The sequence below is a fragment of the Alistipes sp. dk3624 genome, assembly GCF_009557455.1.
Lineage (GTDB): Bacteria > Bacteroidota > Bacteroidia > Bacteroidales > Rikenellaceae > Alistipes_A > Alistipes_A hominis.
On record NZ_CP045651.1, the window covers coordinates 1,499,463 to 1,557,133 of the forward strand.

General features: G+C 55.3%; 49 protein-coding genes, 3 tRNA genes, 3 rRNA genes and 1 riboswitch (2 of these 56 cut by a window edge). Of the genes, 29 read left to right on the forward strand and 26 right to left on the reverse strand.

Annotation, left to right across the window (positions count from 1 at the left end):
* Both GFH31_RS06295 and GFH31_RS06300 read left to right on the forward strand, forming a co-directional pair.
* A protein-coding gene (locus GFH31_RS06295) for an NAD(P)H-dependent flavin oxidoreductase (RefSeq protein WP_055205679.1) crosses the window boundary here: on the forward strand, positions 1-708 show its 3' portion. The gene continues 390 nt to the left of window position 1, outside the view; 708 of the gene's 1,098 nt are visible here — the last part of the coding sequence; its start codon lies off the left edge, out of view; its stop codon occupies positions 706-708.
* A 110-nt stretch (positions 709-818) separates the two neighbouring features.
* Positions 819-3,080: a heavy metal translocating P-type ATPase gene (locus GFH31_RS06300; RefSeq protein WP_118456947.1), complete on the forward strand. Its 2,262-nt coding sequence runs from the start codon at positions 819-821 to the stop codon at positions 3,078-3,080.
* Positions 3,081-3,142: 62 nt separating this feature from the next.
* Here the strand turns inward: GFH31_RS06300 and GFH31_RS06305 are convergent, their stop codons facing one another.
* Complete coding sequence (locus tag GFH31_RS06305) at positions 3,143-4,273, reverse strand: alkaline phosphatase (protein WP_118456949.1); 1,131 nt, start codon at positions 4,271-4,273, stop codon at positions 3,143-3,145.
* Positions 4,274-4,446: 173 nt separating this feature from the next.
* Between GFH31_RS06305 and GFH31_RS06310 the strand changes: the two genes are divergently transcribed.
* A tRNA-Met gene (locus GFH31_RS06310) sits at positions 4,447-4,520 on the forward strand.
* A 144-nt stretch (positions 4,521-4,664) separates the two neighbouring features.
* On the opposite strand, the gene GFH31_RS06315 is transcribed toward GFH31_RS06310, so the two are convergent.
* Positions 4,665-5,771 carry a BF3164 family lipoprotein gene (locus tag GFH31_RS06315; protein ID WP_145996526.1) on the reverse strand — a complete coding sequence of 369 codons (1,107 nt, stop codon included), beginning with the start codon at positions 5,769-5,771 and terminating at the stop codon, positions 4,665-4,667.
* A gap of 452 nt (positions 5,772-6,223) precedes the next feature.
* On the opposite strand from GFH31_RS06315, the gene GFH31_RS06320 reads away from it, so the two are divergent.
* Complete coding sequence (locus tag GFH31_RS06320) at positions 6,224-7,240, forward strand: hypothetical protein (RefSeq protein ID WP_118456951.1); 1,017 nt, start codon at positions 6,224-6,226, stop codon at positions 7,238-7,240.
* Between the two features lie 54 nt (positions 7,241-7,294).
* Positions 7,295-7,480: a hypothetical protein gene (locus GFH31_RS06325; RefSeq protein WP_118456953.1), complete on the forward strand. Its 186-nt coding sequence runs from the start codon at positions 7,295-7,297 to the stop codon at positions 7,478-7,480.
* A gap of 124 nt (positions 7,481-7,604) precedes the next feature.
* On the opposite strand, the gene GFH31_RS06330 is transcribed toward GFH31_RS06325, so the two are convergent.
* The 3 genes from GFH31_RS06330 to GFH31_RS06340 are packed head-to-tail and all read right to left on the reverse strand — an operon-like array spanning position 7,605 to position 8,470.
* Positions 7,605-7,910 carry a hypothetical protein gene (locus tag GFH31_RS06330; protein ID WP_118456955.1) on the reverse strand — a complete coding sequence of 102 codons (306 nt, stop codon included), beginning with the start codon at positions 7,908-7,910 and terminating at the stop codon, positions 7,605-7,607.
* The gene (locus tag GFH31_RS06335) at positions 7,903-8,274 is read right to left on the reverse strand and encodes a hypothetical protein (RefSeq protein ID WP_055205673.1); all 372 of its coding nucleotides are present in this window, start codon (positions 8,272-8,274) and stop codon (positions 7,903-7,905) included. Before GFH31_RS06335 ends, GFH31_RS06330 begins: the two co-directional genes overlap by 8 nt.
* A 13-nt stretch (positions 8,275-8,287) precedes the next feature.
* Positions 8,288-8,470, reverse strand: a complete 183-nt coding sequence (locus GFH31_RS06340) for a YtxH domain-containing protein (protein ID WP_055205672.1) — start codon at positions 8,468-8,470, stop codon at positions 8,288-8,290.
* 385 nt (positions 8,471-8,855) lie between these two features.
* Between GFH31_RS06340 and GFH31_RS06345 the strand changes: the two genes are divergently transcribed.
* Positions 8,856-9,257: a hypothetical protein gene (locus tag GFH31_RS06345; RefSeq protein WP_153498348.1), complete on the forward strand. Its 402-nt coding sequence runs from the start codon at positions 8,856-8,858 to the stop codon at positions 9,255-9,257.
* 288 nt (positions 9,258-9,545) lie between these two features.
* Here GFH31_RS06345 and rrf read toward each other — a convergent pair.
* The 6 genes from rrf to proS form a co-directional block, all read right to left on the reverse strand.
* Positions 9,546-9,658: ribosomal RNA gene (gene rrf / locus GFH31_RS06350) — 5S ribosomal RNA — on the reverse strand.
* A gap of 103 nt (positions 9,659-9,761) precedes the next feature.
* Positions 9,762-12,633 (reverse strand): 23S ribosomal RNA (locus GFH31_RS06355).
* A 124-nt stretch (positions 12,634-12,757) separates the two neighbouring features.
* A tRNA-Ala gene (locus GFH31_RS06360) sits at positions 12,758-12,831 on the reverse strand.
* Positions 12,832-12,841: 10 nt separating this feature from the next.
* A tRNA-Ile gene (locus GFH31_RS06365) sits at positions 12,842-12,918 on the reverse strand.
* A 99-nt stretch (positions 12,919-13,017) separates the two neighbouring features.
* Positions 13,018-14,546, reverse strand: a 16S ribosomal RNA gene (locus tag GFH31_RS06370).
* The 16S, 23S and 5S rRNA genes sit together here with 2 tRNA genes alongside, the layout of an rRNA operon.
* Positions 14,547-15,639: 1,093 nt before the next feature.
* On the reverse strand, positions 15,640-17,124 hold the full coding sequence (gene proS, locus GFH31_RS06375) for a proline--tRNA ligase (RefSeq protein WP_055203223.1): 1,485 nt from the start codon (positions 17,122-17,124) through the stop codon (positions 15,640-15,642).
* A gap of 327 nt (positions 17,125-17,451) precedes the next feature.
* On the opposite strand from proS, the gene GFH31_RS06380 reads away from it, so the two are divergent.
* Together GFH31_RS06380 and GFH31_RS06385 are read left to right on the forward strand one after the other, a co-directional pair.
* Positions 17,452-18,672, forward strand: coding sequence for a hypothetical protein (locus GFH31_RS06380; RefSeq protein ID WP_125147128.1), 1,221 nt, complete (start codon positions 17,452-17,454; stop codon positions 18,670-18,672).
* Positions 18,673-18,744: 72 nt separating this feature from the next.
* Positions 18,745-20,292 (forward strand): hypothetical protein, encoded by a 1,548-nt coding sequence (locus GFH31_RS06385; RefSeq protein WP_055203218.1) that lies wholly within the window; start codon positions 18,745-18,747, stop codon positions 20,290-20,292.
* A 63-nt stretch (positions 20,293-20,355) separates the two neighbouring features.
* Here GFH31_RS06385 and GFH31_RS06390 read toward each other — a convergent pair whose 3' ends face one another.
* The 12 genes from GFH31_RS06390 to GFH31_RS06440 all read right to left on the reverse strand — a co-directional run bounded on the left by GFH31_RS06390 (position 20,356) and on the right by GFH31_RS06440 (position 33,003).
* Positions 20,356-21,009 carry a response regulator gene (locus GFH31_RS06390; RefSeq protein WP_101573658.1) on the reverse strand — a complete coding sequence of 218 codons (654 nt, stop codon included), beginning with the start codon at positions 21,007-21,009 and terminating at the stop codon, positions 20,356-20,358.
* A 12-nt stretch (positions 21,010-21,021) separates the two neighbouring features.
* Positions 21,022-21,957, reverse strand: a complete 936-nt coding sequence (locus tag GFH31_RS06395; protein ID WP_055203215.1) for a sensor histidine kinase — start codon at positions 21,955-21,957, stop codon at positions 21,022-21,024.
* Positions 21,958-22,168: 211 nt separating this feature from the next.
* Positions 22,169-22,531 carry a 50S ribosomal protein L19 gene (gene rplS, locus GFH31_RS06400; RefSeq protein ID WP_055203213.1) on the reverse strand — a complete coding sequence of 121 codons (363 nt, stop codon included), beginning with the start codon at positions 22,529-22,531 and terminating at the stop codon, positions 22,169-22,171.
* Between the two features lie 202 nt (positions 22,532-22,733).
* On the reverse strand, positions 22,734-24,977 hold the full coding sequence (locus GFH31_RS06405) for an aconitate hydratase (protein WP_101573459.1): 2,244 nt from the start codon (positions 24,975-24,977) through the stop codon (positions 22,734-22,736).
* A 140-nt stretch (positions 24,978-25,117) separates the two neighbouring features.
* Positions 25,118-25,663 (reverse strand): PH domain-containing protein, encoded by a 546-nt coding sequence (locus tag GFH31_RS06410; protein WP_055203209.1) that lies wholly within the window; start codon positions 25,661-25,663, stop codon positions 25,118-25,120.
* 29 nt (positions 25,664-25,692) lie between these two features.
* Positions 25,693-25,941, reverse strand: a complete 249-nt coding sequence (locus GFH31_RS12810) for a hypothetical protein (RefSeq protein WP_055203208.1) — start codon at positions 25,939-25,941, stop codon at positions 25,693-25,695.
* A 105-nt stretch (positions 25,942-26,046) separates the two neighbouring features.
* Positions 26,047-27,072 (reverse strand): DHH family phosphoesterase, encoded by a 1,026-nt coding sequence (locus GFH31_RS06415; protein WP_055203206.1) that lies wholly within the window; start codon positions 27,070-27,072, stop codon positions 26,047-26,049.
* A gap of 16 nt (positions 27,073-27,088) precedes the next feature.
* Positions 27,089-28,546, reverse strand: a complete 1,458-nt coding sequence (locus GFH31_RS06420) for a S41 family peptidase (RefSeq protein ID WP_153497643.1) — start codon at positions 28,544-28,546, stop codon at positions 27,089-27,091.
* A 109-nt stretch (positions 28,547-28,655) separates the two neighbouring features.
* Positions 28,656-29,297 carry an endonuclease III gene (gene nth / locus GFH31_RS06425; RefSeq protein ID WP_055203202.1) on the reverse strand — a complete coding sequence of 214 codons (642 nt, stop codon included), beginning with the start codon at positions 29,295-29,297 and terminating at the stop codon, positions 28,656-28,658.
* Positions 29,298-29,355: 58 nt separating this feature from the next.
* Positions 29,356-30,045 carry an LrgB family protein gene (locus GFH31_RS06430; RefSeq protein ID WP_101573660.1) on the reverse strand — a complete coding sequence of 230 codons (690 nt, stop codon included), beginning with the start codon at positions 30,043-30,045 and terminating at the stop codon, positions 29,356-29,358.
* Positions 30,029-30,400, reverse strand: coding sequence for a CidA/LrgA family protein (locus GFH31_RS06435; protein ID WP_055203200.1), 372 nt, complete (start codon positions 30,398-30,400; stop codon positions 30,029-30,031). Before GFH31_RS06435 ends, GFH31_RS06430 begins: the two co-directional genes overlap by 17 nt.
* Before the next feature lie 113 nt (positions 30,401-30,513).
* Entirely contained in the window at positions 30,514-33,003 is a 2,490-nt protein-coding gene (locus GFH31_RS06440; RefSeq protein ID WP_118657233.1) for an ATP-dependent helicase, read from the reverse strand.
* 246 nt (positions 33,004-33,249) lie between these two features.
* On the opposite strand from GFH31_RS06440, the gene GFH31_RS06445 reads away from it, so the two are divergent.
* The 8 genes from GFH31_RS06445 (at position 33,250) to GFH31_RS06480 (ending at position 42,347) form a co-directional block, all read left to right on the forward strand.
* Positions 33,250-34,248: an AAA family ATPase gene (locus tag GFH31_RS06445; RefSeq protein ID WP_055203198.1), complete on the forward strand. Its 999-nt coding sequence runs from the start codon at positions 33,250-33,252 to the stop codon at positions 34,246-34,248.
* A gap of 13 nt (positions 34,249-34,261) precedes the next feature.
* Entirely contained in the window at positions 34,262-35,143 is an 882-nt protein-coding gene (locus tag GFH31_RS06450) for a DUF58 domain-containing protein (protein WP_101573465.1), read from the forward strand.
* A 23-nt stretch (positions 35,144-35,166) separates the two neighbouring features.
* Positions 35,167-36,177, forward strand: coding sequence for a hypothetical protein (locus GFH31_RS06455; RefSeq protein WP_101573467.1), 1,011 nt, complete (start codon positions 35,167-35,169; stop codon positions 36,175-36,177).
* On the forward strand, positions 36,174-36,938 hold the full coding sequence (locus GFH31_RS06460; RefSeq protein WP_118457879.1) for a tetratricopeptide repeat protein: 765 nt from the start codon (positions 36,174-36,176) through the stop codon (positions 36,936-36,938). Before GFH31_RS06455 ends, GFH31_RS06460 begins: the two co-directional genes overlap by 4 nt.
* Positions 36,939-36,981: 43 nt before the next feature.
* On the forward strand, positions 36,982-37,977 hold the full coding sequence (locus GFH31_RS06465; protein ID WP_118457881.1) for a vWA domain-containing protein: 996 nt from the start codon (positions 36,982-36,984) through the stop codon (positions 37,975-37,977).
* Between the two features lie 12 nt (positions 37,978-37,989).
* Positions 37,990-39,009 (forward strand): vWA domain-containing protein, encoded by a 1,020-nt coding sequence (locus tag GFH31_RS06470; protein WP_118457883.1) that lies wholly within the window; start codon positions 37,990-37,992, stop codon positions 39,007-39,009.
* A 282-nt stretch (positions 39,010-39,291) separates the two neighbouring features.
* On the forward strand, positions 39,292-40,317 hold the full coding sequence (gene metX, locus GFH31_RS06475; protein WP_101573471.1) for a homoserine O-acetyltransferase family protein: 1,026 nt from the start codon (positions 39,292-39,294) through the stop codon (positions 40,315-40,317).
* A gap of 104 nt (positions 40,318-40,421) precedes the next feature.
* A complete protein-coding gene (locus GFH31_RS06480; protein WP_172970716.1) occupies positions 40,422-42,347 on the forward strand; it encodes a glycoside hydrolase family 127 protein in 1,926 nt (641 codons plus the stop codon).
* Between the two features lie 214 nt (positions 42,348-42,561).
* Here the strand turns inward: GFH31_RS06480 and GFH31_RS06485 are convergent, their stop codons facing one another.
* The gene (locus tag GFH31_RS06485) at positions 42,562-43,563 is read right to left on the reverse strand and encodes a 2-hydroxyacid dehydrogenase (RefSeq protein WP_055203185.1); all 1,002 of its coding nucleotides are present in this window, start codon (positions 43,561-43,563) and stop codon (positions 42,562-42,564) included.
* A 520-nt stretch (positions 43,564-44,083) separates the two neighbouring features.
* Here GFH31_RS06485 and purD point away from each other — a divergent pair.
* Entirely contained in the window at positions 44,084-45,373 is a 1,290-nt protein-coding gene (purD, locus tag GFH31_RS06490; protein ID WP_153497646.1) for a phosphoribosylamine--glycine ligase, read from the forward strand.
* 15 nt (positions 45,374-45,388) lie between these two features.
* A complete protein-coding gene (locus tag GFH31_RS06495; protein WP_153497647.1) occupies positions 45,389-46,378 on the forward strand; it encodes a hypothetical protein in 990 nt (329 codons plus the stop codon).
* Here the strand turns inward: GFH31_RS06495 and GFH31_RS06500 are convergent.
* Positions 46,367-47,281 (reverse strand): YegS/Rv2252/BmrU family lipid kinase, encoded by a 915-nt coding sequence (locus tag GFH31_RS06500; protein ID WP_055203180.1) that lies wholly within the window; start codon positions 47,279-47,281, stop codon positions 46,367-46,369. The genes GFH31_RS06495 and GFH31_RS06500 overlap by 12 nt on opposite strands.
* 33 nt (positions 47,282-47,314) lie before the next feature.
* The gene (locus tag GFH31_RS06505; RefSeq protein WP_118457890.1) at positions 47,315-48,337 is read right to left on the reverse strand and encodes an FAD:protein FMN transferase; all 1,023 of its coding nucleotides are present in this window, start codon (positions 48,335-48,337) and stop codon (positions 47,315-47,317) included.
* Between the two features lie 91 nt (positions 48,338-48,428).
* Positions 48,429-48,524, forward strand: a riboswitch (TPP riboswitch).
* 38 nt (positions 48,525-48,562) lie between these two features.
* Between GFH31_RS06505 and thiS the strand changes: the two genes are divergently transcribed.
* The 11 genes from thiS to GFH31_RS06560 form a co-directional block, all read left to right on the forward strand.
* Entirely contained in the window at positions 48,563-48,760 is a 198-nt protein-coding gene (gene thiS / locus GFH31_RS06510) for a sulfur carrier protein ThiS (RefSeq protein ID WP_055203176.1), read from the forward strand.
* A gap of 4 nt (positions 48,761-48,764) precedes the next feature.
* Entirely contained in the window at positions 48,765-50,003 is a 1,239-nt protein-coding gene (locus tag GFH31_RS06515; RefSeq protein WP_118457892.1) for a thiamine phosphate synthase, read from the forward strand.
* A 49-nt stretch (positions 50,004-50,052) separates the two neighbouring features.
* Positions 50,053-50,841, forward strand: a complete 789-nt coding sequence (locus tag GFH31_RS06520; RefSeq protein ID WP_055203174.1) for a thiazole synthase — start codon at positions 50,053-50,055, stop codon at positions 50,839-50,841.
* Positions 50,838-51,971, forward strand: coding sequence for a 2-iminoacetate synthase ThiH (gene thiH, locus GFH31_RS06525; protein WP_101573482.1), 1,134 nt, complete (start codon positions 50,838-50,840; stop codon positions 51,969-51,971). The genes GFH31_RS06520 and thiH overlap by 4 nt, the downstream gene beginning before the upstream one ends.
* Before the next feature lie 88 nt (positions 51,972-52,059).
* Positions 52,060-52,512, forward strand: coding sequence for a D-aminoacyl-tRNA deacylase (gene dtd, locus GFH31_RS06530; RefSeq protein ID WP_101573484.1), 453 nt, complete (start codon positions 52,060-52,062; stop codon positions 52,510-52,512).
* 17 nt (positions 52,513-52,529) lie between these two features.
* Positions 52,530-52,844 carry a MazG nucleotide pyrophosphohydrolase domain-containing protein gene (locus GFH31_RS06535; protein WP_055203169.1) on the forward strand — a complete coding sequence of 105 codons (315 nt, stop codon included), beginning with the start codon at positions 52,530-52,532 and terminating at the stop codon, positions 52,842-52,844.
* A 244-nt stretch (positions 52,845-53,088) separates the two neighbouring features.
* Complete coding sequence (locus tag GFH31_RS06540; protein WP_101573487.1) at positions 53,089-53,421, forward strand: hypothetical protein; 333 nt, start codon at positions 53,089-53,091, stop codon at positions 53,419-53,421.
* 128 nt (positions 53,422-53,549) lie between these two features.
* Positions 53,550-54,746 carry an aspartate aminotransferase family protein gene (locus GFH31_RS06545; RefSeq protein WP_055203166.1) on the forward strand — a complete coding sequence of 399 codons (1,197 nt, stop codon included), beginning with the start codon at positions 53,550-53,552 and terminating at the stop codon, positions 54,744-54,746.
* 172 nt (positions 54,747-54,918) lie between these two features.
* Positions 54,919-55,797: an electron transfer flavoprotein subunit beta/FixA family protein gene (locus GFH31_RS06550; protein WP_055203164.1), complete on the forward strand. Its 879-nt coding sequence runs from the start codon at positions 54,919-54,921 to the stop codon at positions 55,795-55,797.
* Positions 55,798-55,828: 31 nt separating this feature from the next.
* Positions 55,829-56,848 (forward strand): electron transfer flavoprotein subunit alpha/FixB family protein, encoded by a 1,020-nt coding sequence (locus tag GFH31_RS06555; RefSeq protein ID WP_055203162.1) that lies wholly within the window; start codon positions 55,829-55,831, stop codon positions 56,846-56,848.
* Between the two features lie 29 nt (positions 56,849-56,877).
* Positions 56,878-57,671, forward strand: partial view of an acyl-CoA dehydrogenase family protein gene (locus tag GFH31_RS06560; protein ID WP_153497648.1) — the 5' end (the start) only. The gene runs 922 nt beyond the window's last position; the window shows 794 of its 1,716 coding nt (coding positions 1-794); the start codon lies at positions 56,878-56,880; its stop codon lies off the right edge, out of view.

The window sequence follows — 57,671 nt, forward strand, 5'->3', positions numbered from 1 at the left end:
CCCATCGTCTCTTCGGCCCGCGCGGCGAAGATCATCTGCGAAAAATGGAAAGCGAACTACGACTACCTGCCCGACGCCATCGTCGTCGAAGGTCCGAAAGCGGGCGGTCACCTCGGCTATAAAAACAACCAGATCGACGACGCCAACTACTCGCTGGAACACATCGTTCCGGAAGTGGTCGCCGAAGCGCGGCATTTCGAAAAGCTCTACGGCCGCCGCATCCCGGTGATCGCCGCCGGAGGACTCTATACCGGCGAAGACATCTACCGGATCATGGAACTCGGCGCCGACGGGGTGCAGCTCGGCAGCAAGTTCGTGACAACCGAAGAATGCGACGCGTCGCAGGCGTTCAAGGACACTTATATCAATTCCCGCGAGGAAGACATCGAAATCATCGCCAGCCCGGTAGGAATGCCGGGGCGCGCGATCGCCGGGGAGTTCATCCGCCGGGTGCGCGAAGGGCTGACCCGTCCGAAGAAATGTCCGTTCCACTGCATCAAGACCTGCGACTACACCAAAAGTCCCTACTGCATTATCATGGCGCTGTACAATGCGGCCAAAGGCAACCTGTCCCGCGGATACGCTTTCGCAGGAGCCAATGCGTTCCTGTCCAAAAAGATCACGAGCGTCCGCGAAACGATCGCTTCGCTACAGGCCGAGTTCCGCGCGGCGGAACTGCGCCGCAAACGCGGCCCGCTGTCGGTATAACGCCAGACAGGGACGGGCGGCCGCCTATTTTCAAAACGGTATTCGGAGATATTTCCTATCTTTGGGTATCGTTTTTGTTTGATACCTGTCGATTAATCGAAATTTAAGTTATGAAGGAAACCGTTCGCAAAAATTACCCGGTACTGGAAATGAGCTGCGCGTCCTGCGCCATGAGCGTCGAACAAACCGTGCGGAAACTGCCCGGAGTCACCGACGCATCGGTGAATTTCGCATCCAACCGGCTGTCGGTCGGATTCGACGAATCGCAGATCACGCCGCAGCAGATCCGCGCCGCCGTCCAGGCTTCGGGATACGACCTGATCATCGACGAACAGGGCGGAGAGGTCAAACAGCAGCAGGCCGAACGCAACCGCTACCTGCGCCTGCGGTACGACACGATCGGAGCGTGGCTGTTCTCGCTGCCGATCGTCGTGATCGCCATGCTGTTCATGCACATGCCTTACGGCAACTGGATCATGCTCATACTGTCGCTGCCGGTATTGTTTTTTTTCGGGCGCGGCTTTTTCGTCAACGGATGGAAACAACTGCGCCACCGGCAGGCCAACATGGATACGCTGGTGGCCCTCAGCACGTCGATCGCTTTCCTGTTCAGCCTGTTCAACACCGTTTACCCGCAGTTCTGGCTCCGGCGCGGACTCGAACCGCACGTCTATTACGAAGCCGCCTGCGTAATCATCGCATTCGTGCTGGTCGGCAAACTGCTCGAGGAACGCGCCAAAAGCAACACATCGTCCGCCATTAAAAGACTGATCGGCCTGCAGCCGACCACCGCCCGGCTCGTGAGGGGCGATCACGAAGAGGACGTTCCGATCTCCGCATTGCAGGTGGGCGACCGGGTTTCGGTACGCCCGGGCGAAAAAATCCCGGTGGACGGCGTCGTTCGCGACGGATCGTCGTACGTAGACGAAAGCATGATCACCGGCGAACCGCTGCCCGTCGGCAAGGAGGCCGGGGACAAAGTGGTGGCCGGCACGATCAATTCGCGCGGGACGTTCGTTCTCGAAACCACCGGAGTCGGCAGCGACACGCTGCTGGCCCGGATCATCCGCATGGTACAACAAGCCCAGGGCAGCAAAGCCCCGGTACAGCGCATCGCCGACCGGATCGCGGCAATTTTCGTACCGACGGTCATCGGCATCGCGCTGCTGACCTTCGCGCTGTGGCTGGCCATCGGCGGCATGGACTATTTTTCGTATGCCCTGCTATCGGCCGTCTCGGTGCTGGTCATCGCCTGTCCCTGCGCGCTGGGACTGGCTACGCCGACCGCGCTGATGGTCGGCATCGGCAAAGGAGCCGAGAACCAGATCCTAATCAAGGACGCGACGGCCCTCGAACAACTGTGCCGGATCGATACCGTCGTCATGGACAAGACCGGTACGCTGACCGAAGGGCGCCCTTCGGTCGTCGACTGGATCGCCGCAGGCCCCGACCTGCCGGAGTACCGAAACATGATCTGCGCCGCCGAAATGAAATCCGAACATCCGCTGGCCAGCGCCATCGTAAACTACCTGTCGGCACACGAAGCGCAACCCTGCGAAGTGGCCTCGTTCGTCAGTCTGACCGGGCGTGGAATCCGTTTTACGGCCGGCAACGCGGACTACTGGCTCGGCAGCCGCAACCTGATGGCCGAACAAGGCGCCGCGCCGGCCGAAGAAACGGACGTGCGGATCGAAACGGCCCAGCAGACTGGCGCAAGCATCGTCTATTTCGGCACGGCCGACCGACTGCTGGCCGTCATCGTTATCAACGATACGCTGAAAGCGACCACGCCGCCCGCCCTCGACCAACTGCGCAGGCTGCACATCGACATCGCCATGCTGACCGGAGACAGCCGTAAGACAGCGGCCGCGCTGGCCGAACGGCTCGGCATCCGCCATTACCGGGCCGAAGTGTTGCCCGACGACAAAGACAAATACATCCAGCAATTGCAGCGGGAAGGTAAGCGCGTAGCGATGGTCGGCGACGGCATCAACGACTCGCAAGCGCTGGCTCGCGCCGACGTCAGCATCGCAATGGGGCACGGCACCGACATCGCAATGGACGTCGCGATGGTCACGCTGATGAATTCCGACTTGCTGCTGCTGCCGAAAGCCTACGTTCTGTCGCGCAAAACCGTCCGGCTGATCCGGCAGAACCTGTTCTGGGCGTTTATTTACAACCTGATCGGCATCCCGATCGCGGCCGGCGTGCTCTACCCGCTGTACGGCATCCTGATGAATCCGATGCTGGCCGGAGCCGCCATGGCGTTCAGTTCCGTATCGGTAGTCGCCAACAGCCTGCGTCTGAAATGGATGTCCACAGGAACGCCGCCTCTTTCGTCCGGCCGCCCGAACAACGTTCGCGCCGATTAAAACACAGAACGCTCTCCCCGGTCGGGGAGAGCGTTCTGCATATCGGATAAAATCCGCAGGTACTATTTCAGCCGCATCAACGCTGCGATTTCTTTCGGCAGGTCGGTGTTGTCCATGATCCCGTTGATCCGGTCGGCGCACGCGCCGTACAGGTAAACGGGCACCAACGTACCGGTATGTCCGGTCGTGCCGAACTGGTATCCGATCCCGCTTTCGGAGAGCGTGAAATCGGTCTTGTTGCTCGTGATCGACAGTCCGGAAGTTTCGTGATCTGCCGTCACGACGACCAGCGTGCCGGGATGGGTGTCGGCAAAATCCATCGCAGCGCCGACAGCCCGTTCGAAATCGCGCGTCTCGGCCAGGATGCCTTCCGCATTGTTGGCGTGCCCTTCCGAATCGATCTGCGATCCTTCGATCATCACCATGAAACCCTTTTTGGAGCCGGCCGCATTGTTCGACAGGATTTCGAGCGCCTTTTTGGTCGCATTGCACAGGTAGTTTTCGTCGCGGCCCTTCATCACCGTCGGCATGTACTCGTCGGCGAACAGTCCGACCACCTTGCCGCGGTCCACCCCGTTCAGTTCGTTCATATCGTACACGACGCGGTAGTCCTTCGTTTTCAGCGCGTCGATCAGCGGCTTGCCGTCCTTCTGTCCTTCCTGCAGGAACTTCTTGCCGCCGCCCAACGCAACGTCCACGCCGCTTTCGACGAACTGCTCGGAAATTACGTCCAGATCGCCGCGGCTGGGCACGTGTGCAAAGAAAGCGCCCGGAGTCGCATGTTGTAGGTAGACGGTTACGACCAAACCGGTCTGGTATCCCTCCTCTTTGGCCCGCTCCATAATCGATTTGAAAACCTGCCCGTCGGGCCCCATTCCGAGCATACCGTTATCGGTTTTGTTCCCCGATGCCAGAGCGGTCCCGGCAGCGGCCGAATCGGTCACGCGGTTGTTCGCCGAGTAGGTCTTAATCAGGGCGATGTTCCCGCTGCGGTCGAACGCTGTGGGCCGGTAGCCGTTCTCAAGCATCATCATCGACACTTGCGACAATCCCATCCCGTCGCCGATCATGTAAATCACATTCTTTACCGCGCATTTTCCGCTTTTTTTAGGACCCGGTCCGGATTTGGCCGACAAATCCGCCGTCAATGCGGCCATCCATACGACAAGCAATCCCAAGACAATTTTTTTCATCTTCTTCTATTTTTAAGTTGACAAAATCTGTTTTTCGCTTAACAAAGATACGATTTTTACCCGAAGGTAGCGGTTAAGTTCCCGTTAAAATGATTTTCGGGCAAAAAATGCGGACGGATAATTTGTGCGAAACGAAATATTTGCTACTTTTGCACTCGCAAACGCCGAATGACGGCGGGATAGCTCAGCTGGTTAGAGCGCATGATTCATAATCATGAGGTCCGGGGTTCAAGTCCCCGTCCCGCTACTATAAAAGGTTATGACTTCCGTCATAACCTTTTTCGTTTATCAACTTAGTAAAATCGCGAGTTACACACATACCCATAAAGCGATGCGACATCCGCTTCGCTTTATCGACGGATATCGATGCTATCAAATCAAACAGTCACACCTAATCGCTCCGCTTATTCAATTTCTCCAGAATTTCTTTAAAATCATATTTATACATCTCCTCCATATTATAATTCAGCGCATACAAATCCCCGTTGATCAAATCGACGGCATACGCAGAAACAAACCGATCCAATTTCACTTCGGCCAATGGATTCCCATCCCAGTCGAAAAACTGAATCACCGGCTTTTTCGACATCTCCTTTCCGATATTTTCTCTTTTCTCACCCAGGTACAAAGCGCCGAAAAAATCAGGGAATGCGACCAGATCCATATAAGTGCGCTTTCTGCTTTGGGGATCGAGATCTTGCACGTCGCCGATACGATCCAACTGTCTGCCGACACAAATCGTTTTCCCGAAAGAGCCGTCCGGAGAATATACGTTAATCTGATTTAATCTGTTAGGAGCTTCGACAATCCGGCTACCGTCGGCATTGCATTTCGTTGCCGTCGACAGAATATTAAAATCTTCTCCCGCACGCACGGAAGAAAAATTTAACTTTTCGAGATTCTCCGGAATCGTTTTTTCTCCTTTATGCAGAATGTATCTTATTTGTCGGGTATGCTCTTCATTAATCTCTTTACATAAAAAAGTCGTACTGTCCAATACGATAAACGCCGTCAGATTCCGAGGAAAAGAATCTTGCATCATTCTCATACGAAGCGCCTTGTTTTTTATCGTTTCAGATAAGTCCATTTTATAGGATTTCCCTGTCGGAAAACTGTATATAATAGCTTTGAGCCGGCCTTGCTCTTTCAGAAAATTTTGCTGCTTCACCCAAGGCGAAGACAACAGTTCGTTGGGTCCGTTTCCCTTCATCAAATATTTCCCCAAATGCTTATATTCGGGCAATGAGACAAGCGACCAGTACCCCTTATTATCGGATGTGGAAATAAGCAGCAATGAATCCCGAATAACAATACTCGATACCCCGATTACATCCGGATCGAAAAGCGTCCCCTGGCCGATCGTAAAAGTTTGCGGAAACGTATCGACATATGCGACCTCGTCCAGAATCATGTAATCCGCCGAAGGAACGACAACCTGTCGGCAGGCTGAAACAAAAAAAGAAAACGCTACGACCGAAACAACACATCGTTTATTCATACCCAATCCTATTAAAACTCCGCTCTTATTTACAAATCAACAATTATTTGGAACACTTACCCCGACCGTACCATGTGCATTTGGAACGACATATTCCACAAAACTACGTGATCCGCAACGGAACACCGGCTCAACCTAATTTTTTCTTATATTAAATCCTCATCAGCGAAGATATTTTATCCAAATTTACTATCTAAAGTTCAATTCTCATCGCATTTTTATTCTTTTTACATCGCCGATTCAACATGACTATCGACAAGATCGCCGATTCCGAAATCGAAACCGAATTCATTTTCCTTATATAAAATGGATTCGATTCCCGAATGAATCGTTATATTTGTATCAAACACGGAAGATGACACTCCGAAAAAAGTCTCAAAAAACTCGCTGAATCGAACGTACCGACAACCATTTACAAAACTCGTATCATTACCAACTAACCCCACATTATTATGAAACGTTTCTTGACATGCTGCCTTCTGGCGGCAACCCTGGCCTGGTTCGGATGCGCCGAAAACCCGTCCAAAGGCAATGCCGGTTCTAATTCCGGCACCGACTCGACCTCCGTAACCGAAGGCCCCGTCCCGATGACCCATATCCTGATTTGCTGCCGCAGCGCGAACGAAGGAGTCATCAAGTTCAAGGTAGGCGACAAGTGGATCACCGATCACGATTACAAAAACATCGACCAGGCCCGCGCGATCCTTTCCACGATCCAACAGGCCGGCATCAACAACGTGATCATCGACCTGACCAATCCCAGCCAATGGGCGACCGTTCCCGCGAGCTGGCCGGGATGCCAGCCCAACGAAAACGCCCTGTGGGACGTGGATACCAAGTACCAGCTCGAAACCATCGAAACGGTGTGCAACGAACTGGGGATGCAGTTCATCATGTTCATCGGCAACCCGGCAGCCCACACGTTGGCCTACTGGAACGGCATCGCCAAACGCATCTGGGAAAACTGGGCCCAGAAGGATGTTTACCGCAAATACGGCTACGGAGACGACCGGCCGATGCTGGTGGTTTTCTACATGGGCGAAAACTTCCGGGAAATGTACGACGCCGCGCCGGACAACGAGAAAGACTACCTGGCTAAATTCCGGATCGGCACCTGCCAGGTCAACTCCCCGATGGATTTCGTCGCTTCGGACGGATGGGGCTACCGCAACCGCTCTTCGAGTTCGGATAACACGGTGCGGTTCGTCTGCCCGAACGAAGGAGTGGCTCCCGCAGACTGGAAACGCAGCACGCTGGATCAATGGAAAGAGAAAGTAGCCTGGGCAGGCGAAGCGTCCGAATACTGCATCTTCGGCTCATACGACGACACGTGCGATGCGATCTTCTGGGGAATTGCCGACACCAAAGAGAGCAAAACGGCCCACAAACGCTATCCCAACGGAGAAAAACCGGACGATTACTACAACGTGGTAAAAGAGTACCTTGCGAACCGAGACAAGAAAAAATAGGCTTGCGAACCGACACGGCAAATTATCGAGGTGGAACCGTAAAACCGACCTTATATGAAAATGAAACATATATTACCGGGAATTTTGCTGCTGGGGATTATCGCCGCCCTGTCCTCCTGTTCCGCAGAACTGCGGATACAGCGCAAGCAATACAAAGAACAAAAACTGCCGCCCGGACAGGTTAAAAAAGTCACGGGATCGAAATCCGCCGCACCGTACGCCCCCGGACACAACCAGTAAACGATCCGGTGCCGTCCGTTCGCGGGCAGCACCGGAAGGCCGGTATACAAATCATTTTCCCTAACCGAAAGGCGGTCGCAGATACCTGCGACCGCCTTTCGGTTATTATCCGGCAAAGCCTCCCTTATTTAAACGGATTTTTTCCGGAATCGGACTCTTTGCCGGTCCGTTCGGCATTCATGGCTTTGTATTTGTCGATCATCGAATGGATGAAGTTATACCCGGACATGCTCCATTGCACGATGTTATAGATCAGGTTGGCCTTCCCGGTGATCTGCTCCATCAGGTAGCCCACCGAGAACATCTTCGATATCCCGCGGTAATCGTCCCGCAACCTCCGTTCGACCGCGTCCAATTCATTTTCCACGCGCAAGCGTTCGATCCTGACGTCCTGCAGCGAACGGATCCGCTGATAATGTACTTTACTCATCGTCCGAATGTTTTTTACGCATGTCATAGACCATTTTGCCGAACATCCTGGCCATCTGATCGACGATCAGCCTGCGGCGTACCGCATATACGATCGCTGCCAGCACGACGAACAGCCCTCCCATCAACAGTATGGCGCCGAGCATCGACCCGATTAACATGCCGATCACCCACGTCAGGGCCACGGCAAAGAACATCGCGGCGATCCACAGCAAAACAATCAGGACGACCACGCCGAACAGTGCGTTGAAAAAGGTCGAAAGATTCTCGATCAGGCCGAGCCGCAGACGATCCGCATAGAGCGCCGCATAATCCTTCACATCCCGAGTCGCCTGTCCGATTCGGCCCCTGTCGTTGTTTTCCATACCTGCGGCGGATTTACTGTTGTTTGTGGGCGTACAATTCCTCCTCTACGGCATCCTTTACCTTCTGCTCGCCGTGTTTGATCTTATCGACGATTTTGTGACGCGTGTTCTGCCCCGAATCGGGAGCCAGCAGCAGGGCTACGACCGCACCGATGGCAGCTCCGCCCAGAAACGAAAAAAAGCATTGACCTTTCATGATTTTAATTTTTTAAGGTTTGAAAAATAATTTCTGAAATACCGGATTACAGTGTTCCGTATTCGGTTTTAACAAAAAACAAACCACAATTCCCATTTCACGGAAAAATTGCGGACTTTCCGGAAATCCGGCCAGAAATAAAAACGGAGCTTTCTCAGAAATACCGCTCCCCCGCCATAAGGAAATTTACAAATCCGGACCCAGACACGCATCATCCGCACAACTCCTTCCCCCCACACTCCAATTACTAAAAGAACAGAGCCGATATTGCTATTTTAATGATATTATTATTTTCGTATAAATTGCGAATATCCCCCAAAGCAAACCTAAAGACAATCGACCATGCTAAAAAACTGAACCTTGAAAAATTTGCCATGGTAGCTACATGGAAGAAAACGAGAAAAGCGCGGTAATCGGCGGAGACTGGTATTACGTCGCATCTACCAACCGGCTCGAAAGCACGGGAGCCGGGGATAATGCACGAATCATCGAAGACGAAACGACATTAATGAATAACGGATATTCGTCTTTAAGCTTGCGACAAAATTCCACGAGTCTGAACACGGCAGAGTCGGGACAACAAAATGCGGTTCTTAGGGCGATGGGGGCGATGGTCAGTATCAATTCAAATGTACCCATAAGTGCTGCAAACTATGGAAGTACAGGCAGGGGAACAAGTTTTGCACAAACTTTACAAACATTAGATCCAATTACGAACCAACCGGTTACTGCCATTGCCATAAATTCCGGAACTAACTTTTTTAATGCAGCCAATTTCTACGATTAAATGTGCGTTCTTATTTAATGAGAACGTCCATTCCGACCAATATGCAAATAACCAATGATTTATAGTATTTGTTTGTTCGCCGAAATAAATTCAGCTATTGGAAACCTGCAAGCCCGGGATTCCGTACAACACTCCGATCCTCAAACCATTTTTCGTTCGAACGAGACGAAGCGCCCGTTATACGAGTAACCTTCAAAAACGGACAAGTAGTATCGGTCACCGATGGCCCCTTGATTCAACCCTTTTGCCGCATAAAAAAAGAGTCCCCCGATTGCTCGGAGGACTCTAAGGAGGCGGCTACCTACTCTCCCACATGTTACTGCAGTACCATCGGCGTGAACGGGCTTAACTTCTCTGTTCGGAATGGGAAGAGGTGGAACCCCGCTGCTATAACCACCTAAATCTACATTGTTATAGCTAACAACATGATATCGTAAAGTTCTTTTGACTCAAACACCTTCTTTCGAGTATTTGACGATTCGAGGATGAGAAAAGGGCCCTCTGTAAAGAAAGTCATTCGGGCTATTAGTACCGCTCGGCTTTGACATCACTGCCTTTACACCTGCGGCCTATCAACGTAGTAGTCTCCTACGGCCCTCAAGGGAAATCTTATCTTGGGGTTGGCTTCGTGCTTAGATGCTTTCAGCACTTATCCAATCCGAACATGGATACTCAGCGATACACCTGGCGGCATAACTGATAAACCAGAGGTTCGTCCAACTCGGTCCTCTCGTACTAAAGTCAGGACCCCTCAAATTTCCTACGCCCGCAACAGATAGAGACCGAACTGTCTCACGACGTTCTGAACCCAGCTCGCGTGCCACTTTAATCGGCGAACAGCCGAACCCTTGGGACCTTCTCCAGCCCCAGGATGTGACGAGCCGACATCGAGGTGCCAAACCGCCGCGTCGATATGAGCTCTTGGCGGCGATCAGCCTGTTATCCCCGGAGTACCTTTTATCCTTTGAGCGATGGCCAGTCCACACAGAACCACCGGATCACTATGCCCTGCTTTCGCACCTGGTCGACTTGTTGGTCTCACAGTCAAGCACCCTTGTGCCATTGCACTCTGCGCACGGTTACCATTCGTGCTGAGGGTACCTTGGGAAGCCTCCGTTACGCTTTTGGAGGCGACCACCCCAGTCAAACTACCCACCAAACGGTGTCTCCCTTGCGGGGTTAGAATTCAAATACACAAAGGGCAGTATTTCAACGTTGACTCCACGATACCTAGCGGCACCGCTTCGCAGTCTCCTGCCTATCCTACACATTATGCACCCAAATTCAGCGTTAAGTTGCAGTAAAGGTTCACGGGGTCTTTTCGTCCCGTTGCGGGTACCCGGCATCTTCACCGGGACTACAATTTCACTGAGCTCACGGACGAGACAGTGTCCAGATCATTACACCATTCGTGCAGGTCGGAACTTACCCGACAAGGAATTTCGCTACCTTAGGACCGTTATAGTTACGGCCGCCGTTTACTGGGGCTTCGATTCAATGCTTCGCTTGCGCTGACATCCCCTCTTAACCTTCCAGCACCGGGCAGGTGTCAGGCCCTATACTTCTTCTCTCGAATTAGCAGAGCCATATGTTTTTGTTAAACAGTTGCCTGGACCTCTTCGCTGCGCCCTACTTGCGTAGGGACCCCTTTTCCCGAAGTTACGGGGTCAATTTGCCTAGTTCCTTATCCGTGATTCACTCAAGCACCTGAGGATACTCTCCTCGACCACCTGTGTCGGTTTACGGTACGGGTGATATGAACCTGAAGCTTAGAAGTTTTTCTCGGAAGCTTGCTTGGGCTAACTATCCGATTGGCCGTAGCCGCTCGGTACTGTCAGGTTTCAGCATGAATCAGCTATTAACCGAATCATATACCTACACCCTTTAACCAACAATTCCGTCTGTTGGCGTAGCTTACGCTTCTCCGTCCCTCCGTCGCAGTTCATATCAGTATCGGAATATTAACCGATTGTCCATCGAGATCACCATGCGGCTTACCCTTAGGCCCCGACTGACCCTGATCCGATTAACGTTGATCAGGAAACCTTGGTCTTGCGGTGGGCGGGTTACTCTCCCGCCTTATCGTTACTTATACCTACATTTGCTTTTCCATAAACTCCACCGATCCTCACGAATCGGCTTCGACGTCGATGGAATGCTCCCCTACCACTCCGTAGAGTCCATAGCTTCGGCAATACACTTGATGCCCGGTTATTATCCACGCACAACCGCTCGACTAGTGAGCTGTTACGCACTCTTTAAATGAATAGCTGCTTCCAAGCTAACATCCTAGCTGTCGCTGCAGTCGCACATCGTTAGTTCAACTTAGTGTATGTTTGGGGGCCTTAGCTGATGGTCTGAGTTGTTCCTCTTTAGTCGCCGGACATTAGCACCCAGCGGCTCACTGCTGCAAATCATTCTACTGGCATTCGGAGTTTGTCAGGATTTGGTAGGCGGTGAAGCCCCCGCATCCAATCAGTAGCTCTACCTCCAGTAGACTATTACAACGCTGCTCCTAAAAGCATTTCGGGGAGTACGAGCTATTTCCCAGCTTGATTAGCCTTTCACCCCTACCCACAAGTCATCCGAAAACTTTTCAACGTTTACCGGTGCGGACCTCCAGTTGGTTTTACCCAACCTTCATCCTGCTCATGGGTAGATCGCAAGGTTTCGCGTCTACAACCACTAACTATACGCCCTATTCAGACTCGCTTTCGCTTCGGCTCCGGACTTTATAGTCCTTAACCTCGCTAGTGATTAGTAACTCGTAGGTTCATTATCCAAAAGGCACGCCGTCACCGCACGAAGCGGCTCCGACAGGTTGTAAGCGTACGGTTTCAGGTTCTTTTTCACTCCCCTGTTCGGGGTACTTTTCACCTTTCCCTCACGGTACTGGTCCACTATCGGTCTCTTGGGAGTATTTAGCCTTACGGGGTGGTCCCCGCAAATTCTGACAGGATTCCTCGTGTCCCGCCATACTCAGGATACTGCTACCGCTTACCGAACTTACCAATACGGGACTTTCACCCTCTACGGTACGACTTTCCAGTCATTTCTCGTTCGTTGGTATTAAGATATCGCAGTCCTATAACCCCGGCATTGCCGTAACAATGCCGGTTTGGGCTCTTTCCTTTTCGCTCGCCACTACTCGGGAAATCGATGTTTCTTTCTCCTCCTCCTATTACTAAGATGTTTCAGTTCATAGGGTTTGCTCACCGTTGCCGGTGTGACAGGTCTCCGACCTGCCGGGTTGCCCCATTCGGACATCTGCGGATCAAGTCTTTTTTGCAAATCCCCGCAGCTTTTCGCAGCTTAACACGTCCTTCTTCGCCTCCAAGAGCCTAGGCATCCCCCGTACGCCCTTGCTTACTTTCTTTTTCGTGTCGCATAACCCGGCTCGTGACCGGTTATGCAACCCCCTTTCTCATCCTTAAATCTGTCAAAGAACTTTTTTACAACAGGAAAGCCTTACAAAACGCAAACCTTTCTAGTGTAAATTGTGGAGAATAAGGGAGTCGAACCCTTGACCCCCTGCTTGCAAAGCAGGTGCTCTAGCCAACTGAGCTAATTCCCCAATCTCTTTATGGTAGTCCCGAGCGGACTTGAACCGCTGACCCCTACATTATCAGTGTAGTGCTCTAACCAACTGAGCTACGGGACTGTCTAGTGTAATGTGGGACACACATATTATTAAAATTAAAGGTAATCTGAGAAAAACAGGTAAGTTTCATACCTATCTTCAAATAATCATACCCTCCAAAAAGGAGATGTTCCAGCCGCACCTTCCGGTACGGCTACCTTGTTACGACTTAGCCCCAGTCATCGGTTTTGCCCTAGGACGCTCCTTGCGGTCACGTACTTCAGGCACCCCCAACTCCCATGGCTTGACGGGCGGTGTGTACAAGGCCCGGGAACGTATTCACCGCGCCATGGCTGATGCGCGATTACTAGCGAATCCAACTTCATGGAGGCGAGTTTCAGCCTCCAATCCGAACTGAGATCGGCTTTCGAGATTGGCATCCTGTCACCAGGTAGCTACCCTCTGTACCGACCATTGTAACACGTGTGTCGCCCCGGACGTAAGGGCCGTGCTGATTTGACGTCATCCCCACCTTCCTCTCGGCTTACACCGGCAGTCCTGCTAGAGTGCCCATCTTGACATGCTGGCAACTAACAGTAGGGGTTGCGCTCGTTATGGGACTTAACCCGACACCTCACGGCACGAGCTGACGACAACCATGCAGCACCTAGTTTCGCGCTCCGAAGAGAAGACCCCTTTCAGGATCCGTCGCTAACTTTCAAGCCCGGGTAAGGTTCCTCGCGTATCATCGAATTAAACCACATGTTCCTCCGCTTGTGCGGGCCCCCGTCAATTCCTTTGAGTTTCATTCTTGCGAACGTACTCCCCAGGTGGATAACTTATCGCTTTCGCTTAGTCACCGACACTATATCGCCGGCAACGAGTTATCATCGTTTACGGCGTGGACTACCAGGGTATCTAATCCTGTTCGCTACCCACGCTTTCGTGCCTCAGCGTCAGTAATAGCTTGGAAAGCTGCCTTCGCAATCGGTGTTCTGTGTGATATCTAAGCATTTCACCGCTACACCACACATTCCGCCTTCCGCAACTACACTCTAGTCTGACAGTATCAGAGGCAATTTCGATGTTGAGCATCGAGCTTTCACCTCTAACTTATCAAACCGCCTACGCACCCTTTAAACCCAATAAATCCGGATAACGCTCGGATCCTCCGTATTACCGCGGCTGCTGGCACGGAGTTAGCCGATCCTTATTCGTACGATACTTTCAAACAGATACACGTATCTGAATTTACCCTCGTACAAAAGCAGTTTACAATGCATAGCACCTTCATCCTGCACGCGGCATGGCTGGTTCAGACTTGCGTCCATTGACCAATATTCCTCACTGCTGCCTCCCGTAGGAGTCTGGTCCGTGTCTCAGTACCAGTGTGGGGGGAAAACCTCTCAGTCCCCCTATGTATCATCGCAATGGTGAGCCGTTACCTCACCATCTAGCTAATACAACGCATGCCCATCTTTAACCACCGGAGTTTTCAACCTCAAAAGATGCCTTCTGAAATATTATGGGGTATTAGACCAAATTTCTTCGGATTATCCCCCTGTTAAAGGTAGGTTGCATACGCGTTACGCACCCGTGCGCCGGTCGCCGGCAGAAGTAGCAAGCTACTTCTTCCGCTGCCCCTCGACTTGCATGTGTTAGGCCTGCCGCTAGCGTTTATCCTGAGCCAGGATCAAACTCTCCATTGTAAAAAATTTAAATCATTAGAGTCCTGACTACTTGAATTTCCTGAAATAATTTAGGAATTGATAAATACTACATTTACTTGTTTTTCTCAAATATTACCAATAATTCAAAGAACCTGTTTCATGTTGCGAAAAGTTCGCAAAGACCGCTAAAAAAATCGCTCTGATTTTAAGAGCGAATCGGACTGCAAAGATACGGCGGATTTTTAAATTTCCAAATGTTTCTTTGCAAAATTTGCAAATTTTATTTTCGACAACCTTTTGAAAGAACTGCTTTACTTTCGTTTAGCGGGTGCAAATGTAGAGACTTTTTTTTATCCTGCAAATTTTATCCGATCTTTTTTTGTTTTTTTTATTCATGCATTCATCTCATCCGTCCATTTCAATACATATAAAAATCTGTATTATTGTATATTAACTACAATTATCAATCCTTCAAATATTCATCTTTTTTAAATTTCATTCTTTCTCAAAGGTCTGCATTCTTTTAAAGCGAATCGTCAATAGAGATCATTGGAATATTCAATCTCCAACCGATAAATACTTAATCGGAATCGATCAAACATCTGGCAATACAAATCAAATAGGCAACTTCGCTCTTTTAGTATTTAAGGTATATATAGACATTATATTAATCGAACTATTACCTTTACAATATTTATAACATTTGCATTTAGTCGAATGATAAGTTTTGCAAAGAAATACGGTATAACACCCGTTATCATGACTGAATATCCGGATTTTCACTTGTTCAAGAAAAACAGCAGATCCTACAATATCGAAAGATGGCCTTGTTACAGCATAACGGAAGTATCCAAATTAGACGAATTAAATACACCCTATTGTTTTGTTCTTAATCCGGATATGACAATGAGTGCTGTTTTCATTCCAGAAAAAGCACTTCCATCGGTCACCAGTCTTTACTTGCAGGGAATTCTCGACCGTTTCTTTACAGTTGACCAAAACAATTGACAAACCGTTGCACTGCACCCAAAAGAACATTTAAGGAATCTTCATTGAAACAACAATTATTCCCTCATCCATGAATAAGGCCTCTGTAAAAACAGAGGCCTTATTCATCTAAAAGAGAGAAACATCAATAACTCCTGGCAAAAAGGACGCGGCGGTGCGAAGGCTTTCCGCTGACGATGCAGACTCCCTCTTCGGCGGGGGCGTCGACCGGAATGCACCGGATCGTCGCTTTCGTCTCGTTCTTGATGCGCTCTTCCGTTTCGGGCGAGCCGTCCCAATGGGCCAGGATAAAGCCGCCTTTGTCGTCGAGCACCCGTTTGAACTCGTCGTACGTGTCGACCCGCGTAATCATACCGTCGCGGAATTTCAGCGCTTTATCATAAATATTCTGCTGTATCTCGCCGAGAAGCCGTTCGACGGCATCTTCCAGCCCTTGTTGCGGAACGGTCGCTTTTTCGAGCGTATCGCGGCGAACCAGTTCGATCGTACCGCCGGCAAAGTCGCGCGGCCCCATCGCCAGGCGAACGGGTACGCCTTTCAACTCGTATTCCGCGAATTTGAAACCGGTGCGGACATTGTCCCGCGCATCGATTTTAACGCTGATTCCCCGTTTTTTCAGTTCGGCGGCAATCTCGTCCAGCCGGGCCAATATCTGCGCCAGCTCTTCGGAGCCTTTGTAAATAGGGATCATCACGACCTGTATCGGAGCCAACTTCGGCGGCAGCACGAGCCCGTTATTGTCGGAGTGCGCCATGATCAGGGCCCCCATCAAACGGGTCGAAACGCCCCACGAGGTCGCCCACACATAATCGAGCTTACCCTCCTTATTGGTAAACTGCACGTCGAACGCTTTTGCGAAATTCTGTCCGAGAAAATGCGACGTTCCGCTTTGCAGCGCTTTCCCGTCCTGCATCAGCGCCTCGATCGTCAGCGTGTCGTCGGCCCCGGCGAAACGTTCGCTGTCGCTCTTGTGCCCCACGATCACCGGCAGCCCCATCCACTTTTCGGCAAATTCCTTGTAGACGCCGATCATTTTTTTCGCTTCGGCCATCGCTTCCTCCCGGGTTTCGTGCGCCGTATGCCCCTCCTGCCACAGGAACTCGGCCGTCCGCAGGAACAGGCGCGTACGCATCTCCCAACGCACCACGTTAGCCCACTGGTTGCAAAGAATCGGCAGGTCGCGGTACGACTGAATCCAATTTTTATAGGTATTCCAGATAATGGTCTCGGAGGTCGGGCGGACGATCAGCTCCTCCTCGAGCCTGGCATCGGGATCGACGATCACGCCCTTGCCGTCGGGATCGTTTTTCAGCCGGTAATGGGTCACCACGGCGCACTCCTTGGCAAACCCCTCGACATGATGCGCCTCCTTGCTGAAAAACGACTTCGGGATAAACAGCGGGAAATAAGCGTTTTCATGCCCGGTATCTTTGAACATCTGATCCAGCGCACGCTGCATCTTTTCCCAGATCGCATAACCGTACGGTTTGATCACCATACATCCGCGAACTGCCGAATTCTCGGCCAGTCCCGCTTTTACCACCAGATCGTTATACCACTGCGAATAGTTTTCGTCCCGTGATGTCAACTCTTTCAGCTCTTTTGCCATATCAAACTACTTTTCAGTCTTAAAATACTTCGGTTTGTGAATTTACAAAGGTATAGTATTTTTCCAAAAATCGTAAAAATTGAATATCTTTGGCAACGAGGCCGGATCGGTTTTTCCCTGGAAAAAGGAAAAACATTCGACCCGCGCCACGCAACGTTCGGAGGGCGCAGATGCATCTTTTAAAAACGGCGCGCGCGCCCTCCGGAACCGTGAAATTTATTTCCGGAGCAATAACTTTCGGGTATAATTTTCGTTATACCTATATATGATGGAATGCGGCGGCGGCGAAAAGGCCGCCATTCCGCGAAACAGAAAAAATAGAGTGCCATGAAAAGCCGAAAATTAATAACCGTATTGGGCAGCGTGGTCGTTGCCACGCTGCTGGGAGGATGCAGTGCAACCGTCTATTCGAGCACTTCATCCGCTGCCACCGACGATTTATACGTAACGCACAACCGGAAAGCGATCGCCGCCGAGAAGCAGCAGCGTCTCATCCGGCAGCAGGAAGCGCAGCGCGCCGCGGAAGAGGCCGAACGGGCCCGCCGCGAGGAAGTGGCCCGGGCCGTATCCGAACTGAACGACCGACAAGAGGACGAATCGCGCAGCAGCTTGATCGCGGGCGGTTACGGCGGAGATTCTTACGCAAGCCGTCTGAAAAGTCTCGGTTCGCTGAGCGACGACAGGCAGAGCGACGTCCAAAACGAAAATGCCAACACCTCGGGACGCTATGCCTCCGCCTACGATCCGGCCTATTACGACGTGACGGTACTCGGCGACCAGGTGCTCGTAGAACCCAAATACGCCCCCTCCTTGTACGGCGACTGGGGAACAGCCAACGTAAACATCAATCTCGGACTGTGGGGATGGAGCTCCCCCGCATGGAACTGGAGCAGCCCGTGGTGGTGGGGATGGAGCCCGTCGTGGAGTTGGTATTCGGGATACTACCCTTATAACAGTTGGAACTGGGGATGGAATTGGGGATGGAACAGTTGGAACGGCTGGTACGGAGGATGGTACGGCGGCTGGTATCCGCCCTATTACGGAGGATGGTACGGCCCGCATCATCACTGGGGATACGATTATTACCCTAAATACAATAATAAGAACACGGTTTGGAACCGTCCGAGAACCGGAACGGGCGGCACGGTATCTTCCGCAGGGCGGGGGTCGTCGGGACCCAGCTACCGCCGGGGAGGAACCACTTCATCGACCTACCGGCCCGGAACGACTACCGGCTCGTCGCTGAACGGCGGCTCGTCGTACCGCCGGGGCGGTACGACCTCGAGCGGCAGTTCGATCGGCAGCACCGGTTCGGGAACGTCTTCGGGCAGTTCGTCCTACCGGCGCGGCGGAACCGCATCGGGGCCGACTACCACCGTAAGCCCGTCGGTTAACAACAATTCGGGATCGTCGTACCGGCGCGGAAGCACCGCTCCCTCTTCGGGCAGCAGCTACTCGCCGAGCACCGGGTCCGGCTACCGGGGCGGAGGAGGAGGATACACCGGCGGCGGACAATCGTCGGGCGGCGGCGCAAGCTATCGGAGATAATCTTCGGCCGGCTTCCGGCAACGACAAACCTCGAACACGAAACTCAACATCGAATTAATCAAAGAACGAATTATGAAAAAAAACAAATTCGTCACGCTATGCGTCATCGCGGCGCTTCCGTTCGCAACGGCGACCGCCCAGACTCCGGGCGACCTACTGAATCTATCTCAGTACAACTATTCATTCGGAACGGCACGCAGCGCGGCGCTCGGCGGAGCTTTCACATCGCTCGGCGCGGATCTCTCTTCGATGAACATCAATCCGGCAGGTCTGGGAATCTACCGGGGATCGGAAGTCGGCATATCGCCGTCGCTGACCTGGAGTAACATGGAAAGCGGCTTTCAGGGACGGAGCAACGACTATTCGCGCACCCGGTTTTCGCTGGGCAATGTCGGGGCAGCGCTGAACCTCTACCAGGGAACAGGCGCGCTGACCAGCTTCACGCTGGGCGTAGGTTATACGAAACTGGCCGATTTCAATACCACGTCGGCGGCTTACGGACAAGGGATCGGACAGTCGATGACCGAAGTATTCGCGGAAGATATCCGCGGAGTCAGCGAATCGACGCTGCGAATGACTCCCGAAGACCCGATCAGTCCGTTCCAGAGCCTCGCTATCGGACAATGGGGTGGAATTCTGGCCTACAACACCTATGTGCTCGACCCGGTAGGCGACAACTATTACGCCCCGTGGAACAACCTTTCGAAAGACGCGCGGATCAACCCGTCGCTGTACAACATCAACAAGGGAAGTATCGGCGAATACGACATCTCCGGCGGATTCAACTTCCAGAATATCCTCTACCTCGGGTTTACGGTCGGGATTCAGGATATTTACTTCCGGAACGAAAACAATTACAGCGAAACTTACAGCAACAATACGCTGCCGCTGAATCGCCTGAATTACATCCGGACGCTGCGTCAGGACGGCACCGGCGTGAATTTCAAGTTCGGGGCCATCCTCCGTCCGGTCGACAACCTGCGGATCGGCGTGGCCGTCCATACGCCGACCTACGTCAGCATGAACGAGGAGTACACCGAATACATGTCGGCGGAATTCAACACCCAGCAAAACTGGCAGGAGAGCCCGTACGCCCCCAACCAGTACAACATCAACACCCCCACGCGGCTGCTCACGGGTATTTCGTTCACGCTCCCGGGCGTAGGGCTGATCACGGCCGATTACGAACGGGTATGGTACGACAACATGAAGATCCGAAACATGAACGGAAACAACTGGGAATTCGAACAGGATCTCAACCAGGACATCAAGTCGTTCTTTCAGCCGGCGAACAACTTCCGGGTGGGCGTCGAGGCGACTCCGCTGAAAAACTTCTACGTGCGGGTCGGCTATGCCAATTACGGGGAGTGCATCCGGACGAAGGACGCCTTCATCAACCAGGCGAACGTCCGTTCTTACGAGAACTATTCGGCCGGCTTGGGATTCCGTTTCCAAAATTTCTACCTGGACGCGACCTATATTTACACCGCGTACAAATACGCTCCCTACCAGATGTTCTATTTCTACGACGATAAAGATAAATACACCATCCAGTCGGGAGCCGTCGATACCAAGCAGAACCGCAACACGATCACCCTGTCGGCGGGACTCAAGTTCTAAACGCCGTCCCCGTTATACGACACTCCCGGAACCGTTCGTAACGCGTTCCGGGAGTGTTTCGTTTCATATCTCCACCAGGTTGTGCTTGATCGCATAGACGACCAGGTTCGCCGTATTCCGGCATCCGGTTTTAGCCAGGATATTCGACCGATGCTTATCGACAGTGCGTTTCGAAATAAACAGCGCATCGGCGATCTCGTTGTTCGACTCGCCGCGGCAGATGTGCAGCAGGATCTCCGACTCGCGTTGCGAAAGCTGTTCGGGACTATCCTCCGGCACCGACGACGGAGTCGATTTGAGGTTGCTTACCAGATTGAACAACAGCTCCTGCGAGAAAAAACTTCCTCCGTCGACCACCGTTTCGATCGCGGCTACGACGTCCTTGATTTCTGAATTTTTCAGAATAAAACCTTTCACGCCGAGCGACACCATTTTGAAATAGTAATCCTCGTCGCCGTACATCGAGAGCGTGATAATCCGCAGGTCGGGCCAACGTTTCAGCGCTTCTTCGGCGGCCACAATGCCGTTCATTTTCGGCATCTCGATATCCAACAGCACGACGTCCGGAGTTTCGCGCCCCAGCAGTTCGAGCAACTCGCAACCGTCGGAAGCCTCCCCGGTCACTTCGAAATTCCGGATGCCCGACAACAACGTCTTGAGTCCGTTGCGGAACAGCGTATGATCGTCCGCCAACACTATTTTACAAGTTCTTTCCATAACCGTCCTTTTTTACACATGCACCTCGACCACCGCATTCATTCCGCGGCCGGGCGTGCTTTTCAACGCGAAATCGCCTTTCAGCGAACTGACCCGAGACTGAATGTTAGCGATTCCCATTCCTTTCTGTTCGACCTTCGCTACGTCGAACCCGCATCCGTTATCGCGGTAATCGAGCCGCAGCACGCCGTCGGCGTAAACCAGCGAAACGGTAGCGACCGAGGCCCCGGAGTGTTTCAGGCTGTTGTTAATCAACTCGCACACGATCCGGTACAGGATCACTTCGATATCCATATCGAAACGTTCCGTCCGCAGGTTCGTCGAAAAATTGATCCGCATCGCGCCGCGCGGCAGCCTATTGATGAAATTCGAGATCGCCCGCGATAACCCGAAATCGTTCAGGATATGCGGGCTGAGATTGACCGAGATCTCGCGCAGGCTGCGGATCGCTTCGTCGATCACGTAGTTGGCATTGCGCAGTATCTCGCGGTTGCGTTCATCCGTATCGCCGGACGAAAGCGCCGAAATAGACATCTTTGCGGACGAAAGCAACGGCCCCAATCCGTCGTGCAGATCTTTCGAAAAACGCTGCCGCTCTTTTTCCTCGGTACGCAACACGGTGTTCAGTATCCGCCGTTCGCTGATCCGCCGCTGACGCTCGGCACGGGCGATGTAATTGAAAATTTTCTGCACCAGGAGCATCCCGACCGCGAAACAGAGCGAAGTAACGATCCCTGTCCAGATAAAGAACTCCGACGGCAACCGCCACTCCTTCAGATCGGTGATCTGAACGTACTCCCCGAGACGCAGAAACGCCATGCAGGTCAGCGCGACCGTAAACAACATCCACGACAGGTTGTATTTGGTACGGCGCGTCAGCCCGATAGCGACGATCGCCGCAATGATTTGCAGGATGACGGATATGATCAGCAGTATCTCTTTAACCATTGCAGAATAGCCGTTTAACAGTGGAACGGAGTTCGAATATTTTGTAAATATACAAAATTTTCAGATTAACCGTCCCCGCCGCCGGCGAAGCGTCCTGTCCCGGCTGCCGAAAACAACTATCCGCCCGGCGGGGACGGGAACGACAAAACGGGGAACCAGCCTGCTGGTTCCCCGTCGTATAGAATCTTTCGTATCCGAAAAGCTATCCGGACTATTTGGCCACCACTCTTTTCTTCTCTTTGATACGAGCTTTTTTACCGGTCAGTTCGCGCAGGTAGTAAATACGCGCACGGCGAACGACACCCACTTTATTCACCTCGATACGGTCGATATGCGGCGAGTAAACCGGGAAAATACGTTCCACGCCGATACCGTCCGAAATTTTACGAATCGTGAACATCTTCGTAATACCGCTGCCCTTGATCTGAATGACCGTGCCGCGGAAACTCTGGAGACGTTCCTTGTTACCCTCGACAATCTTGTAGGTCACGGTAATCGTGTCGCCGCTTTTGAACGAGGGAACTTCCGGCTTCACCCACATCGAATCCTGGGCGATCTTGATTAAATTATCCATCTCTTTTCAATTAAATTTATAGTGGGAATATTGCGGGCCCCTACGTCCTCGCAAGAGATTCCTGCACTTTGGGAGGGCAAAGATAACGCTTTCCGTTGAAAAAACAATATTTTGCACTCGAAACCCGTGATATTTTCGAACTTTCAGGGAATTCCGGACGGACGATCCGCGCCGTCCGGCCGGAAAATACCGCTGCAATTCGTTAGCAGTTCAATGCGGCTCCCGCCTTGAACCACTTGATTTGCTGTTCGTTGTAAGTATGATTGGCTTCGAACGACTCGGACGTTCCGTCGCTGTGGCGCAGCGTAACGGTCATCCGGCTGCCCGGCGCAAACGTTTTCAGGCCGGTCACTTCGATCCGGTCGTCCTCGCGGATGCGGTCGTAATCGGCCGGATCGGCGAACGTCAGCGCCAGCATACCCTGTTTTTTCAGGTTCGTTTCATGGATTCGCGCGAACGACTTGACAAGCACGACCTTCACATTCAGGAAGCGCGGTTCGAGCGCGGCATGTTCGCGCGACGATCCCTCGCCGTAGTTCTCCTCGGCCACGACGATCGAACCGATCCCCTTCGCCTTATACTTTTTGGCCACAGACGACACGCCGTCATAACTGCCGTCCAGCGTATTGAGCACCGAATTGGTCTGTCCGTTGAATTTATTGACGGCTCCCATCAGCAGGTTGTCCGAAATGTTTTCGAGGTGTCCCCGGAAGCGCAGCCACGGCCCCGCCATCGAGATATGGTCGGTCGTGCACTTGCCGGACGCCTTGATCAGCAGCCGCAAATCGGTAAAGTCGTTCCCGTCCCACGCGGCAAAAGGCTCCAGCCGTTGCAGGCGATTCGAACCGGCGGCGATCGCCACCTCGCCGGAAGCGTGCGGATCGGGCGCGACGTACCCGTTGTCTTTCACGTCGAACCCGGAGGCGGGCAACTCGTCCCCTTTCGGTTCGTCGAGCATCACGGACTGTCCGGCAGCATTTTGCAGCGTGTCCTTCATCGGATTGAACGTCAGGTCGCCGGCGATGGTCAGCGCCATCACCAGTTCGGGCGAAGCCACGAAAGCGTGCGTATTCGGATTGCCGTCGGCCCGCTTCGCAAAGTTCCGGTTGAACGACGTCACGATCGAGTTCGGACGCGTGTTGTCCGGCTCGTGCCGCGCCCACTGCCCGATGCACGGACCGCAAGCATTGGCCATCACGGTGCCGCCCGCCTCAAGCAGCGACTGCAAGATTCCGTCGCGTTCGGCCGTATAGCGCACCTGCTCCGAACCCGGATTGATCAGCAGCTTCGCTTTCGTCTCCAGCTTTTTGGCGGCCGCTTGACGCGCCACCGAAGCGGCGCGGCTCAGATCCTGGTACGAAGAGTTCGTACACGATCCGATCAAGCCGACTTCCATCCGCTGCGGGATCCCTTTTTCGCGCACCCAGGCGCCGAATTCGGAGATCGTATGCGCGGCATCGGGCGTAAAAGGCCCGTTGATATAGGGTTCCAACGACGACAGGTCGATTTCGATCACCCGGTCGTAATATTTTTCCGGCTCGGCGGCCGTTTCGGCGTCGGCGCGCAGCGAACCGGCTATGCCGTCGGCCAGCGCGGCCACTTCTTCGCGTCCGGTAGCGCGCAGGTAGCGCGCCATCGACTCGTCATAGGCGAACAGCGAAGTGGTGGCCCCCACCTCGGCGCCCATATTGCAGATCGTCGCCTTGCCGGTCGCAGACAGCGAAGCCGCCCCGTCGCCGAAATATTCCAGAATCGCATTGGTTCCGCCCTTGACGGTCAGTATCCCGGCCAGTTTCAGGATCACGTCTTTCGGCGAAGCCCAGCCGCTGAGCCGCCCGGTCAGTTTCACGCCGATGATCTTCGGCATTTTCAGCTCCCACGGCATCCCTGCCATCACGTCCACCGCATCGGCCCCGCCGACGCCGATAGCTACCATGCCGAGCCCGCCGGCGTTCGGCGTATGCGAATCCGTCCCGATCATCATGCCGCCCGGAAAAGCGTAGTTTTCCAACACGACCTGATGAATGATACCGGCCCCGGCTTTCCAGAAACCGAGCCCGTAGCGATTGGCCACGCTTTTGAGAAAATCGTACACCTCGCGGTTCGAATCGTTGGCGGTAGACACATCGGAAGCGGCCCCCCGGTCGGCCTGAATCAGGTGGTCGCAGTGCACCGACGCCGGAACGGCCGAACGGTCGCGGCCGGCGTTCATAAACTGCAACAGCGCCATCTGCGCCGTGGCATCCTGCATCGCCACGCGATCCGGACGGAAATTCACGTAATCGACCCCTCTGCGGAACGCTTTCGCATCCGACGCATCGTACAGGTGCGCATAGAGGATTTTCTCCGCCAGCGTCAGCGACGTTCCTTTCACTTTCCGGGCCTGCTCCACCCTGGCGGCGAACGAGCCGTAAACTTTCCGAATCAACTCAATGTCAAATACCATTTTCTCTATATTTATTAAATTACCCTGCTTTTCGATACGGGCATAAAAACACAAAACGGAAATTCTCCCGTTTTGCAAAGATAATCAATTTATCAAAAAGAGTCCCCGCTCCCGACGGATTTATCGGCTCTGCGGAACGGTCATTTCGCGATCTGCCCGGCCGTGTGCCTGAGTATCTCGGCCCGTTTCCGGTCGCGGGCTTCCGAAACGAAAGCGATCAGCCCATCCGGGTCGTCGCAACTGACGATGTAGGTATCCTCGTAAATATCCTCGATCAGCACCAGGTTGTTCCGCTCCGCCGCATAGACCTTGTACAGCGTCCACTCCCGGAAGCTGAAATAGTAGCCGTAATATCCCCAGAACCCGTAGCTGCCGAGCAACGGCCACAGCCGGCGGAATTCGCTGCGTTCGATCCGCCGGATCAGTTCGATATCCTCGATGTGAATCCGCGTCAGGTCGACGATGCAATGGATCTCGAGCGCCGCGTCGTCCAGCAGGATGTAACGCGGAATGGACAGGATGTACAGCGTGATGATGCAGACGACGAAAAAGAGTCCCCAGGCCGGCAGGTAATCGCCTCCCAGGACGAAATGAAACCAAACGAACAGCCCGGCGAGAATCAACAACAGGGCCGCCGTAATCCGCCGGCAGCGCCGGTCGTAGCGGTATTTATATTTTTTTTCCATCGGTACTTCCTCCCTAAGACGGCTGGCGATTATCCTTTCCCGGCCGCGTTTCTGCGTTCCTCCCTTTTTTTGTCGTTGCGCTCTTTCTCCCGTTCGGCCCGGCCGGCTACCATACATAGGAAAACGGCGAAAACGGCCGCAGCCACGCCGGATTCGACCAGCATCGACTGCATGTTCTTGCCGCTGTGGAACGCCCATGTTTCCGCCCCGTACGTAATCGCGAAAATCACGACGAAAAAAAGCGCGGCGTACAAAAGAAAATTCAGAACCACTTTCATAACGAATCACCTATTTCGGTCATCGATCCAATACGTTTTACGAACGTTTCCGGCGACGATCTTATTTTACATCAAATGTGAAAAAACGATTTTCCGACGAAAAAACTACGCCCCGAAATACTCCTTAAGATACGTATGGAAATTTTTCAGCGTTTCGTCCATCGACACGTACGATTTGCCGCCGGCGGCGTTACGGTGTCCCCCGCCGTCGAAATAACGGCGCGCGAACACGTTGACGTCCACGTCGCTGCCCCGCGAACGGAGCGACACCCGGATGCTGTGCTTCGTCTGGATAAACATCGCCGACATGCGGATACCCCGGATCGACAGCGGATAATTGACGAATCCCTCGCTGTCGCCCTGTATGAAGTTGAAGCGCCGCATCTCCTCCTCGGTCAGGGACACGTACGCCACGCCGTACCGATAGTCGGTCACCATCTTGTCGTTCAGCATGTACCCGAGCAGCCGCATCCGTCCCTCCGAAAAATTGTCGTACACGCTGCTGTTGACGTACGGCACGTTCACTCCGCGGTCGATCAGCACCGCTACGGCCCGGAACAGATCGGAAGTCAGGTTGCTGAAACTGAAATTGCCGGTATCGGTCATGATGCCGACATACAGCGCCTCGGCCATCGCCTGGTCGATCGCATCGGTTCCGGCCAGCGCCTCGATCAGCTGATAGACGATATAGGAAGTCGAACAGGAGTGCGTATCGGAAAACTGCACCGTATAACCGTCCACCGGCGGATGCAGGTGATGGTCGATCAGTACGCGCTGGGCCGTCGTATTGGCCGTCGCCGTATCGGTCACCCGGTCGAGCCGGTTGATCTGATTGAAATCCATGCAAAAGATCACGTCCGCCTCGCCGATGAACTTCGCCATCTCCCCGTCCGCATCCTCCTTGAAAACCCCGATATACCCGATATCGGTCATCCATTCGAGAAAATAAGGGTACCGGTTCGGCGCGATGCAGCGCGTCGTATGCCCCAGACGTTCGAGGTACGCGCGCCACGCCAGCGCGGCGCCGATCGTATCGCCGTCCGGATTGGTATGTGAAAGAAGCGCCATTTTTTTGGGAGCGCCGCCCAATATCTCCCGCAGTTGATCCAGTTTCTGTTCCGTAATTACCATAAAAATTTTTCTTTTTTTAATCGAACGGCCCGTCCGTTCCTCCCGGAGCCGTAAATATCATCCCCCGTATCCTTCCTTCCGGCTGCGGTTCGCCCGTCGGCGTATAAGGCCCGCGCAGCAGGTCGTCCGCCTTCGACGTCGCGGCGGCGGGCGAACCGGCTATGTCCGCCAGGGCGTACTGCAATACGAACTCGTCCGGATCGCCCAATTCGAGCATCTGATCCTGATTATCGTCGTCGTCCGCCGGAAAATCGGGATCGAAACCGTCCGCGTAATCCGATTCGTAATCGCGGTTGAAAGCCCGGCCGGTAATCGGACGTAAAACGATCCCGTAAACGTTCGACCGGATCTCCGACGATCCTACGTTTTTTCCTTCCGTCGTCGTTCCCACCACCTTCACCGGCATATACGGCCGCAGGTTGTTGATCACCAACTCGCTCGACGAAGCCGTCCACGGGCCGGTCAGCACATAAAGCCGGGCGAGATTCAGGTTGCAGCCGTCCACTTCGCCTTCCGGCAGGAACCGCAGCACCGTCTCGCCGTACAGCGTATGCAGGTCGTCGTTGAAACGTTCGATGCAGAAAACCTGTCCCAGCGCGCTCTGCGGCGCGATCATGCTGCACAGCAACCGACAGGTATTGACGTAACCGCCGCCGTTATAACGAAGATCCAGCACCAGTTCGTTGATATGCTGTCGTTTGAAATCGGCGAATACCGCTTTGAGTTGTTCGTCGTACCGCCCGTCCGACGCCCCGGCAGGCTCCGACAGGAATTCGTTGTATACGAGATAACCGATCCGCCGGGAACCGCGTACGATCAGCGTATCGGTCAGTACCGGAGAGACGTCCAGCGTTTCGGCGGCGTCCATCGAAACAGATTTCTCGTAAACGGTTTGATAAATTTCGAACCCGCCCTGCATCGTTTTTTCCATCCGCTCCACCCACAGTGTGACCGCTCCGCCCCGCCGCAGTACCGACGTGTTGTTCGACCCGATCGGTTTTCCGTCGACCAGACAGATCCAGTCCCCGCGCCGTATTCCGGCTCTATCGGCGGGCGATCCCTTCACCACGAACTGCACCCGGGCCGCCACATACGTTCTGGAATAGTCGGTATAATAGCACTTGTATTCGATCCCGTAAGTGGCAACCTTGCCCGAAACGGCCGTTTTCGACGTTCCGCTACGTTCCATAGACGAGTAAAAATAGTTATCCGTCCCGGTATGTTTCCCGTCGTTGTCGGTCGGACGCGAGGACAACAGTCCGGTGAAAAAGTTTTCGCACGACTGGTTGTAATCGGGAGTTATCGTCTTCGTATAATCGTTATAGAGGTACTGCCGGATCATCTGCGAATAGATCCAGCGGTTGGCGGCAGCATCCGTAGCAGGATCGGACGCTCCCCCTTCCGAAGGGCCTTTGGCACAGGATATCAGCGCCAAACCCGCCAGCACGGCAAACCACCCTTTCAGTCCGTTCATAACTCCGGTTTTAATCCGACAATTCCGTCCCCGGACGCCGACCGCCCGAAGGTGGCCTGATCCGGCATTTTACAAAAATAGTAAATTATCGGCAGATCGTCGCAAAAAATCACTTTTCCTTTCGCCCGTAATAACGACACCACGGAGTCAGGCCGCACTGATCGCATTTGGGTCTACGGGCCAGGCATACGTAACGCCCGTGCAGGATCAGCCAGTGGTGCGCGATCGGGAGCAATTCGGGGGGAATATGCGCCGTCAGCTGATGCTCGGTCTGCAACGGCGTTTTGGCCCCCGTGGTCAGCCCCAACCGGTCGGACACCCGGAACACGTGCGTGTCCACCGGCATCACGGCCTCGTTGAAAACGACGATCCCGATCACGTTGGCCGTCTTGCGCCCCACGCCCGGCAATCGCTGCAACTGATCGAGGTCGGACGGCACCTCTCCGCCGAACTCCGACACCAGCATCCGCGCCATGCCGGCCAGGTTTTTCGCCTTGTTGTTCGGATAAGAAATACTTTTGATATAAGGATAGATCTCCTCGGGCGTCGCTTCGGCCATGCGTTGCGGGGTCGGGAAACGCTCGAACAGCGCCGGAGTAGTCATGTTGACCCGTTTGTCGGTGCACTGCGCCGACAGGATGACCGCCACCAGCAATTGGTACGGGTCTTTGTAGCGCAATTCGCTCTCGGCGACGGGCATATTCTGCTGAAACCATTCCAGGATTCGGGCGTATCGTTCAGTCAGTCTCATGGCAAATCGATTTTAAATAATTCGAAACCGGATAGATTATTCTATGACAATGACAAAGTTACAATATTTTTCCAAGGATCGGAACGAGGATCGCCGTAGCCAGCCCCATCAACCCGATGGCCAACCCGCTGATAGCCCCCTCGACGGCCCCCAGTTCCATCGCGCGGGCCGTTCCGAGCGCATGAGCCGCCGCGCCCATCGCCAGTCCTTTGGCGATCCGGCTTTCGACGCCGACCCGGCGGAGCACCCACGGCCCGACGATGCCGCCGAACACGCCGACCACGATTACCGCCACGGACGTCAGGGCCGGAATCCCGCCCGAGTTGGCCGACACCGACAGCGCGATCGCCGTCGTAACCGACTTCGGTTCGAGCGAAGCGACTACGGCAGGCTCGGCCCCCATCCAACGGGCGATCAACGCGACGCTGACGATCCCCACGGCGCTGCCGACCAGGATCGCCACGACGATCGAAATCACGTTCCCCCGGATGTTGTAAATCTGATCGTGCAGGATATACCCGAGCGCGACGACCGACAATCCCAGCAGAAAATCGATCACCTGCGTCTGCCGCATGTAATGCTCGTATTCGATCCCGCTCAGCCGCAAAAAGGCGATCAGCACGACGATCGAAACGAAAATCGGATGCAACAGCGCCCAGTTGACCTTGCGGCGCAACCACATCGCGCCGATGTAAACGCCGACGGTCAGCGTCAGCAGGAACACCTGCGAATCAGCGATCTCCTTTATCATCATCTTCTTTTTTAGACCGTTTTTTCGACTCCAGTTTCTGCTCCACCAGCCCGACCACCGCGATCACCAGCACCGTGCTGACCAACGAAGCCACGATGATGGCCAGCATGTAGCGGCTCAGCAACGTGTAGGACGTGATCAGTCCGACGCCGACCGGAATAAAGAACAACATCATGTTGTCGAGCAGGAACATCGACACCTTTTTCACATGCCCCGGACGCACCCACTTCAGCGACAGCGCACAGAAAAGCAGGATCATCCCGATCACGCTGCCCGGAACGAAATTCCCGATCAGGGCCGCGACGAAGCATCCCAGCAGATAAAACAACAAAATCAGAAATATACCGTACATTTTCAGGAACTAGTCTAAATAAAAATACAATACGCAGAAACCTTTCGGTCGACTTTCATCCGCCTTACCCATTCCATACCGTCCGACGGCCGGCACAGGCCGGACGCGACCCGTCACCCCCGCCGCAACGGGGTCAACTTCGCGAACCGCCGGAGCAGCGTTTTCCGTCCCGCTCCGTCGAACTCGACCGTAATTTTCACGTCGCCCGACCACTCCTCGACCTGCGTCACGCGTCCCGTTCCGAATTTGTCGTGCCGCACCAACATTCCGACCTCGAACTCGTCTCCCGCGCCGGCACTTTCCGCCGGACGGGGAGCGGACGGAATCCGCTGCTCCGGTTCGACCTGCGGGCGGCTGCCCACGCTGCGGAAACGGCTGTCGGGCACGACCGGCGACATCTCCCGGACAGGAGCCGCCGCATGTCGAAACCCTCCCTGCGCAGGACGTTCGGACGAACGTTCCCCGCGGGACTGCTCCCGGCCGGAATAATACGTCCGGGCGTTCCCCGTATAATCCTTGCGCCCGGCTTCCTGTTTCCGGTAACCGCCCCGGCCGCCGTATGCCGTCCGCACCGGAGCGTCGTTCCCTCCTTCCGGCGCCGACAGGTCGTCGGCGTCGAACTGGATGTCGAGAAACTTCGGGTCGATCTCGCCGAGAAAACGGCTGGGCCGGCAAAAAGTCATTTCGCCCCATTTAAAACGCGACTCGGCGAACGAGAGCACCGCTCCCCGTTTGGCCCGCGTCAACGCCACGTAAAACAGCCGGCGCTCCTCTTCGAGCCCCTCCTCGTTGCCGAGGCTCATCATGCTCGGGAACAAGTTCTCTTCCAGTCCCGCCACGTACACGTATTCGAACTCAAGCCCTTTGGCGCCATGCACCGTCATCATCGTCACTTTGTTGCGCTCTTCGGGCTTCTCGTTGTCCATATCGGTCAGCAGCGCAACGTTTTGCAGCCATTCGTCGAGCGTCACGCGCGCCTGCGCGTCGTCGCCCGATTCGGCCGCGATCCGCTTTTGTTCGTCGGTATAGGCCCTGACCGAGTTGATCAGTTCTTCGATATTTTCCAGCGCGCTGACCGCTTCCGGGGTCTGCTGCATTTTGTAGGTTCCGATAATTCCGGAACGGACGGCGATTTCCAGACCGAGCTCGTAAGCTTCGGCCGTGGCCCGCATACCGGACAACTCGCCGATCATCCCCGCAAAAGCGGTCACTTTTTTACCGGCGGCCCCTTTCATCTCCATATCGTCCGACGAAAGCGTGCTGACCGCTTCCCACAGGCTCAGATTCCGTTCCGCCGCGGCTGCCGCAATCCGGTTCACCGTCACGTCGCCGATCCCGCGCGCCGGGGTGTTGATTACCCGGCGGAACGCCTCGTCGTCTTTCGGGTTCACGACCAAGCGCACGTAAGCCAGCAAATCCTTGATCTCCTTGCGTTGGTAGAACGACACGCCGCCGTAGATTTTATAGGGAATGTTTCGCCCGCGGAGCGACTCCTCGAGCGAGCGCGACTGCGCATTGGTACGGTACAGAATCGCTATCTCGCTGTAAGAAAGATCCTTTTCTCGCACCGTCGAAGCGATGTCGCCGGCAATCAGGATCGCCTCCTCCTTATCGGTATAGGCCTTGATCACCTTGATTTTTTCGCCCTGCTCGGCAGTCGAGAAGGAGCGTTTGCGGATCTGCTTCGTATTTTTTTCGATGATACTGTTCGCCGCATCGACGATCGTCTGCGTCGAACGGTAATTCTGTTCGAGCTTGAAAATCCGCGCATCCGGAAAGTCGTTGCGGAACCGCAGGATGTTTTCGATCTTCGCTCCGCGAAACGAGTAGATGCTCTGCGCATCGTCGCCGACGACGCAGACGTTCGAATGCTGCTCGGCCAACCGCCGGATAATCACGTACTGCGCGAAATTGGTATCCTGATACTCATCGACCAGAATGTAGCGGAACTGCGCCTGGTAGCGGGCCAGCACGTCCGGAAAATCTTTGAACAGGATATTCGTATTGAGCAGCAGGTCGTCGAAATCCATCGCCCCGTTCTGCCTGCATTTCTGCACGTAGAGTTTATAAATATCGACGAACTGCGGTCGGCGGCGTTCCCGGTCTTCGGCCTGCAACGAAGCGTTCGCCTCGTAAGCGCCCGGCGTGATCAGGTTGTTCTTCGCCAGCGAGATCCGGGCGGCGATATCGCCGGGCTTGTAAGTCTCGTCGCTGAGATTCATCTCGCGGATGATCTGCTTGACCAGGTTGCGGGCGTCCGACGCGTCGTAGATCGTGTAGGAAGAGGGATAGCCCAGCTTGTCGGCCTCGGCGCGCAGGATGCGCGAGAACAGCGAGTGGAACGTTCCCATCCAGATCCGGCGAGTGGCCTGCGGCGACAGCAACTGCCCGATCCGTTCGCGCATCTCGGCCGCCGCTTTGTTCGTGAAAGTCAGTGCGAGGATCGTATCGGGGGCTACGCCCTGTTCGAGCATATAGGCGATGCGGCAGGTCAACACGCGGGTTTTGCCGGAACCGGCCCCGGCCACGATCAGCGACGGACACCGGAAGTTGACGACGGCCTCGCGCTGCGCATCGTTCAGTTTTTGGATATATTCAGACACAACGATCGACATTATTAACGCCGCAAAGGTAAGCATTAGAATCCGGAAATTTTCGCAAAAACGTCCCTTCGGAGAGCAAATCCCTCCGGCGGACGGCGCGCAAACGACCGCCGAAACGGATAACGGTCTGAAATTTGGCACAAGAGGGCATAAATTAAAAATTTTACAATAAATTTGCGTGTCAATCGTTTAAATCAATGCCCGAAACAGAGAACGGCATACGGATTATACGTAATTTTTCAAGATATGAGTGAAGTAATCAATATCAAGGAACTCAACGAGCGGATCGAGCGCGAAAGCGTCTTCGTCGATACGCTGAACCTGGAGATGAGCAAGGTGATCGTCGGCCAGAAACACCTGGTTGACACGCTGCTGATCGGCCTGCTGTCGAACGGCCACATCCTGTTGGAAGGCGTCCCGGGACTGGCCAAGACGCTGGCCATCACGACGCTGGCGCAGGCCGTGAACGCCCACTTCAGCCGCATCCAGTTCACCCCCGACCTGTTGCCGGCCGACCTGATCGGTACGCTGATATACAGCCAGAAGACCGAAGAGTTTTCGGTGAAGAAGGGGCCGATCTTCGCCAACTTCATCCTGGCCGACGAAATCAACCGCTCCCCGGCCAAAGTGCAGAGCGCGCTGCTCGAAGCAATGCAGGAGCGTCAGGTTACCATCGGGGACACGACCTACAAACTGCCGGAACCGTTCCTCGTACTGGCCACGCAGAACCCGCTCGAACAGGAAGGCACCTACCCGTTGCCCGAAGCGCAGGTCGACCGTTTCATGCTGAAAGCGCGGATCACCTATCCGAAGAAACAAGAAGAACGCGACATCATGCGACTGAACATGCTGGGCGGCGGGCTGCCCAAACCGAACCGGGTCATCGCGCCGGAAGACATTCTGAAAGCCCGCGAGGTGGTCAGCGACGTCTATATGGACGAAAAAATCGAGAAATACATCGTAGACATCATCTTCGCCACGCGCGAACCGTCTGAATACAACATGGCGAGGCTCGCTTCGCTGATCAGCTACGGCGGCTCGCCGCGCGCGAGCATTTCGCTGGCGAAGGCGGCCAAAAGCTACGCCTTCATCAAGCGGCGCGGCTACGTGATCCCCGAGGACGTGCGCGCCGTATGCCACGACGTGCTGCGGCACCGTATCGGACTGACCTACGAAGCTGAGGCCGAAAACGTCTCCACCGAAGAGATCGTCACCGAAATCCTCAACAACGTCGAAGTACCTTAGTCCGTAAACCGTCATGGAGAGCAGCAGCGATATTCTCAAACAGGTCCGCAGGATCGAGATCAAGACGCGGGGGCTGAGCAACGATATCTTCGCCGGCAAATACCACAGCGCTTTCAAAGGGCGCGGTATGGCCTTCAGCGAAGTGCGCGAATACCGCGTGGGCGACGACGTCCGCGATATCGACTGGAACGTCACCGCCCGCAGCCGCCAGCCGCACATCAAGATCTACGAGGAAGAGCGCGAGCTGACGATGATGCTGTTGATCGACGTCAGCGGTTCGCGCATGTTCGGCACGACCGAAAAGCTCAAGAAAAACACGATCACCGAGATCGCCGCCGTGCTGGCCTTTTCCGCCGCGCAGAACAACGACAAGGTGGGCTGCATCTTCTTCAGCGACCGCGTCGAAAAGTTCATCCCGCCGAAAAAGGGCCGCGCGCACGTGTTGATGATCATCAAGGAGTTGATCAGCTTCATGCCCGAGAATAACGGCACGGACATTTCCGAAGGGCTGCGCTACCTGACCAATATCCTGAAAAAACGTTCGACGGCCTTCGTACTGTCCGACTTCATGGACACGGCCGACGGTCACGCCCGGTTCGAAGACGCGCTGAAAATCGCCTCCGGCAAACACGACATGGTCGGAATCCGGGTCTACGACCGCCGCGAACAGCAGCTTCCGGATGTGGGAATCCTCGAACTGAAAGACGCCGAGACGGGCGAAAAAGTGTGGGTCGACACGGCTTCGCGCGCCGTCCGCGACGCCTACGCCCGTAACTGGGAACAGACCAGCGCGCTGATCGATTCGTCGTTGAAACGCTGCCGGGTCGACAACGTGAAGATCGCGACGGGAGAAGACTATGTCACGTCATTGATGAAACTCTTTAAACGCCGGTAACCGGCGCCAAGCTGACAAACCGTATGTTTTACGTTAAAAAAATATTCACCGTAGCTCTGCTGCTGATCGCAGGTTCGCTGTCCGCACAACCGAAAACGCCGTCCGTCGAGGCGCGGTTCTCGGCCGACTCGGTGTTGATCGGCGACCAGTTCCGGCTCGACATCGAGGTCGACAAGGACGTGATGGAGGTCGTCGAATTCCCCGTTTTCGACAGAGGACATCTGGGCGGCGATTCGACCGACATCGAAATACTCGCCGAAGGACCCGTCGATACGTTGAAAACCGACGGACGCCGGATTACGCTGAAAAAATCCTACTTGCTGACCTGTTTCGAAGAGGCCGACTACCGTATCGGAAAGTTCCCGGTGCTTTACATCAATAAAAACATAATCGACACGTTGTGGTCGATGGATTCGCTGCGGATTTTCGTCAATACGCTGTCGGTCGACACGGCCACGCAGACGATCCACGACGTCAAGCTCCCGCTCGAAGTTCCCGTCCGGTTCGGCGAATACGGCGGCTACTTGCTGACGGGTCTGCTCGGGGCCGCGCTGATCGCCCTGGTCGTCTTCCTGCTCGTCAAACGGTTCCGCGGCAAACGGCAGTCCGGCGGCAAACGCGTCCCGGCCGAACCGCCGCACGTAACGGCGATCCGGCAGCTCGAAAAACTGCACTCGCAGAAACTATGGCAAAGCGGGAAACAAAAAGCCTATTACACCGGCATCACCGACATCCTGCGCGAATACCTGAGCACCCGTTACCCGGTCAAAGCGCTGGAAATGACTTCGCAAGAGATCTTGGACAGGATGATCCGCGAATCCTTACCGGAGAAATCGATCAAGCGGCTCAAAGACATCCTGATCACCGCCGATTTCGTAAAATTCGCCAAATTCACACCGGATGCGGATCAGAACGAAACGGTCTACACGGACGCTTACTATTTCATCGAAGAGACCAAAGCGGTCGAGGTGGAACAGCCCGCCGCCGAGATCGAACCGATCAAAACCGAGGAAAAGAAGGAGGACGACGCATGATACGCCATACGATCATAACCTGTCTGCTGCTATTGGCGGCCGGGACGGCGGCGGGACAGAAATACCCCGAACGCCGCGACATCCGTTCGGGCAACAAATTTTACGGGAAAGCGGAGTACTCCGAAGCCGAGATCTCCTACCGCAAAGCGCTGGAAAAACAGCCCGATTCCTACGAAGCGAACTTCAACCTGGCCGACGCGCTGTACAAACAGAAACGTTACGACGAAGCGGCCGGACTGAACGAACAACTGGCTGCCGACTCGGCCCGTCTGGACAACGCGGCTTCGGCCTATTTCAACCAGGGAAACGCCCTGTTCCAGCAGCGCAAACTGCAGGAAGCCCTCGAAGCGTACAAAAACTCGCTGCGGTTGAATCCGGCCGACATGGAAGCAAAGTTCAACTACGCCTACACAAAAAAACTGCTCGACAAAGACAAAAACGATCAGAACAAGAACGATCAAAACAAAGACCAGAACAAGGACAACCGGAACGACCAAAATAAAAACGATAAAAACGATCCGAACCAAAATCCGGATAAAGACCGAAACAAAGACAATCCGGATAATAATCAAAACGGCAACGATCCCGACAAACAGGATCAGCAGCCTCCGTCCGGCGGACAGCAACCGCCGCAGGGGGGCATGAGCCGCGAAGAAGCCGAGCGGATGCTCGACGCCGTCCAGGGCAGCGAGGACAAGACAAAGAAGAAAGTGGACGAAAAGAAGGCGGTGACCGTCGGAAACTCGGGAAAAAACTGGTAGGGCCGTCCGGTGAAAAAATCTGTTTAAATCAGCAATCGACGTGGTGGACATAACAAAATTCGCGAATCCCAAATTATTATGGCTGTTGCTGCTGCTGCTGCCGATGGTCGCCTATTACATCTACCGGATGCGGCAGGGGAAGGCTACGATGCGGATATCGACCGTAGCCGGCGTACGGCGGCTTCCGCACGGGCTCAAATACTACCTGCAGCACCTGCCGTTCGTTCTGAGATGCCTGGCGACGGCGCTGCTGATCGTGGCGCTGGCCCGCCCGCAAAGCACATCGAAAAACACCAGCAGCTCGACCGAGGGGATCGACATCGTGCTGGCGCTCGACATCTCCGGCAGTATGCTGGCAAGGGATTTCCAGCCCGACCGGATCTCGGCCGCGAAAGAGATGGCCGCCAATTTCATCATGGACCGTCCGAACGACCGGATCGGCCTGGTGGTATTCGCCGGCGAAAGCTTTACGCAGAGTCCGCTGACCACCGACAAAGCCTCGCTGGTCAATATCCTCGGCACCGTCAAAAGCGGCATCATCGAAGACGGCACGGCAATCGGCAACGGGCTCGGCACAGCGGTCAACCGGCTGCGCGAGAGCTCGGCCAAAAGCAAGGTGGTGATCCTGCTCACGGACGGCGTCAACAACAGCGGGCAGATCGCTCCGCTGACCGCGGCCGATATCGCCCAAACGCTCGGCATCCGTGTCTACACGATCGGCGTCGGCAGCGAAGGGACGGCTCCATACCCGGCGCTCGACATGTGGGGCAACATCAGCTACGTACCGATGAAAGTCGAGATCGACGAAAAAATGCTGACCCAAATCGCCGAAAAAACGGGCGGCAAATATTTCCGGGCGACCGACAACAACAAACTGCGCGACATCTACGAAGAGATCAACCAAATGGAAAAAAGCCGCGTGGAGGTGGAAAACGTCACCCGTTATTACGAACGGTTCGCCCTTTTCGCGCTGGCCGCGCTCGCGTTGCTGGTTTGCGAAATGTTGATCCGTAAACTGTGGCTGCGCCAGATTCCGTAAAACCGTACGACTATGTTCAGATTTGCAACACCCGAATATTTCTACCTGCTGATCCTCGTCCCCGTGCTGATCGGCGTCTACTGGTACTCGGTACGCGTCCGGCGACGGGCGTTGGAACGCTTCGGCGACCCGGAAACCATCCGGGGACTGATGCCGGAGGCCTCTCCGAAACGGGTACGCACCAAGTTCACGATCTTCGCGCTGGCGCTGGTCTTCATCGTCATCGGCCTGGCGCGACCGCAGTTCGGTTCCAAGCTGAAAGAGGTCACGCGCACGGGGATCGAAATGATGCTGGCGGTCGACGTATCGAACAGCATGTTGGCGCAGGATTTCGAACCGAATCGACTCGAACGCACCAAATTCGCGATCGACCGGCTGATCGAACAGCTTCATCAGGATAAAATCGGACTGATCGTATTCGCCGGCGATGCCTATATGCAGCTTCCGATCACCTCCGATTACGTCATCGCCCGCACGTTTGCGAACAACATCTCCCCTACCATGGTTTCGAGACAGGGAACGGCCATCGGCGCGGCCATCGACCTGGCGTCCCAATCGTTTTCGTCGGGTAGCGACGGCAGCCGCGTCATCGTCATCATCTCGGACGGCGAGAACCACGAAGACGACGCCATTGCCGCAGCAAAGGCCGCCGCCGAAAAGGGGATCAAGATCTATACGATCGGCATCGGAAGTCCGGAAGGCGCCCCGATCCCGATCGACGGGAATTTCATCAAGGACGAAAAAGGAAACATGGTCGTATCGAAACTCGACGAAGCGACGCTCGAACAGATCGCCCTGTCGACCGGAGGCGCTTACATCCGCGCCACGAACCGCAGCCTCGGACTCGACGAAATCGTCAAGAAGATCAACGAAGTCGAGAAAAAACAACTATCGTCCAGCGTTTTCGAAGATTTCAACGAACAATACCAATACCTGATCGGAATCGGACTGCTGCTGCTACTGATCGAATTCGTCATGCTCGAACGGAAAAGCCGTATCCTGAGCCGCTTGAATATTTTCCGAAAACAATAAAGCCCTCCGGGAAGCATTATTTTTCCTGGACGGTCGATCCGTCGGTAAAGCCGGCAAAATTCGAAAGGATTTTCGCCGGCTTTTCGGTTTCTCCCGTCTTCCAAAATCCGCTTCCCGGGCACTGTATCCGATTCAGAATATCGACATACCAAACAACCCGGACAAAAATGTATAAAATTACTTTTTAGGCGATTTTTTTCGCGGGCGCACATGAATCTCATGGAAAATCAAGTAAATTTGCAGAATATTCGATTTTATTCAGAAAACTAAACCCGACGACAGATGCCGGTACGCTACTTCAAATACGACCAACCTTTCGCGCTCGAAAACGGAGAGAAGCTTCCCGAGCTGACCATCGCCTACCACACGTTCGGAACGTTCAAAGGGAACAACGCGGTCTGGGTCTGCCACGCGCTGACAGCCAACTCGGACGTAGCCGACTGGTGGCCGCATACGGTCGAACAGGGCCGGTTTCTCGACCCGAAGCGTTATTTCATCGTCTGCGCGAACATCATCGGCTCGCATTACGGATCGACCGGTCCGTTGAGCATCGATCCCGCGACCGGGAAGCCGTACTACGGCACATTCCCCTTCATCACGGTACGCGACATGGTCAACGCCCATTTTCTGCTGGCCGACCACCTCGGCATCGCATCGGCTCACGCCGTCGTCGGCAGTTCGATCGGCGGATTCCAGGCCCTCGAAATGGCGCTGACGCGACCGAACTTCGCCCGAAAACTGGTATTGATCGCAACGGCGGCCCGCAGCCAGCCGTGGGCCATCGCTTTCAACGAATCGCAGCGCATGGCCATCGAAACGGACGCCAGTTTCGGACAGGAAGACCCTGAAGCCGGGAAAAAGGGTATGCGGGTTTCCCGGTCGATCGGTCTGCTCAGCTACCGCGGTTCGTCGGCTTACAACGCCACGCAGCAGGAAAACGACAACCTGTACAAAATAGCCGGATTCCGGGCGACGACCTACCAGCAATACCAGGGTGACAAACTGTGCCGCCGTTTCGACGCCTACTCCTACTACCGCCTGACGCAGGCTTTCGACTCGCACAACGTCGGACGCTACCGCGGCGGCATCGAAAGCGCGCTCGGATCGGTCGCGAGCCCGACGATGGTCGTGGGAATTTCGTCGGACATGATCTTTCCCGTCTCGGAACAGGTCTTCCTGTACCGTCACATCCCGCAATGCCAGCTACGGCTGATCGACTCGCCGTTCGGCCACGACGGGTTCCTGGTCGAATACGACAAGCTGAACGCGCTGCTCAAACCGTTCATCGGTACGCCGACGGCCCGGTAACATCCCGTTATTTTCACCGGGAATGTTGCTTTTCGGCATTTTTTTTTCGATATTGCCGCAACCCGGATCAAATCGGAATACCTAAAATATTTAACCAAACTGATATGAAACTTTCTACTTTTTGCCGGATTCCGGCCCGCCGCATTGCGAAAACAGGCATCTGCACCCTCTCCGTACTACTGGGAACGGGACTTTTCGTATCGGCGCAAACCGTTACGGACCGGTTCGCGCCGCTTCCGGCAGGCGCCGTCCGGCTGACCAATTTTCTCGAAAACGACATCCGGAACTCGATCGAACATTGGAACAAAGGCGAACTGCCCTACCGCGAATTCGTGGAATTTTTCCGTTCCCAGGCTGCGCCCCAATTCGCCCTCGGCGAAATGTGGGGCAAAGCGGTGCGCTCGGGCTGCATGTTTTACCGATACACCCAGGACCCGGAACTCAAAAGCATCCTGAAGGCGACGGTCGAAGACCTGCTTTCGGTACAGAATCCCAACGGCAGTATCAGCTGTACGCCCGAAGAGCAGCAGCCCGGCGGGGAGAACGGCGACCTGTGGGAGCGCAAGTACGTCATGCTCGGACTGGATGAATACTATCGCTGGGTCGAACAGAACCCCGCCGTACTGGAGGCGTTGAAAAAACACGCCGACTGCCTCATCGCGCAAATAGGACATGCGCCCAAGACGGAAATCGTCGATCTGGGCTGGAGCGCCACCAACATCGGCCACGAAGCGTGCCACATCGAATCCAGCACGCTGCTGGAACCCTTCATGCGGCTGTACAACTGGACCGGCGAGCAACGGTACCTGGACTTCGCCTCGTACATCGTCGAATCGGGCGGAACCAAGCATTTCGATCTGATCCAGCAAGCCTGCGACAACACTCTCCCTTACAAGATGAGCGGCCATTACCCCAAGGCGTACGAAATGATGTCGATGTTCGAAGGGGTCGTAGAATACTACCGGGCAACGGGCGACGAGCGCTGCAAACAAGCATTCATGAACCTGTACGACAACATCCGGAAAAACGAAATCACCATCATCGGCAACGCCGGGGCCGATCAGCCCTACCACCCCTACGTCGCCGGGGAGGCGTGGGGCAACACCGCTTTCGAACAAACCAACCCCGACATCACCCGCATGATGGAGACCTGCGTGGGGGTAACCTGGCTGAAATTCTGCTCCCAGATCATGCGCCTGACCGGCGATCCCTCGCCCGTGGACGAGATCGAAAAATACGTCTATAACGGCCTGCTCGGGGCGATGAAACCTTCGGGCGACGGGTTCAGCTACGTGAATCTGCTGAACGGCAACAAGGTCGTCAATTACGGCTGGGGTTGGCATTTCGGCGATTTTTACGTCACCTGTTGCAACCTCAACGGTCCGATGGGACTGGCCTACATTCCGTACGTAGCCGTTATGGAAGACGATCGGGGGCCGATCGTCAATCTGTACAATGCGAGCGAAATCGACATGACGACGCCCCGTAAACGCCCGCTGAAACTCTCCCTCGAAACGGATTTCCCGCTGACCGGCAACGTGATCATCGAAGTCACGCCCGAAAAGAAAGAAGAATTCACCCTGAAATTGCGCATTCCTTCCTGGAGCGCGAATACCGTCGTCAAAGTGAACGGAAAGACGCAGGAAGTCGCGCCGGGCACCTACGCCGAATTGACGCGCAAATGGCAGGCCGGCGACCGCATCGAGGTCGCTTTCGACATGACCTGCCGCGTCATCGACGCGCCGCACGGCAGCAACCGCAAAGGAGATAATTTCCAGGCGGTCGTCTGGGGCCCGATCGTACTGGCCCGCGACCAGAACATCGATCCCGATTACGACAAGCCGGTACGGATAATCGCCGACGAAAACGGAATCGTCAAAATCAGAAAAGTGAACCCGACCCTGCCGACCACACGAATAGAGTTTGCGGTTCCGACCGCCGACGGCGAGATCCGGATGACCGACTACGCCTCGGTCAACGGATGGGAGGGAGCCCAAATATGCACCTGGCTGCCGGTAAAAACGGAATAGACGGCCGGATTCATCCAAAAAGCGGAGATACACGGACGAACGCGTTCATGTGTTTTCCAATCGAACGCACGATCCTCCCGGCAAGACGCTCCAGTCTGTCCGGACGACATACGGAAACGAATCAGGCGACGGGAAACTCTGAAATTCCGTCGCCTGATTCGTATTCATTCCGGAAATCTGACAATCCGGAAATTTCGCCGGGCGGCAGTCAGGCCTATGCTCCCGGACGCACTTCGTTCGTCAGTCTCCGCCCGTCCGAGAAATCGCGGACATTTTGCAGGGTCGTATGCGCAATGTTATCCAGCGCCTCACGGGTGAAAAATCCCTGGTGCGAGGTCACGATCACATTGTTGAACGACAACAGGCGCGCCAGCATATCGTCGCCCATGATCCGGTCGGAAGTATCCTCGTAAAAGTAAGCCGCTTCCTCCTCGTAAACGTCGAGACCGGCCGAACCGATCTTTTTCTTTTTCAGCCCCTCGATCAAAGCCTCCGTATGGATCAGTTGTCCCCGCCCCGTATTAATGAGCATCATCCCTTCTTTCATCTGATCGATGGCTTTTTCATTGATCATATACCGGGTCTGCTCGGTCAGGGGACAATGCAGCGAAATGATGTCCGATTGCCGGAACAACTGTTCGAGCGGCACGTACTCCACTCCTTCGTTCGCCGCGAACTCCCGGTCGGGATAAAGGTCGTACGCCAGTATATTCAACCCGAAACCCTTTAATATGCGGATCAACACCTTCGCTATTTGGCCCGTTCCAACGATTCCGGCCGTTTTTCCGTGCATATCGAACCCCAACAGGCCGTGCAATGAGAAATTACCGTCGCGCGTACGCCAGTAGGCGCGGTGGATCTTGCGGTTGAGCGCCAGCATCAACGCTACGGCATATTCGGCCACGGCATAAGGCGAATAGGCCGGCACGCGCACCACCGGAATGCGGTGCCTTGCCGCGGCATTCAAATCCACGTTGTTGAAACCCGCGCAACGCAATGCGATCAGCTTCACTCCCATGGCGGCAAGCCGGTCGATGGTTTCGGCATCAGCCGTATCGTTCACGAAAATACACACGACGTCGGTATCCTGCGCCAGAGCCACATTATTGAGATTCAAATGGCTCCGGTGGTAGTTGAACTCGAATCCGAAGGCGGCATTGGCCCGGTCGAACGAATCCCGGTCGTAAGGCTGTGTTCCGAAAAATGTTATTTTCATTTGTATTTTTTTAATGTATCGGTTTTGACAAAACAGTCGTTCTACTTTTCACGGTTATGGTGAATCATAACAAATATCATGAAAATCTTCCGCGCAGCGCTTTAAATTTAACCGCATTTTCCACAATACCGCAGAATTACCCCATGTATCCAACGGCTGAAAGCCGACGGAGCAGATTCGAAATATAAAACCGGCTGGTAAAACGGTCTATCCGTCACGGTCTGCCGTCGGCTTTATCAGTAAAACCGTGAAAAGCGGAGACGATCTTACCGCCCCTTGCGTCGAATGATTTCGGCCGGCATGTCTTTTTGAAAAAACGGGCCGCAAAAAACAAAATATCAAACGTTTCGACCGTTTTTTAGTATTTTGTTTATTTTTTTGGCAGGAAATATGGTGAAATTGCCGGGAAGAGGGTTACTTTTGTATTCATTTTGAAAAGACCGGAACCGGCGAAAGACGCATCCCGAAGCGGACGGGTCCGCAACCGGATTCGAAAAACAGTCATAAAACGATAAAACCGATGAAATATCCCGAATCAGTAAATATCCTTTTATTGGGCTCAGGGGGCCGTGAACATGCCTTTGCATGGAAAATCGCTCAAAGCAAGCGGCTGGCGCGGCTGTATATCGCTCCGGGGAACGCAGGCACCGCCGTATGCGGGACGAACGTGGACATCAATCCGGTCAATTTCGCGGCCGTCAAACAGTTCGTGCTGTCGAACAACATCAACATGGTCGTCGTCGGCCCGGAAGAACCGCTGGTAAAAGGGATTTACGATTTTTTCAAGGAAGACCATCAGATCAGCAACATCCCCGTGATCGGCCCGTCGACGGTCGGGGCGCGGCTCGAAGGGAGTAAGGATTTCGCCAAGGATTTCATGATCCGCCACCGTATTCCGACGGCCGCCTACCGTAGTTTCACAAAGAAAAACGCCGACGAAGCCAAAGCCTTTCTCGAAACGCTGAAAGCGCCTTACGTGCTGAAAGCCGACGGACTGGCCGCCGGAAAAGGAGTGCTGATCGTCAATTCGCTCGAAACGGCGAAAGCCGAGCTGGATACGATGCTCAACGGGCGTTTCGGGCACGCCGGCGACACGGTCGTGATCGAAGAGTTCCTGTCGGGAATCGAATGTTCGGTTTTCGTAGCCACCGACGGCAAGAATTTCAGCGTGCTGCCCGTCGCAAAAGATTACAAGCGGATCGGCGTCGGGGACACCGGCCCGAACACCGGCGGCATGGGGGCCGTATCGCCGGTTCCGTTCGCCGACGCAAAATTTATGGACAAGGTCGTATCGACCATCGTCGAACCGACCGTCAAAGGGCTCTCTGCCGATAAGATCGACTACAAAGGATTTATTTTCATCGGATTGATGAACGTGCAAGGCGATCCTTATGTGATCGAATACAACGTCCGCATGGGCGATCCCGAAACCGAAGCGGTGCTGCCGCGCATCGAATCGGACATCGTCGAACTGTTCCAGGGCATCGCTTACGGCGGACTCGACCAATACGAACTGAAAATCACCCCGGCGACCGCCGCCACAGTGGTCTGCGTATCCGGCGGCTACCCGGGCGACTATGCCAAAGGCATGGAAATCAAAGGACTCGGCAACACGGCAGACAGCGTCGTCTTCCATGCGGGAACCACGGCCAAAGGCGGCAAAACGTTTACGGCAGGCGGGCGCGTGCTGGCCGTCACGTCGTTCGGCGACAACATTACGGACGCCGTCGGCAAATCCTACAAAACGATCGAAGGAATCGGCTACGAAGGGAAATACTACCGCACGGACATCGGAAAAGACCTGCTGTAACGGCAGGGGAAGGCCATGGGAGAGATCACCCGCCTGAACCTGAGTTGGACGCTGCTGTTCTTCGGACTGTTCCTGGGGCTTTTTTGGGGACGGTCGGAGTTGCTACCGACAGCGGCGGGCGGCGCCGATATGCCGCTGGGATCGTTGCTGAACCGGTTCTCCGCGACATATCCGATTGCGGCGAAAACGCTAGCTGCCGTACTGCTTTTCCTGAACAGCATCCTGTTGCTGCGGATCGTCTCCCGCAACATGATCCTGACCGACCGGAGCTACATGCCGATCATCGTCTACCTGCTCGTCGCTGCCGGTTGCGGTTTCGGTAGCTCGGCGCTCGGCGCCATAACCGTTTCGCTGCTGGCAGTCTGCTCGTTCGATCAGATGTTGGGTTCGTTCCGGAGAGCCGTCCAATACGGAAAGCTATTCAATGCGGCGCTGCTGGCCGGTCTTGCACCCCTGGTCTGGTCGCACGCCGTCGTTTATGCGTTTCTGCTGCCCGTTTCGTTGATCCTGTTCAAAAAAGGCGGCCGCGAATGGATCGTGGCATGGGTCGGCTTTTTGTTGCCGTGGGCGATCTGCTCGTACGTCTACTGGGGAATGGGGTATCCGTTCGGCCACGTAACCGGCCTGCTCGCCGGGAACCTCGGGAACCTGCTTGCCGGCGGAGATTTCCCCGACGTCCTGCGCCATCCGGAACTGCCGGTCTTCTGGGGAATGTGCCTGACGACCGTCGTGCTTTCGCTGATCTCGTTTATCCGGCGCTCGGACACGATCCGCACACGGGCTTATAAATCCTACATCTACTTTCTGTGGATTCTGCTCTTCTCGGCGATACCGTTCGCTTTTCCGGGCCGGTCGGTACAGGATTTCCCGATGATCGCCGCTCCGCTGGCCATCATCATCCCGCCCTATTTCATTCGCTACCGGGGCTGGATTCCCGGCCTGATCTACTTCGCGCTGGTCGGCAGCATCGTTTTTTACAACCTCGCTCCGGCATTACTTCCCTGACCGTTTTTTCCGGCGATCCGCAACGGGACATATCACACGCAGCGCCCCGGCCTCGCAGGTAATATGCACCGGGAAGCGCGGCCCGGGCTGTCCGTCGATGTCGGTCGACTCCTCGCTGTACGAATACAACGTCACGTCGTCGCTCTTGAAATACACCACGCCCGGAGGGTAGCTGCCATTGTTGCGCTTGATGAAATGAAAAATCGTCCGGATCGTCTCGATCGGGCTGTCGCCCTTGATAACGATCACGTCGAGCAGGCCGTCGTCCGGCTCGGACAAGTAAGCGAAACGCATCTGCCCGGCGGTGCGTCCGTTGAATACGAAAAAGATCAGCGAAGAACCTTCGTAATTCCCGTGCGCCGACTCGATCGAAATATGCATTTTACGGAAATTCGGCAGTTCGCCCAGCCCGCCGAAATAGTAAGCCAGTTTCCCGAACGTGTTTTTCAGGATCGTCGGCGTTTTCTGCGAAACGTCGGTAAACAGCCCACAACTAAACACGTTGACGAAGTATTCGTCGTTGGCGCGCCCCAGATCCATGGTTCTGATCTCCCCGTTCAGGATCCGGCGACAGGCTTTCGCCAGATCGGACGGCACTCCGAGCACATGGGCGAAATCGTTGGCCGTCCCGGTCGGAAGCACCGCCACCGGAACGTCGAGCCCGCGCCGCTTCATCACGTTCACCACGTAATTGACCGTTCCGTCGCCGCCGGCGATCAGCGCGTGGTGGTAGCTCTGATCGACCCCGTCGAACATGTCGGTCTCCTCGGTATCCCCGAAACAAAGCCGGTACGGCACGACCGTATAACCGTGCCCCTGGTAAATCTCGATGATGTGGTCGAGCCACTCCGAAATCACGGTTTCTCCGGACTTGGGATTATAAATGAATCTGACTTTCTGCATCTTTTTTCACGTTTCTGAACCATAATGATATCGTCATTGCCGGGTCGACGCCTGCCGGGCGATCATCGCCTCCATTCCGGGAGTAAGATAGGTCTGATAGTTTCCCCGGTCGTCCGAATAGATCAGGTAAGCGTGCAACTCCGGATGCCCGGCCAGGAACTCCTTGCTTTTTTCGAGGCCGAGGATCATACAAACCGTGCCGTAAGCGTCGGCCAACGTCGCGGTAGGCCCCACGACCGTTACCGACAGCAGGTTGCTGATGATCGGCTCGCCGGTTCGGGCATTGATCGTATGCACGATCTTACGGCCTTTGTCGTCGGTATAGAATTTCCGGTAATTGCCCGAAGTGGCGAGTCCCTGCCCGCTGAGTCCGATCACCGTCTCCAGGTCGGCCCCCGGCAGCACGTTCCCTTCGGCCGGACGGTCGATTCCGACGCGCCAGGGTTTCCCTTCGGCATTCGACCCCCGACAGAAAATCTCTCCCCCCACTTCGACGATATAATCCGTCAGACCGAGGCTGTCGAAATAGGCGGCGATATAGTCCGAAGTCGCTCCTTGCGCAATCGAATTCAGGTCGAGCTGCATCCGCGGATCTTCTTTCCGCAACCGGCCGCCATCGACCGCGATTTTCCGATACCCGACGAATCGCAACAGCGAATCGACGTTCGGCTGCTGCACGACCGAATCGCCTGCAAACCCGTAAGCCGCCGTAAGCGGTTTGACCGTGATGTCGTATGCGCCGTCCGTCTCGCGGCTCAGCCGCTCGGCTTCGGCGATGCAATCCGCAATGAACGCATCCACCGAATCGGTCTCGTTGCGGTTCAGGCGGCTGAGCCGCGAATCGGGATTGAACAGCGACATCGAATTGTCGATCTCACGCAACAGACTGTCCACCTGACCTTTCAAATCTACCGGCCGGTCGCTTTTTATCACGATATGATAAGTTCCCCCCTGTGCGAAACCGTCGATTACGGTTACCCGATTGTCTTTCTTCACTCCGCCGCATGCGGCCACAGCCAGCGCAACAATCCCAAGCAAACCAATTTTAAATTTCATTATCAGCGTTTTAACATTCTAACATCGCACAAATTTATTTATTTTCCACAATATACGAATTATTTTTTATTACTTTGCAGGACAAATCAAGGAAGGAAGACGGGGGTGCCGCAGAACCGGCGGCTGAGATCAAACCCCAACACCTGATACGGTTAATACCGTCGGAGGGAGTTTTTCCAAAGGATAGCGCATTCGCCGCCTCTCTTTCTGCAAATCGTTTTTCGTATGGAAATATTTCTGAACGGAGTGAAAACCCCGACGCAGGCGTCGACCCTTTCGGAACTGATCGCAGAACAGTCGATCGCTACCGCCGGGCTGGCCGTCGCCATCGGGCTCCGCGTAATCCGCCGCGACGAGTGGGACGCTACGCCGGTCGCCGACCAGGCCGAAATCACGCTGATCCGCGCCACACAGGGAGGATAGAACAATGGTTGCAGATATTTTCCCGGAATCCCCGATCCTGATCACGCTGCCCCGTATTCTGAAAAACGAGGCGGAGACGCTGGCCGCACTGTGCGGCGCAGGAGTTTCCGTCATCCATATCCGCAAGCCGGAGGCGTCCGAACCGGAAATCGAAGAGTTGCTGAAAACGTTGCAGGCCCTCGGCGCGGACATGTCGCGGCTGACGATTCACTACAACGAACCGCTGGCCCGCAAATACGGGCTCGGAGGCGTGCACCTGCGCATCGAAGAACTGCTTGCCGGAGCCGGCGAAGGGCTGCGGCGGAGCTGTTCGGCGCACGGCTGGACGGAAGCGGAACGCGCGGCGACAGACGCGGACTACGTATTTCTGAGCCCGCTGTTCGATTCGATCTCGAAGCCGGGCTACCGCAGCGCGATCGACCCGGCGGAAGCCGCCGAACGGTTACGGCGCCGCAAAGGGAGGATCGTCGCGCTCGGCGGGATCCGTCCGGCGAACATCGCACGGGTAAGGCGGATCGGATTCGACGGGGCCGCCGTACTCGGGGCCGCATGGAGCGCGGACGAAAAGGCTGTCAATACCGAACGCACCCTGAAAAATTACCATATCCTAAACCGCAAATGGAAAGCGGCCGGAGGAACGCTACAACTGATCTCGGACGGCGACCTCTCCGTCGCCGCGCAATTCCTCGACGCGGGCGGACGCTGGATCCAACTGCGGATGAAAGACGCCTCCGCAGAGGTTATCGTCTGCCGGGGCAAAGAGATGCTCGCCCTGTGCCGGAAACGCCGGGCCGTGCTCGTCGTCAACGATGCGCCGCAACTGGCGGTCGCGATCGGCGCCGACGGCGTGCACCTCGGTCAAGCCGATATGCCGCCCATCGAAGCGAGGCGGATTATCGGCGACGGAGCGGTTATCGGTTCGACGGCCAACACCTTCGAACAGATCGCAGCGCGCAACGACGGCGAAACCGACTACGTCGGACTGGGACCCTTCCGTTTCACGACAACCAAGAAAAACCTGTCGCCGGTGCTCGGCACGGAGGGTTACCGCACGATCCTCGGACGTATGCGGACGGAAAATATCCCCCTGCCGGTCGTGGCGATCGGCGGCATCGAACTGCCGGATATACCGCAGATCATGCGGACGGGGGTCGACGGGATCGCCCTCAGCGGAGCGATCGCCCGCGCGGACTCGCCCGCCACGACGACCGCGAATTTTCTGAACGCAATCCGGAACGCATGAACCGCAGGCCGGGCCGACAGATAACAAAACAATACGTTATTATAAAACAATGGAAAATTTAATTATCGGAAACAAAACGTTTCACTCGCGGCTCTTCGTCGGAACCGGGAAGTTTTCATCCGCGGAACTGATGGGCAAAGCCACCGCCGCCAGCGGCAGCGAACTGGTAACCGTCGCGCTGAAACGAGTAGAACTCGAAAACCCGCAGGACGACATGCTCAGTCACCTGCACCTGCCGGGAGTCAACCTGCTGCCGAACACATCGGGGGTACGCAATGCCAAAGAAGCGGTTTTCGCCGCGCAGATGGCGCGCGAAGCGCTCGGGACGAACTGGATCAAACTCGAAATCCATCCCGATCCTCGCTACCTGCTGCCCGACCCGATCGAAACGCTGGCCGCGGCCGAACAGCTCGTAAAAGACGGCTTCATCGTGATGCCGTACATCAACGCCGACCCGGTACTGTGCAAACGGCTCGAAGAGGTAGGCACGGCCTGCGTCATGCCTCTGGGCGCCCCGATCGGATCGAACCGGGGACTGAAAACCCGCGACCTGCTGAGAATCATCATCGAACAGAGCAACGTCCCGGTCGTCGTCGACGCCGGAATCGGCGCTCCGTCGCACGCCGCCGAAGCGATGGAGATGGGCGCGTCGGCCGTACTGGTCAACACCGCAATCGCCGTAGCGCAGGACCCGGTACAAATGGCCGTCGCTTTCAAAATGGCCGTCGAAGCCGGACGCATGGCATACGAGGCGCAGCTCGCGCCGCAAACGACCGCCGCATCGGCCACCAGCCCGTTAAACCCGTTTTTGGAAGGCATTAAAGGTTTGCAACAATGAGTTACTACGACATCATTCTCCAGTATGACTGGGAAACCACGCGGCGTAAGATCTACGCCTCGACCGAGGCCGACGTAGAACGCGCCCTGAGTCACGACCGCCCGTCGATGGACGACTTCGCGGCGCTCGTTTCCCCCGCGGCGGACAAGTACCTGAACGAAATGGCCGCCAAAAGCTACCGCATCACTCGCCGCCGTTTCGGCAACACGATGCAACTGTACATCCCGCTCTACCTCGCGAATATTTGCCAGAACCACTGCGTTTACTGCGGTTTCAACTGCACGAACAAGATCCACCGCGCGATCCTCACGCCGGACGAAATCCACGCCGAATGCCAGGCCATCAAAAAAGATCCGTTCGAACACATCTTGCTGGTGACGGGCGAAGCGCCGCGCTCATCGAGCGTACAATACATGGCCGATTCGATGGAGATCGTCAAACAGTATTTCCAGCAGATCTCGCTCGAAGTGCAGCCGCTCGAAACGGACGAATACCGGATGCTGATGGACCACGGCCTGCATTCGGTCTACGTCTATCAGGAGACCTACAACCGCGAACGCTATCCGGTCTACCACCTGCGCGGCCGCAAAGCCGACTACCGCTACCGGCTCGAAACGCCCGACCGGTTGTGCGAAGCCGGGGTGTACAAGGTCGGCGTCGGCAACCTGATCGGCCTCGAGGACTGGCGCACCGAAGCGTTCTTCACGGCATTGCACGTCCGTTACCTCGAAAACCGTTACTGGAGGCAGAAATACTCGATCGCCTTCCCGCGGCTGCGCCCTTATTTCGGCGAGGACGGGTTCAATCCCGAACACCCGACCACCGAACGCAACCTGCTGCAACTGATCTGCGCCTACCGGTTGCTGAGCGAAGACGTCGAACTGTCGATCTCGACGCGCGAAAGCGCCGCCTGCCGCGACACGGTGCTGCCGTTCGGCGTGACGGTCATCAGCGCCGGTTCGAAAACCACGCCGGGCGGTTATGCGCACCCGACGCAGGAGCTCGAACAGTGGGCCATCAACGACGATCGCACGCCGACCGAAGTGTTCGACGCGGTCCGGGCCAAAGGGTTCGAGCCGGTCTGGAAAGACTGGTCGGGCTTTATGCAGGAAGCCAATATTCCCGCTTAAGACACGAAAACGTAAACCGCAGCCGGAAACAGGGAGCCTTCGACAAACCGGCCTATCTGTTTCCGGTTGTTTTTAATAACGACAAATTATGCGTATTCTGATCCAGCGAGTACGACGCGCCTCGGTAACGATCGGGGAACAAACCCATTGCGCTATCGGCAACGGGCTGCTCGTCCTGGTCGGCATCGAAGAGGCCGACAACGACGAAGATATCGCGTGGCTGACCGGAAAATTGACAAAACTTCGTATATTTGCCGACGAATCCGGCGCGATGAACCGGTCGGCAGAGGAAACCGGGGCCGACATACTGATCGTCAGCCAGTTTACGCTGTATGCACAGACCAAAAAAGGAAACCGGCCGTCGTACATACGGGCTGCACGTCCCGAAACGGCGATCCCGCTGTACGAACGGTTCGTCGAATCGGTCGAACGGGCGATGGGACACCGGATCGAAACGGGAGTCTTCGGCGCCGATATGCAGGTGGAACTGGTCAACGACGGTCCGGTAACCATCTGGATCGACTCCAAAAACCGGGAATAAGTTAATACGCGAAAACTATGACTATCAAAGAGGCTCAGGAACTGATCGAAACCTGGACGGCGAAAAACAACGTCCGCAACAACGAACTGACCAACATGGCGCTGCTGACCGAAGAGATCGGCAAACTGACCCGCGTGATGGTGCGCCGTTTCAACGATCACGCCAATGAGCCGAATTTCCGGTACGAGGTTTCGGACGAGATCGGCGATATCCTGTGGGCGTTGGTGAACGTCGCCAACCAGACGGGCGTCGACCTGACCGTATCGCTGATCAACGCCCTCGAACGTAAAAGCAACCAGCAGAGCCACCTGTCCTCTCCGAAGAAAAAATAAATCCGTCGGTTACGCAACGGCGCGAAACTTCCTTTCTCAATTTTGAAACCGCCTGTTTTTCCGACAGTCTTTTATTAAATATCCGCCGCATATCCGGTCAAAACAGCATCATCCGTACACCGGCCGGCAAGCCCCGCGACAAACAATCACATTTCAACAATACACACCCTATTTTCAAAAAACGAACAGTCTTCGTATTAAAAACAATATTTTCTTAACTTTGAGAAGCGCACAGCCATGTACTTTGAAAATATTGATTACGAAAGCCTTTATACTATCGCTCGTCGCACTGGGCTGGACGGTCGCGCTGCAAGCACAGAACTTTCAGGTTCAAGCCGTTTCAGGAGAAAAGAAACTCAGCTATGCCTACATTTATCTCAACGGCAGGGTGTGCGGGATCGCCGATCAGGACGGCGCGTTCAATATTCCCCATAGCAAATTGCACATCGGCGATACGATTCCGGCAAGTTATGTCGGAGCCCGGCCCGCTTTCGCGGTCTACACAAAAGAATTGGCCGGCGAATCCGAATGTACGCTCGAATGCAGCCCGATTAGGCGTTGGACGCGGTCGAAGTAAGTTCCAAATTCAACATCTGGCGCTTTTTCAACAAAAACGTCCGGAAACGCATCCCGCCGGACTGATTGCCCCGGAGCGAACCGGCGGGCCGATGATTTTCGTATCTTTGCCGGTAAAATCATGCGGACATGACGACAAATCTCAGACAACTGTTCCTCGAACACGTCGGACAGACATCCGATAACCCGATGATGCTCGAAGTGGAGCGCGCCGAAGGAATCTACCTGTACGGGCGAGACGGGAAACGGTGGATCGACCTGATCTCCGGCGTCTCGGTCAGCGCCGTAGGGCACGGCAACCGGCAGGTAATCGACGCGATCTGCTCGCAGGCGCAGGACTACCTGCACCTGATGGTCTACGGCGAAGCGGTCGAATCGCCTCAGGTACGCTACGCACAGCGCATCGCATCGCTGCTGCCCGATCCGCTCGACACGGTTTATTTCGTCAATTCGGGCAGCGAAGCGGTCGAAGGGGCGTTGAAACTGGCCAAACGCTATACCGGACGAACCGAAATCATCTATTACAAGAACGCTTACCACGGCAGTACGCACGGCTCGCTCAGCGTGATGGGCGGAGAGGAGTACCGCAACGCATACCGCCCGCTACTGCCGGACACCCGGCAAATCCGGTTCAACGAACCCGCAGACCTGCGATACGTCACTCCGCGCACGGCCTGCGTCATCATCGAACCGGTACAGGGCGAAGGCGGTATTTTCCCGGCCGACCGGGACTACCTGCAAGCGCTACGCGACCGGTGCGACCAGACCGGAACGCTACTGATCTACGACGAAATCCAGACCGGACTCGGACGTACCGGCACCCTCTACTTTTTCCAGCAGTACGGCATCGTCCCGGACATCTTGTGCACGGCGAAAGCTTTCGGCGGCGGTATGCCGCTGGGCGCGTTCATCGCGTCGAATCGAATCATGTCGGTGCTGAAAACCAACCCGGTACTGGGCCACATCACCACGTTCGGCGGACACCCGGTCTGCTGCGCCGCCGGGCTCGCCGCCCTGGAATACATCCTGTCCGAACGACTGACGGAACAGGCCGACGCAAAAGGAGCGTTGTACGAAAGCCTGCTCGCCGGACATCCGCTCGTCCGCGAAATCCGGCGGACGGGTCTGCTGCTGGGCGTCGAATTCGGCGACAGCGAACTGACCGCGCGGATCGTGCTGCGGGCGATCGACCGGGGGCTGATGACCGAATGGTTCCTGTTTCACGACACGGCAATGCGGATCGCCCCGCCGCTGACAATCACCGACGCGGAGATCCGCGAATCCTGCGAGATTCTGCTGGAAGTGCTGAACGGAGCTGCCGAATAGCCTTTCCCCGACGCTCCGTGCCGAAGCCGGGATATCCGTTGCAAACGGGCGGCGAACGCTCTCCGGCGGTTTTAAAACCGAATGGTTTGATATTCGCAAAAAAGTCTTAATTTTGCAAGGCTATGACTGATTTTTCCGAGCAAAACTAATCACTAAATAAACAAACTCAACAATGAAAAAAACGTTGAAAATAGTTGTTCTGGCCAAACAGGTTCCCGACACCCGCAACGTCGGCAAAGACGCCATGAAAGCCGACGGAACGGTGAATCGCGCAGCCTTGCCGGCCATTTTCAACCCGGAAGACCTCAACGCGCTCGAACAGGCCCTCGTCCTGAAGGACATGTTTCCCGGCAGCCGCGTCGACATCCTGACGATGGGCCCCGGACGGGCGGCGGAAATTATCCGCGAAGGCATGTTCCGCGGAGCCGACGGCGGCGTACTGCTGACCGACCGCAAATTCGCCGGATCGGATACGCTGGCCACTTCCTACGCTCTGTCCCGCGCCGCAGCCAAAATGAACCCGGACATCATCATCGCCGGCCGCCAGGCCATCGACGGCGACACCGCCCAGGTAGGCCCGCAGGTCGCCGAGAAGATGAACCTGCCGCAGGTAACCTACGCCGAAGAGATCGTCGGCGTGGAAGGCGACGAACTGGTGATCCGTCGCCGGCTCGAACACGGCGTCGAAACGGTAGCCTGCCGTATGCCGCTGGTAATGACGGTCAACGGCTCGGCCGCTGAATGCCGTCCGCGCCACGCCAAACTGGTGATGAAATACAAATATGCGATTACGCCGAGCGAATGCCAGCAGGACGAAGTGGGCTGCTACGCCGACCTGCGCGCACAGCGCCCGTACCTGAATATTACCGAATGGAACGTAGCCGACGTCGATGCCGACGACCGGCAACTGGGCCTCTCCGGCTCTCCGACCAAGGTTAAAAAGATCGAGAACGTGGTGTTCGCCGCCAAGGAAGCCAAGAAGCTGACCGCTTCCGACCAGGACATCGACTCCCTGATGCAGGAACTGATCGCCAGTCATACCTTAGGATAACCCGAATCGTAAACTGATAAAACGCATATTGATGAACAACATATTTGTATATTGCGAAATCGAGGACGGCAAGGTGGCCGACGTGTCGCTGGAACTACTGACCAAAGGCCGCGTGCTGGCCGACACGCTCGGGTGCGAACTCGAAGCGCTGGCGCTGGGACACAACCTCGCCGGAATTGAAAAAGAACTGGCCGAATACGGCGCCGACAGGGTACACGTTGCCGACTGCGAATGCCTCGCCCCGTACCGCACGCTGCCGCATGCGGCGGTCGTCTGCGGGATTTTCAAGGAAGAGCAACCGCAGATCGCGCTGTTCGGCGCCACGCCGGTCGGACGCGACCTCGGCCCGCGCGTATCGTCGACGCTGCACAGCGGCCTGACGGCCGACTGCACGAGCCTCGAAATCGGCTCGCACACCGACGTGAAAAGCGGCAAAGAGTATAAAGACCTGCTTTACCAGATCCGTCCTGCATTCGGCGGCAACATCATCGCGACGATCATCAATCCGGATCATCGTCCGCAGATGGCCACCGTCCGCGAAGGCGTGATGAAGAAAGAAAAGGCCAAAACGCCGGGTAAAGGCATCGTTAAAAAAGTCGATCCGAAGAAATACGTGAACGACGCGGATTTCGTCGTACGGATCATCGACCGGCAGATCGAAGAGCGCAAGATCAATATCAAGGGCGCTCCGGTGATCGTAGCCGGCGGTTACGGCATGGGATCGAAAGAGAATTTCGACTTGCTGTTCGAACTGGCCGACGTGCTGGGCGCCGAGGTAGGCGCTTCGCGCGCGGCGGTCGACGCGGGAATGGCCGAACACGGCCGGCAGGTCGGACAAACCGGCGTTACGGTGCGTCCGAAACTGTACATCGCCTGCGGTATCTCGGGCCAGATCCAGCATACGGCCGGTATGGATCAATCGTCGATGATCATCTCGATCAATACCGATCCGGACGCGCCGATCAACAAAATCGCGGATTACGCGATCACGGGCGACGTGACGGAAGTGATCCCGAAAATGATCAAATACTACAAACAGAACTCGAAATAACGCACGACGTGCCTAATTCACAATAAACGATGGCTAATTTCTTTTTAGACAATAAAGACCTCCAGTACCACATGAACCATCCGTTGATGAAGCGGATCGTGGAACTCAAGGAGAAAGGCTATGCCGACAAAGATTTATACGATTATGCGCCGACCGATTTCGAGGACGCGCAGGACAGCTACCGCCGCGTGATGGAGATCATCGGCGAGGTCTGCGGCGACGTGATCGCCCCGAATGCCGAAGGCGTCGACCACGACGGCCCGAAGGTGGTGGACGACCATGTGGTCTATGCCCCGGGAACGGCCCGGAACATCGAGGCGCTGAACAAAGCCGGTCTGTTCGGCCTGACGCTGCCGCGCAAGTACGAAGGACTGAACTTTCCGCTGATCTACTTCGTGATGGCGAACGAAATGGTAGCCCGCGCCGACGCCGGATTCGAAAACATCTGGGGTTTGCAGGACTGCGCCGAAACGCTGAACGAGTTTGCTTCGGAAGAGATCAAAGCGAAATACCTGCCGCGCGTATCGCGGGGCGAAACCTGCGCGATGGATCTGACCGAGCCCGACGCCGGCAGCGACCTGCAGGCCGTAATGCTGAAGGCCCACTGGGACGAAGCGAAAGGGACTTGGTTGCTGAACGGCGTGAAACGGTTCATCACCAACGGCGACGGACACATCTCGCTGGTGCTGGCCCGTTCGGAAGAGGGAACGGCCGACGCGCGCGGACTGTCGATGTTCGTTTACGACCGCAACCACATGGCCGTAAAGGTGCGCCGCATCGAGAATAAACTCGGTATCAAAGGTTCGCCGACCTGCGAGTTGGT

Coding starts and splice junctions, on each gene's coding strand:
- GFH31_RS06300 (WP_118456947.1), top strand. CDS start 819: ATGAAGGAAACCGTTCGCAAAAATTACCCGGTACTGGAAATGAGCTGC.
- GFH31_RS06305 (WP_118456949.1), bottom strand. CDS start 4,273: ATGAAAAAAATTGTCTTGGGATTGCTTGTCGTATGGATGGCCGCATTG.
- GFH31_RS06315 (WP_145996526.1), bottom strand. CDS start 5,771: ATGAATAAACGATGTGTTGTTTCGGTCGTAGCGTTTTCTTTTTTTGTT.
- GFH31_RS06320 (WP_118456951.1), top strand. CDS start 6,224: ATGAAACGTTTCTTGACATGCTGCCTTCTGGCGGCAACCCTGGCCTGG.
- GFH31_RS06325 (WP_118456953.1), top strand. CDS start 7,295: ATGAAAATGAAACATATATTACCGGGAATTTTGCTGCTGGGGATTATC.
- GFH31_RS06330 (WP_118456955.1), bottom strand. CDS start 7,910: ATGAGTAAAGTACATTATCAGCGGATCCGTTCGCTGCAGGACGTCAGG.
- GFH31_RS06335 (WP_055205673.1), bottom strand. CDS start 8,274: ATGGAAAACAACGACAGGGGCCGAATCGGACAGGCGACTCGGGATGTG.
- GFH31_RS06340 (WP_055205672.1), bottom strand. CDS start 8,470: ATGAAAGGTCAATGCTTTTTTTCGTTTCTGGGCGGAGCTGCCATCGGT.
- GFH31_RS06345 (WP_153498348.1), top strand. CDS start 8,856: ATGGAAGAAAACGAGAAAAGCGCGGTAATCGGCGGAGACTGGTATTAC.
- proS (WP_055203223.1), bottom strand. CDS start 17,124: ATGGCAAAAGAGCTGAAAGAGTTGACATCACGGGACGAAAACTATTCG.
- GFH31_RS06380 (WP_125147128.1), top strand. CDS start 17,452: ATGAAAAGCCGAAAATTAATAACCGTATTGGGCAGCGTGGTCGTTGCC.
- GFH31_RS06385 (WP_055203218.1), top strand. CDS start 18,745: ATGAAAAAAAACAAATTCGTCACGCTATGCGTCATCGCGGCGCTTCCG.
- GFH31_RS06390 (WP_101573658.1), bottom strand. CDS start 21,009: ATGGAAAGAACTTGTAAAATAGTGTTGGCGGACGATCATACGCTGTTC.
- GFH31_RS06395 (WP_055203215.1), bottom strand. CDS start 21,957: ATGGTTAAAGAGATACTGCTGATCATATCCGTCATCCTGCAAATCATT.
- rplS (WP_055203213.1), bottom strand. CDS start 22,531: ATGGATAATTTAATCAAGATCGCCCAGGATTCGATGTGGGTGAAGCCG.
- GFH31_RS06405 (WP_101573459.1), bottom strand. CDS start 24,977: ATGGTATTTGACATTGAGTTGATTCGGAAAGTTTACGGCTCGTTCGCC.
- GFH31_RS06410 (WP_055203209.1), bottom strand. CDS start 25,663: ATGGAAAAAAAATATAAATACCGCTACGACCGGCGCTGCCGGCGGATT.
- GFH31_RS12810 (WP_055203208.1), bottom strand. CDS start 25,941: ATGAAAGTGGTTCTGAATTTTCTTTTGTACGCCGCGCTTTTTTTCGTC.
- GFH31_RS06415 (WP_055203206.1), bottom strand. CDS start 27,072: ATGGTAATTACGGAACAGAAACTGGATCAACTGCGGGAGATATTGGGC.
- GFH31_RS06420 (WP_153497643.1), bottom strand. CDS start 28,546: ATGAACGGACTGAAAGGGTGGTTTGCCGTGCTGGCGGGTTTGGCGCTG.
- nth (WP_055203202.1), bottom strand. CDS start 29,297: ATGAGACTGACTGAACGATACGCCCGAATCCTGGAATGGTTTCAGCAG.
- GFH31_RS06435 (WP_055203200.1), bottom strand. CDS start 30,400: ATGTACGGTATATTTCTGATTTTGTTGTTTTATCTGCTGGGATGCTTC.
- GFH31_RS06445 (WP_055203198.1), top strand. CDS start 33,250: ATGAGTGAAGTAATCAATATCAAGGAACTCAACGAGCGGATCGAGCGC.
- GFH31_RS06450 (WP_101573465.1), top strand. CDS start 34,262: ATGGAGAGCAGCAGCGATATTCTCAAACAGGTCCGCAGGATCGAGATC.
- GFH31_RS06455 (WP_101573467.1), top strand. CDS start 35,167: ATGTTTTACGTTAAAAAAATATTCACCGTAGCTCTGCTGCTGATCGCA.
- GFH31_RS06460 (WP_118457879.1), top strand. CDS start 36,174: ATGATACGCCATACGATCATAACCTGTCTGCTGCTATTGGCGGCCGGG.
- GFH31_RS06470 (WP_118457883.1), top strand. CDS start 37,990: ATGTTCAGATTTGCAACACCCGAATATTTCTACCTGCTGATCCTCGTC.
- metX (WP_101573471.1), top strand. CDS start 39,292: ATGCCGGTACGCTACTTCAAATACGACCAACCTTTCGCGCTCGAAAAC.
- GFH31_RS06480 (WP_172970716.1), top strand. CDS start 40,422: ATGAAACTTTCTACTTTTTGCCGGATTCCGGCCCGCCGCATTGCGAAA.
- GFH31_RS06485 (WP_055203185.1), bottom strand. CDS start 43,563: ATGAAAATAACATTTTTCGGAACACAGCCTTACGACCGGGATTCGTTC.
- purD (WP_153497646.1), top strand. CDS start 44,084: ATGAAATATCCCGAATCAGTAAATATCCTTTTATTGGGCTCAGGGGGC.
- GFH31_RS06495 (WP_153497647.1), top strand. CDS start 45,389: ATGGGAGAGATCACCCGCCTGAACCTGAGTTGGACGCTGCTGTTCTTC.
- GFH31_RS06500 (WP_055203180.1), bottom strand. CDS start 47,281: ATGCAGAAAGTCAGATTCATTTATAATCCCAAGTCCGGAGAAACCGTG.
- GFH31_RS06505 (WP_118457890.1), bottom strand. CDS start 48,337: ATGAAATTTAAAATTGGTTTGCTTGGGATTGTTGCGCTGGCTGTGGCC.
- thiS (WP_055203176.1), top strand. CDS start 48,563: ATGGAAATATTTCTGAACGGAGTGAAAACCCCGACGCAGGCGTCGACC.
- GFH31_RS06515 (WP_118457892.1), top strand. CDS start 48,765: ATGGTTGCAGATATTTTCCCGGAATCCCCGATCCTGATCACGCTGCCC.
- GFH31_RS06520 (WP_055203174.1), top strand. CDS start 50,053: ATGGAAAATTTAATTATCGGAAACAAAACGTTTCACTCGCGGCTCTTC.
- thiH (WP_101573482.1), top strand. CDS start 50,838: ATGAGTTACTACGACATCATTCTCCAGTATGACTGGGAAACCACGCGG.
- dtd (WP_101573484.1), top strand. CDS start 52,060: ATGCGTATTCTGATCCAGCGAGTACGACGCGCCTCGGTAACGATCGGG.
- GFH31_RS06535 (WP_055203169.1), top strand. CDS start 52,530: ATGACTATCAAAGAGGCTCAGGAACTGATCGAAACCTGGACGGCGAAA.
- GFH31_RS06545 (WP_055203166.1), top strand. CDS start 53,550: ATGACGACAAATCTCAGACAACTGTTCCTCGAACACGTCGGACAGACA.
- GFH31_RS06550 (WP_055203164.1), top strand. CDS start 54,919: ATGAAAAAAACGTTGAAAATAGTTGTTCTGGCCAAACAGGTTCCCGAC.
- GFH31_RS06555 (WP_055203162.1), top strand. CDS start 55,829: ATGAACAACATATTTGTATATTGCGAAATCGAGGACGGCAAGGTGGCC.